Source organism: Sporosarcina sp. P3 (genome assembly GCF_002743415.1).
GTDB classification, from domain to species: Bacteria; Bacillota; Bacilli; order Bacillales_A; family Planococcaceae; genus Sporosarcina; species Sporosarcina ureae_A.
In genome coordinates this window covers 57672-101974 of record NZ_PDZE01000011.1, presented here as the reverse complement: position 1 = coordinate 101974, position 44303 = coordinate 57672, and the positions used below count along the sequence as shown (strand labels likewise).

The window sequence follows — 44303 nt, the reverse complement described above, 5'->3', positions numbered from 1 at the left end:
CAGCGTGCGTCTTGAGACCCTGGACAGGTGCCTTAATTTCTGCAAAGTACACAGAAATACGGCAAAGCGAACCCTACGTTGTTCGCTTGGCTCAAGCCACGCCCCTCGGAAAGCGTGCCTTTCGGAGTGCAGGGGAACGGGGTGAGATAGTTATGTCCCAGCCTCTTTCTATACTTATTATAAAGAAGAAATTTTATGGAATTCAGGTTGGCCTTCTGTAAATGTAGCCAAATAGTCAAAGCCGATTGACTGATATAATTCTAAAGATTCTTTGAACTCATGTGCGATTTCTGAGGTTCTATGCGCATCTGAACCAAGTGTAATGATTTCGCCTCCACATTGTTTATACAAACGCAAAATGTCTTCACTTGGCATATTATGTGGCAATCCGTAGCGAGTTCCCGAAGTATTCAGTTCAATCCCTTTACCTTCTGGTATAATAGTATTGAAGATCTTTTCTAAATAGTCATGAAATAAATTGGCTGGCGGCTGATCAGTATAGCGTTTAATTAAATCCGCATGTCCAAGCACGCTGTAACGCTTATAATTCTGGACGCAATACAATAACTCCTTATAATACGTCTCAAAGGCAGCCTCTGTTGAACGATCTTCAAATAGCTCGCGATAGTGTAAGGACTTATTTTCGACTGTGTGCAGTGAACAGATGACGAAATCAAATTTATGCTCGTCCATCAATTCCTCGTATAGATGCAATAAGTCAGGTTGCAAGCCAATTTCAACACCTTTTTTAATGGTCAGTTGTCCATCAAATTGTTCATTCAATTGAAGAATTTTTTGTGCATATTCAAGTTTGTCAAAATCGAAATGAATCGTTTCATCTGGGTATTCATAATCGACGTGATCGGTGAAGCAAATTTCGGTAAGGCCTTTAGCAATAGAAGCTTTGGCCATCTCTTCCATCGGAATTTCACAATCCGCTGAAAAAGCGCTGTGCATATGATAATCAAACATAGTATCCAGTCTCCTTTTCTATAGTACATATTGTAGCAGATGAACGATGCTACTAACAGTTGACAATGCTCTACATAACCATTATAGTAATAATTAACTTTAGCGTAGTAAAGCAATGAAGTATATATTTGCATGGAAGGCGGTAGAAGATATCTTGTATTCTGAAATTCTTGGAAATGAACATGAAAAGCATGAAAAAATTATCGACACATTAGGAAAACGATTCACTACATATGGTTATAAGCGTATTAAAACATCCGCATTCGAACAATATGATCTGTATTCCGATGTACGTACCTCAATCAATCAAAACGAAATGATCAAGGTGATTGACTATACCGGTGAAGTACTCGTATTACGCCCGGACGTCACGATCCCGTTGACACAGCAACTCGTACAGTTGAATGATAATTTACCCGAAGAAATGCGTTATTATTATGTGCAAGAAGTATTTAGGCAGACATTCCAAGAAAGTGAACGAATCGGTAAAACACAGGCAGGAGTCGAGTTCTACTGCAAGAGTTCACCCGCATCAGATGCCGAAACAATTATGCTTGCATGTCATGCATTACGAGACGTTGGTTTCACAGATGTGAAAATCGAGATTGGTTATGCTGGTTTCTTCAATGAATTAATAGCGGACTCTAATATTACTACTGAACAAACGGCCGAACTTAAGACATTGATTCAAGCAAAAAACGTCGTGGAAATAGGTCCGTTCTTACAGCAATTATCAATAGATCCCTCTATTAAAGAAATACTTGAGCAATTACCTCTATTATACGGTGCACCTGAAGTAGTGTTTGAAAGACTACAAAACTTACAGGTTAGTGAATCGGCGCAAAATGCAATCAAGTATTTACAGCGAACGTGCGATATCGTTGAACTATATGGCTTGAGGAAGCATATCGTCATCGATCTCGGTTTGATCAACCATATGGGATATTACTCAGGAATCATTTTCCAAGGCTATGTAGAGAACTTTGGAAAGCCGGTACTAATGGGTGGACGTTATGACGCATTAAGCGAAGAATTTGGCATGAAATTACCGGCAATCGGTTTTGCATGTGAAATCGAATCATTAGTCAAAGCATCATCTACTAGAGAACGGAAAGAACGATACAGCATAGATGTGATTGTATTATATGAAGAAAGCCGTATTAAATACGCAATTGATATTACGAATGAATTGAGAGAACGTGACTATCGTGTCATTTCTAAACCTATAGTCGATGCAAAACACCAGACAGACAGTCTCTATACAATTCAATTAACAGAACAGCAAAATAAACTAGTAAATCAAGACGAAGCTAAAGAGTTCATGGATTTCAAACAATTGCTTGATTTGATCACCGGCAAGAAAGGGGCACCTGAATGGATTATCTAACAGTAGCAATGGCAAAAGGACGTACAGCGGAACGTGCGATGAAGTTCCTTGAAAAATCGGATGTGCATTTTTCGGAATTTACGGATGAAAGCCGGAAGCTTGTGATCTATGATGACAAACAAAAGATCAAACTAATCTTTGTCAAAGCAGTAGATGTTCCGGTATACGTTGAAAAAGGCGCAGCGGACGTAGGGATTGTGGGAAAGGATGTCATGATGGAAGATCCTCGTGATGTCTATGAATTATTGGACTTAGGAATTGGACGTTGTAAGCTGGCGGTGGCAGGATATCCTGATACGCCAGTTGAAAACGTACCATTCCTGACAGTAGCTTCGAAATATCCATTAGTTGCGAAAGAGTATTTCGATAAAAAAGGTATTCGTACGGAAATGATCAAGTTGAACGGGTCAATTGAACTCGCACCATTGATCGGCATGTCAGATGTCATTGTCGATATCGTCGAAACGGGTACGACTTTAAAAGAAAATGGTCTCGTTGTCTTACAAGAGATGGCAGATGTCAGCGCTCGTTTGATAGTCAACAAAGCGAGTTATGCTACAAAAACAGAGGATATTCAGCAGTTTATCAGAGATATGAAGGAAGGCTTGGAGGTGCGTTCATGAAGATCATTCGTGGTGCCGAATTTACAGAGGAATTACTAAGACGCGACGATTCCAATCAAACAGATCTAGAATTTGATCGCAATGTCCTTTCCATCATCGACAAAGTTCGTTCTGAAGGAGACAAGGCAGTTCTGGATTTTACCGAACAATTCGACGGAGTGTTGCTTGATAGTTTGCTTGTCACAGAAGAAGAAATCAATGAAGCAGAACAAGCAGTTGCAGATAATTTCTACCGTGCATTGCGTTCAGCAAAAGAGCGTATCACGGCTTATCATGAAGCGCAAAAAGAGCAATCATGGTTCTTGAATCCAAATGAAGGCATCATGCTCGGTCAGAAAGTAACACCGATCGACAGTGTTGGACTTTACATACCGGGCGGAAAAGCAGCCTATCCGTCGACGGTCTTAATGAATGCATTGCCAGCGAAGATTGCAGGAGTCGGACGGATTTCCATGGTGACTCCACCACAACGTGATGGCAAGATTAATCCCTACGTTTTAGTTGCAGCTAAAGAAGCGGGGGTTGATCGAATTTATAAAGTAGGTGGAGCGCAAGCGATAGCTGCTCTAGCGTACGGTACTGAAACAATTGAAAAAGTCGTCAAAATTACGGGCCCTGGGAATGCATACGTCGCAAGAGCAAAAAAGTGGGTGTTCGGTGATGTAGCGATCGATATGATTGCTGGACCAAGTGAAATTTGTGTCGTAGCCGACGCCCATACGAATCCTATTTATGCAGCAGCAGATTTGTTGTCTCAAGCAGAGCACGATGAGCGTGCGGCGGCCGTATGTATCACGACCAGCGAAACATTTGCGACTGAGCTATCCAAAGAAGTAGAACGTCAGCTTGCTGAACTCGATCGTAAAGAAATCGCAACACAATCTATAGAACAATTTGGGCGTATCATTATAGTGGATTCATTAAATGAAGCATTTGATATTGTGAATCGTTTAGCGCCAGAACATTTGGAGCTCATGATTGATCATCCTATGGAGCACTTGGCAGCTGTACGAAATGCTGGAGCAATCTTCTTAGGTCAACATTCACCTGAAGCATTGGGGGACTACATGGCTGGACCGAATCACACATTACCAACGAGTGGAACCGCAGCGTTTTCTTCTCCATTAGGCGTATATGATTTTATGAAGAAATCGAGTATTATTTACTATTCCGAAGACGCGTTGGCAGAAGTGGCAGATGACGTCATTACATTAGCAGATGCCGAACAATTAACAGGACATGCCAACTCGATAAAAGTACGAAAGGCAGGATACTAATGCGTAAACAACAACTAACACGTAAGACTGGCGAAACATCTATTGAAATGGACTTTTCATTAGATGGCACGGGAAAAACAAATATTCATACTGGCGTTGGATTCTTTGATCATATGTTGACGGCATTCGCAAAACACGGACGTTTTGATCTATCTGTTACGTGCGATGGCGACATTGAAGTAGACCAACACCATTCCGTAGAAGACATCGGTATCGTACTTGGACAATTATTCAACCAATGCATCGGTACAAAAGAAGGAATAGAACGCTTCGCTCTAGTTTCCACGCCAATGGATGAAGCATTATCCACTGCATCCATTGATATCAGCGGTCGCTCGTTCCTCGTCTTTAACGTAGACGGAATGAAAGACAAAGTAGGAGAATTCGACACAGAACTAGTTGAAGAATTCTTCCTAGCATTCACAAACAACGCCAAAATCACATTACACATCAATCTGAACTACGGAAAGAACACACACCACATCATAGAATCCGTATTCAAAAGCTTCGGCCGTGCCCTACGCGTAGCCAGCACTATCAACCCAGAAATAAAAGGGATTCCTTCTACTAAAGGATCTTTGTAATTAACTATTTAAAGGTTTTGAATTCCAAGAGATATTCTAGTGATCTTCACTGCGGGCGACGATTTCCGCGTATTAGTCTTGAGACACCACAGCGAAGTGAGGGGGCTCAAGCTATACCCGCAGTGCAGATCAACGGTGGCAATGTAGTATCCAAACTTCATTTATTAGGAGGACTAGTTGATGATTTTATTCCCAGCAATCGACATTAGAGACGGCAAATGCGTTCGCCTCATCCAAGGTGACTATGCGCAAGAAATAATTTACAATGACTCACCAACCAATATGGCACAGGAATGGCAAAACCAAGGAGCCGAGTACATCCACGTCGTAGACTTAGACGGTGCCAAAACAGGAAACTCCGCCAACAAACAGGCTATCGAAGCTATTGCGAAATCAGTCAGTATACCTGTTCAAGTAGGTGGCGGTATCCGCAACATGGACATTGTCGACTCGCATATCCAAAACGGTGTCGCACGTGTCATTATCGGCACGGCAGCAATTCAGGATCCTGAATTCTTGAAAAAAGCCGTTGAAAAATACGGTGACAAAATTGCTGTCTCAATCGACGCGCGCAACGGCTTAGTTGCAACTGACGGTTGGACCGAAACAAGTGACGTCAGAGCAGTTGATTTATTGCAGGACTTAGCGGAAATTGGCGTCAAAACAGTTGTCTATACAGACATCATGAAAGACGGCATGCTTCAGGGACCTAACTTTGAAGAACTGAAAATAATGGATGACGCGTCTTCGATTGATATCATCGCATCAGGTGGTGTATCGACAGAAGAAGATATTAAACGACTCGCTGCTGAAGATATGTACGGTGCTATTATCGGTAAGGCATTATATGAAGGCAATCTATCCTTAAAAAAATTATTGGGGGACGACAGTCATGTCAACAACTAAAAAGATCATTCCGTGTTTGGACGTAGATAATCGTAAAGTTGTAAAAGGAAAGAAATTTCTAGACGTTCAGGAAGTGGCAGATCCCCTTACATTAGCAAAAAAATATGTCGCGGATGGTGCAGATGAACTCGTCTTCTATGACATCTCGGCATCGACAAAAAATCGTGGTATGTTCCTTGATTTAATTGAGGAAATTGCAAAAGAAGTACCGATCCCATTCATCGTAGGCGGAGGCATTCGTACGCTTGAAGATGTGGACAAAGTGTTTGAACTAGGCGGTAATAAAATTTCCATAAATAGTGCGGCTTTAACTAATCCGGAATTAATCAAAGAAGTAGCGGATAAATACGGTTCAGAGCGTGTAATGTTATCCATGGATGTTCGTCAAGAAGGCGAAAACAAGTGGTCGGTTTATGCAAAAGGTGGTATGGAAGAAACAGGGATAGATGCGATTGAATGGGCGAAGAAAATGGAGGCACTTGGCGCTGGTGAATTGGTCGTCAATAGTGTAGACGAAGATGGCGTCAAAGACGGGTATAATCTTGCGCTCAACCGTGCTATGGCTGAAGCAGTTAATATTCCAATCGTCGCAAGTGGTGGTGCAGGAAAACCTGAACACTTTAAAGATGTACTGACAGAAGGGAAGGCTGATGCAGCCCTGGCCGCATCCGTATTCCATTTCAATGAAATCAATATTCGAAACTTAAAAAATTACTTAGCAGAAGAAAATATTGCAGTTAGGAATGACTAATATGACACTAGACATCAATGCATTGAAATTCGACGACAAAGGTCTAATCCCAGCGGTTGTACAAGACGATCGCACAGGTGAAGTCCTAATGCTTGCTTATATGAACAAGGAATCTATTGAAAAAACGTTAGAAACAAATGAAACGTGGTTTTATAGCCGTTCCAGACAGGAACTTTGGAATAAAGGCGCAACATCTGGAAATACACAGCAAGTGCAACGTATATCTGTAGACTGTGATCAAGATACATTGCTAGTCCAAGTTACACCAGAAGGGCCTGCATGTCATACGGGCGAGAAAACTTGCTTCTTCACAACGGTAAAGGAAATAGAAGAATCATTACGTGAAGTCGTCTATGAAGTAATCGACGAAATCGCGGATCGCAAAGCTAATCCGATAGATGGCTCGTATACGACGTATTTATTCAACGAAGGTATCGACAAAGTGTTGAAAAAAGTCGGAGAGGAATCTACGGAAGTCGTAATCGGCGCAAAAAATGCGGATAAAGAAGAAGTGTCCAATGAAATTGCAGACCTGGTCTACCATACGCTTGTATTGATGAATATTCTTGACGTAGATCTAACGGATGTTCAGCAAGTGCTACGTGAAAGAAGACCAAAAAAGGAAGTGCCGCGCAATGAGTAGATTTCTGAGCACAGTTGCGCACCGTACAGAACCTTACGTTCCGGGTGAGCAGTTGAATCAGCCAGATATCATTAAATTAAATACGAATGAAAATCCGTATCCACCAAGCCCTAAAGTATTGCAGGCCATTCAAGAGGAGCTGAACGGCAACACGTTACAGCGTTATCCTTCACCAACAGTAGATCCATTGCGTCACGCGATAGCGGAGACGTACGGATTGACAAAAGATCATGTGTTTGTTGGTAATGGCTCTGATGAAGTACTGGCATTTTCATTCATGGCGTTTTTTGAGCCAGGAAAAACTATTAAGTTCCCTGAAATTAGCTATAGCTTTTACCCGGTCTATTCTAAGCTATTTAATATTTCATACGAAAAAGTGCCGTTGAATGCTGATTTTACAGTACCCAAAAAGCAGTTCTATAATTCACCAGGTGGCGTCATTTTACCAAATCCAAACGCACCAACAAGTATTTATGCTGAGTTGGATGTAATCGAAGACATTTTGCGAAACAACCAGGATCAAGTAGTCATTATTGATGAAGCGTATATTGATTTTGCAGGCCCGTCTGCGATGAAGCTGATTGATCGTTATCCAAATTTACTTGTGATTCAAACCACGTCTAAATCTCGTGCACTCGCTGGGTTGCGTGTCGGATTCGCACTGGGACAACCTGAATTGATTGCGGGCTTGACGCGGATCAAAGATTCATTCAACTCCTACACGATTGATCGTTTAGCTATGGCAGGGGCTACTGCTGCATTTGTAGAGCATGCCTATTTCACGGAGAGTACAAATAAAGTGATTCGCACACGTGAATATACAGTCCAAACTTTAGCAGAATTAGGGTTTGAAGTTTTGCCTTCAGATGCCAACTTCGTCTTTGTAAAACCTCTGCATAAGGATGCAAAAGTGTTGTATCAACAATTAAAGGACCGCGGCATTTTAGTACGCCACTTTGATCAAGCGGACATTCGTGAGTATTTACGTATTTCGATCGGTACAGACGAACAGATGAACACGCTGTTTGAAGTGCTTAAACAACTAACTTAATGAATAAATCGATCAAAAGCCATTCAATACTGAATGGCTTTTTCTTTGCATGTATGTATAGGAAGTAGTATAAAACCTTGTTAAATCAGCTTTTATGACAAGGTTTGATACACGTAACTAATGTATATGTATACAAATTAATGAATTACAAAACTTTTCTATTGTATTTTTATACACGCTGTCTTATAATAATGAAAAGAAGCTTGATTGGGGAGATAAAATTATGAAAACTAAAAATATAATTATAATTGGTGCAGCAGGAAGAGACTTCCACAATTTCAATACATATTACCGTGGTAAAGAGGAGTACAATGTCGTAGCATTTACAGCTACGCAAATCCCCGATATCGATGGACGTAAATATCCGACTGAATTAGCAGGTGAATTGTATCCTGAAGGAATCCCTATTTATTCACAAGATCAACTACCTGAGTTAATCAAAGAACTAAAAGTAGATGAATGTGTATTTTCTTATAGTGATCTTAGTTATGAAAAAGTGATGGGAATTGGTGCGATTGTCAACTCGGCAGGCGCTAACTTTACACTACTTGGTTCAAAAGCAACGATGATCAAAAGTAATAAACCAGTTATTTCTGTTTGTGCAGTTAGAACTGGAACAGGGAAGAGTCAGACTTCACGTAAAATTATCGAAACATTGCTTGGACATGATTTGAAAGTAGTAGCGATTCGTCACCCGATGCCTTATGGCGATTTGGCTGAACAACGTGTACAGCGCTACGCAACAGTAGAAGATTTCAAAAAACATAAATGTACAATTGAAGAAATGGAAGAATATGAGCCGCACGTTGACCGTGGAAATATCATCTATGCAGGTGTAGATTACCAGGACATTTTGGATGCTGCTGAAAATGATCCAGACGGCTGTGACGTAATCCTTTGGGACGGCGGGAACAACGACTTTTCATTCTATGAGCCGGACTTAGCAATTACAGTTCTCGACCCACACCGTCCAGGCCATGAGCTGAAATATTATCCAGGTGAAGTATGTTTGCGTACATCTGATGTATCGATCATCAACAAAATCGATAGTGCATCGGAAGAAGCTATTCAAACGGTTGAAAACAATATTAAATTTGCGGCACCAAATAGTACGATTATTAAAGCCGAGTCAAAAATCTCTGTAGATCAACCAGAAATCATCAAAGGCAAGCGTGTACTGATTGTTGAAGACGGCCCGACATTGACACACGGTGAAATGAAACTGGGCGCGGGTGTAATTGCGGCACAGCGTCTTGGAGCAGCTGAGATTGTCGATCCACGTCCCTATGCAGTAGGAAGCCTGATCACGACTTTCGACAAATACCAGCACATTGAAAATATCTTACCGGCAATGGGTTATGGTGATGAGCAATTAAAAGATCTGGAAGCGACGATCAACGCAGCTGATGTAGATGCAGTCATTATCGGTACACCTATGGATCTTTCACGTGTCATTAACATCAACAAACCATGCACACGTGTCTATTATGACTTGGATGAAATCGGAACACCGAATCTTGAGTCAGTTCTAACAGATTTCATCAAAAAGCATAATCTTTCTGCAACAAATGTGTAACAATAGATAACGTATACAGCACCTGTTACGAATGAAAATTCGATTGCAGGTGCTTTTTTCTGATATACTACGTTTAGGACAGTAAGGGGGTAATAACTTGTTTAATTCAAAAGTCATTGATCTCGTCATTGGTCTGGTGATGGCGTACTTTGCATATGACCGAATCGCGACAGGACATACAGGAATGGGTATTTTCTTCGCAGTACTTGCGGCATTGAATTTATTGGCATTTTTCCTGAAACTCAGAACCGACAAAGATATTCAGCAAAAACAATTATAAAACGAATCAGTTGTTCCTTTAACCGCATTCTTGTAGTATAATAAAAAGATTGTAATTTTTGAAATGAGGCTAGAAATCACATGAAAAAATCGATATATGGTTTGACAATTGAACAATTGACAGACTTTCTTATAGAAAATGGACAAAAAAAGTACCGTGCTGCACAAGTTTGGGACTGGCTCTATAAAAAACGCGTCTTATCATTTGATGAAATGAACAATATTAATCAAGAGACAATTGATGTATTGGATGAAAACTTCGCGATCCAGACACTGGAACAAAACGTCAAGCAAGTTTCACAAGATGGCACGGTGAAATTCTTGTTTAAAATGCATGATGGCAACTTGATCGAAACAGTTTTGATGAAATTCCCGTATGGCCATTCAGTTTGTGTCACCACACAAGTTGGATGTAATATTGGTTGCAGTTTCTGTGCAAGTGGACTTTTGCGCAAAAACCGCGATCTCGATGCAGGAGAAATTGTGGGGCAAATCATGAAAGTGCAAGAGCATCTGGATGGTAAAGGTGAAGATGAGCGAGTCAGCCATATTGTAGTCATGGGTATAGGCGAACCGTTTGATAACTATTCGAATTTGATGAATTTCCTTCATGTCGTCAATCATCAAAAAGGACTGTCGATCGGTGCGCGCCATATTACTGTATCAACCAGTGGTCTAACAGAAAAGATCAAAGACTTCGCAGATGAAAAACTTCAAGTGAACTTGGCGGTTTCATTACATGCGCCAAATAATGAGTTGCGTTCATCGATCATGAAGATCAACAAAGCATTTCCTATTGAAAAGTTGATGGATTCAATTAACTACTATTTAGAAAAGACGAATCGTCGAATCACATTCGAATATATTTTATTGCGTGACGTCAATGACCATGTAAAAGAAGCCGAAGAGTTGGGTCGATTGCTAGCGGATAAGCGTCACTTGTCATATGTCAATCTGATCCCGTACAATCCGGTAGATGAACATGGCCAGTATCAGCGGAGTGAGCCGGAAGCGATTAAATCGTTCTATGAAGCACTTAGACGTAAAGGCATCAACGGTGGTGTGCGTCTTGAAAATGGTACGGATATTGACGCAGCATGCGGTCAATTACGCAGTAAACAAATCAAAAAAACAAAAAAACAACCGGTCGGAGAATAATTCTCCAACCGGTTTTTAATTTTTGCGCGCTAATTTTACGATGAATTGAACAATCACGGAAATGGCTAGTCCGAACGATGATATAATAAACAAAGACAAAATACCGATCGCTTCCGAGAATTCATTGTCCATCATCAAGAAGCTGCGGAACATTTCGGCAAATGCTAGAACTAGTACGACCATGAACATTTTAAATGCTATCGATAGTTCATAGAACAATAAAAGGGAACTGACAATGCCGACCATTAGACCGAATACTGCGAACGTCAAATAGTTATTGACGACCAAGTCATGTCCAAGAACTGTCCGCACGCCTAAAATGAGTAGAACAAATGAAGTCAGCGCAGTAAAAAAACCGGCTTTCCAATAACGAGAATCCAACACGTACACCTGCTTTCCTTACTTAGTATAGCGGAATCGACGGAATTCGTCACGCAACCCGACCGTTATTTCATACGTTTTAGGTCGGCCAATAATTCTTCTTTATAGGATTCGTTCGAGAAATTATATTCTTTAAGAATATAGCCTTCGGAATCCAGTAAATAAAAATTTGTACCATGAACAACTTGCGTTGATGATTCGTGTTTCAACACAAAAGTCTGGAATTCTTCCCGCGCAAATGCTTCGAGTTCTAGTTGTGTGTAGCCCGTTAGAAAATGCCAATTGGATTCGTCGTCAGTAAAGTTTGCGATATAGTCTTTCAATACTGCAGGTGTATCGGTATCAGGATCTACAGAGAAGGAGACAAAGTTCATGTCGATGTCCTGATCTTTCAATTCGGCTTGTAGAGCTGCCATTTCACTCGTCAATGTTGAACAAACTGTTGTACAATTTGTGAAAATGAAATCTGCAATCCATGGTGAACCAGAAAGCTCCTTGGAACTAAATGATTGATTGTGTTGATCCGTGAAGGTGAATTCACGGATTTGTTTTCCACGTTCAAGAGGTTCACTACAACCACTGACGAATACTACGAGCATCAACAGAAAAGGAATCAGACGTTTCAACTGCTTTCACTCCTTCGCATTTGCTCCGGTAATTCAATTACCACAATAGTTTCTGTTGTTTCATTGGAAATTGTAAATGTACCTGTGTGTAACCGGACAATTTCTTTGACTATTGATAGACCGAGTCCAGTACCGCCAGTTGTGCGAGTTCGTGCTTTATCGGTACGGAAAAAACGTTCTCCGATTCGCTCTACGTCCTTGTCACCGATGGTTACACCGTCATTCGCAATGCGGTATTGTACACCTAGCTTACTGGCGGTTAGAAGAATAGAAATGGATTGCTCAGCATATTTCACTGCATTATCAATCGTGTTATAAAAGACTTGTTGCAATCGTTTAGGGTCACCTTCCAAAATCAAGTCTTCATCAATCGATGTGTGTAACTGAATACTTTTATCCTGTAATCGAATCGCAAATAAATCCATTGTATCCAACAGTAATTGTGCAATGGCAATGGGTTCAGTTTCCAGCGTATATATATCTTGCTCTAAATGGTTCAGCTCGACTAGATCATGTATGAGCTTCTTTAGGCGTTCTGTTTCCTTCTCAATGGTCGATAAGTAATGTTTAACTTCATCAGGAGACGAATCGATTTTATCGCGTGAAAGTTGCGCGTAGCCGCTAATATATGTCAAAGGTGTCCTAAGTTCATGTACAATATTCGACGTGAAATCTTTTTTTCGCTGATCTTGCTCTTCAAGAGAGCGGCTCATGGAATCGAATGCAGTTGCTAGTTTACCTATCTCATCTGTCCGTCCCGTATTGAGTCGATTCGAATAATCACCTTTAGACACTTCTTCCGAATAGGTCTGCAAAGTTTGTAATGGCTCGAATAACGAACGCCATACACGTTGCAAAATTAAAAAAAGAACAATAAAGAAAATGCTGCCTACGAGTAACATGATGGGGAGACTGTCATGGAAAACGTCTTGGATTGCTGCTAGCGGAACGTAAATATAAATGAAGCCGATCAGTCCGTTTTCTCCTTTAATAGGGAAAATCCCACCGAAGATTTCACGATTTAGTTCATCTACATAGCCTTCTTTCATGACGGGCTTACCCGTTTCAAGTATCTTCTCGTCGCTATCATTGATGAGTGATTGATAATCAATCTGATAAGGGAAATAGGAAGTCAGATCATCGAGACGATCCACGACAATAATTTCATACTCCGAGACGATGTTATACCATTGAATCTTTTCGATGATCGAATCACTAAGTTCACCGTAATGATAATGCGAAGCTGTTCGATTTCCTTGGTACATAATTGACTCTTTAATCTGTTCTTTATATAAATCTGTATACAAGTAATGAATGAAGAAAAATGAAAATAATATGGTACAGATGATGCTGCCTAAAAATACAATTAACATCTTTTTGCTTAGATTTAAATTATTCATTCAGAGTCCTCTAACTTGTAGCCAATCCCCCATACTGTCTCAATCATTTTACCTGCGTCACCTAGTTTTAATCGAAGCGTTTTAATATGCGTATCAATTGTACGCTCACTACTCTGGTGATCGTCACCCCAGACCAATTCAAGTAGCTGCTCCCGAGAATAGGCACGTCCTTTATGTTTGACTAGTAACAAGAGTAGGCCGAACTCTTTTAAGGTTAGATTTAAAGGTTTTCCGTTAAGCTGTGCGGTATATGAGTCTTCATTAATGGTAAGGGGACCTACTTGCAAGACGAGTGGATCGGGATTATGGCGGTATGTTCTACGTAAGACGGCTTCAATCCGCGCTATGAGTTCACCTGGTAAGAAGGGTTTGACGATATAGTCGTCTCCACCAAGCTTCAACCCTTGGACTTTATCCCACTCTTCGCCCCGTGCAGATAGGAAAATTAGAGGTGTTGAGGAAGTGCGCTTCATCTCCTCTGCAAATGTGAAACCATCCATATAGGGCATCATCACATCGACTATGCATAAATCTATAGTATGTTGCTTTACCATCGACAAAGCTTGCAAACCGTCACTCGCTTCTACTACGCTATATCCCGCATCTTCGAGGATCACACGGATTAAATCACGCATTTGCGGTTCATCATCAATGACTAATAATTGGTAACCCAATTCAATACGCCTCATTTCATAAAATCTCTACATGCTAATTTTCCTGAATAGATGTGAAATCCACATGAAGTTTCAAAAAGTTGTCGAAACTTCATTGAAATTTCGTAATCATATTTTATAATCATAACAGCTAAACGAATAGATAGGAGAATGAAAAGATGAAACGTTTCGGAATGTTTGTAATGAGTACGGCATTGGTCGGTATTCTCGTTGGATGCGGTCAAGAGGATGATGTGCCAACGGAAGCGGTTTTACCTGAACCAATTGAAGTGGAACTTACAGTACCTGAACAAGGTAATGTCGATGAACCGGTAACGATCACTACACTCGTGACACAAGGTGAAGACCATGTAGATGATGCATCGGAAGTAGAGTATGAAATTTGGGAAGAAGGCAAGAAAGAAGATAGCATTCATGTAGAAACTACCTATGATAAAGAAGGTATTTATTCAGCGGAAAACACCTTCGAGACTAACGGTCTGTACCACGTGCAAGTTCACGTTACAGCACGGGGCATGCATGTTATGCCTGTAAAGAAAATTCAGATTGGAGAAGCTACTCAGCAACCCGATGAACACGAAAGCGCACAAGAAGGTCAACATCATGAACATGGCGAAAGTGTGGAAGGTCTGTCTCTTCATTTCGTGCAGCCTGAGGATGCGAAAGCGACTACCGATACAGAGTTAGTGACGCATGCACAGCTTAACGGCGAAGCAATAGAAGCGCAGGTCCGCTATGAGGTGATCTCTGCAGATAAAGAAACCACTTGGGTAGATACGGATGAATCCAAGCCGGGTGAGTATACAGCAACCTATCAATTCCCTAAAGCAGGCAGCTATCAAGTGATCATCCATATTGAAAATGAAGATATTCACGAGCATGAGGAACATACTGTAGAAGTAAATTAAGTCCATCCCTTGTCACGCTGGTGACAAGGGTGTTTTATTGGGAAGTAAAAGCTGTAATTCAGTGGTGAAAAAGGTTACACTAGTACAAGAGTAAGATTAACCAATCAAGAGGAGTGTTAGCATGACAAATTATCCAAAAAAAACATGTTCCATAGAAAGACTTGTAACCATACCGGAAGATGTTCAAAAAGTACTCAACGGTGAAAAGTGGGCGACTAGACGTAATGGTGTCTATGCATACCCAGGCGAAACGATGACGTTAGAGGGTAAAGAGTTCAAAATTGATAACTTGTACGAACAAACACTCGGAGAACTAACAGATGAAGACGCCAAATCAGAAGGTCATGAAACAGTTGAAGAATATAAACAGGCGATGTTGTCGATTCACGACAAAATGCCTTGGCTTCCTAAAATGAAGGTTTGGGTGCACGAATACAGCCCAACTCAGAAATAATCTTTTAAATGAACTTTTATTACGGAGCGATTGTCTTTGCACACGTAGTCTCGGCTGTAATTTCAGTAGGACCTTTATTTCTCCTGCTGCCATTAATACGCCGGCTACGTACTGCTAAAGCAGAAGCAGAAGACATCTATCTGGCGTTTATCCGAGTCATTATACGACTCGTTATGCATTCAGGCCACGTGCTTGTTGTGACGGGGATCTTATTAATTCTATTTGGACCGTGGCCATGGAACACGTCGTGGATTATTCTCACAATAGGCGTCATGTTGCTGTCTGGATTCTTCCTGGCAACCGGCTTTTCCTCTGTATTGAAAAGATTCCATGAACCAAGCAATGACAGGGAAGCAGTAATCAATAAATTGCAACGCACTGCTTGGGTCTATATTGGATTGCTGATGGTGATGCTTTGGCTCATGGTACAAAAGCCGGCAGTCTGGTGAAATTACATAGCGAGTAAAAAGATGTGTACATGGTTGCACATCTTTTTAATTGCAAGATTTGGTTTGACAGTGAAAATTACAGCGAATATGATGAAGATAGCAGTTTTTTGAAAGGAACGATTCGAAGATGAAAATGAAAGTACTCGGTCTGATGATGATCGTTGGATTGTTATTGACAGCGTGCAGTCCGACAGGCAGCAATGAAACGATAAAAATGGGTACGACAGCAGGAATTTATTCAAAAGTCATCGATCAGGCACTAAAACCGGCACTTGAAGAACAAGGTTACGATGTAGAAGTCGAATCATATGTAGATTTAATTGAGCCGAACAAAGATCTGGCTGATGGCAAAATAGATGCCAACATGAACCAACAACAAATTAGTCTCGATCAGTTTAACGAAGAATATGATTTGCCTATAGTTGCTTTGACAGAAGTTCCAAGCGTTGGTCTTGGCTTGTACTCCAACTCGTTGACATCGATGGATGATATACCGAATGGTTCATGGATTACTATTCCAAATGATGAACTCGGTACGGCTCGAGCATTACGCTTCCTTGAACAGCAGGGGCTAATTACGTTAGATCCAGACGTCCCAACTTATGCGGTTACAGAAAAGCACATTGAGAGTAATCCTAAAAACCTGAATATCCAACCTATCTTGATTGCACAACTAATTCCATCCATGGCAAGTGGTGATTTGGCGATTATTCCAGACAACTATGTCATGGTCAATGAAATGGAATTGAAAGACGCCCTCGCACATGAAGAGCTTGGTGAGGCGTTGCAATATATTGTTGCGGTCAGAGAAGAAGATCGTGAGAAGGATTTTGCTATAGCGATTAAAGAGGCAATAGCATCGGAAACATTCCAAGAAGCAATCGAAGAACATTTCCAAGGCTTTGGAAAATGAAAACCACGTATGGACTCAATTATGAGCCCTACGTGGTTTTTTCATCTTCCTTATCTTTGCTGTCGTTTCAAAAAGTCTATATCTGGGTAATAGGCATCTTTAACGAGTAAATTGGGTCCGAGACAACGCAACGCAGGACAGTGACAGCTAACGTTTTTCGCTAGCGGCTGTTTTCGATCATTCGAGCAAATTGAGCTGCACGACGTATTGCTCTACGGACTTCTTCGAAAACATCGGCTCGCCACCAGTCAAGCTAATATCGTCTGCAAGTGGGAGATCCAACCAACTGCGCAATGTTCACAACGCATATTGCATAAATAGGTCGTTGTGAATTCTATGCTTGATAAAACTTGTTTACCGTGTAAATCTACATCTTGATACGCTTCCGATGCATCTGATAAATGGGAATGGGACCATGTTCGTAAATTCTTATATCAGTTAATTTTCATCGCTAGCATATTCCGCTAGATCCTTCGCGTATTTACTCATAGAAGAAGTAGAAACATCAAACGCTTCTGCAATCTCTTTTAATGTCATATCAAGTGGTTCGAAAAACGTATTCTCTTGTCCATAGCGGATTGCACCTGCGGCGATGGCGAGTTTCTTACGCGCTTTTGGCTGCTCATCTACTAAGAAGTCTTCGAGCACTTCCAGTAACGCTTTCGATTCTCGGTTATGTTGCATTAAAAATTCATTAGCTGACTCGATAACGCCTGCTTCAAATTCAGTAAACTCATCTCCGGTATAGCCACTTTCTCCAAGCGCAATCCAGAATTTCATGATGGAGTCTTTTAGAGAAGGATTTTCTGTGTCCGCAAGTGATGTAGCAAACTGTTTGATTGCTTCCGAATGATCAGTCGGGAAGAAAATTAAACTTGAAACTGCCAGATAATTACCTTCAGACGTCCCATCGGAAAGTATGAAGCAATAGAAGTGCACACCAACGGGAACAGGCTTATCACTTTCTTTCCACAATTCAATTGTTTCATCGCCAAGAATACTCGTAGCTGTTAAATATGTATCTCCGACAGCGGTTACTTCACCAACAAAAACTCGCGGCTCTGACCACCTATCCAGTAGTTCCAAAATAGATGGGCGAATATGTTTCTTCTTCTGCTTTGCCAAATAATCATCCCAAATATCTCTCCGTTGATGGAAGAAGAATTCGTCAAGCGCAATCGTTTCAATCATTTCTTGTGGTAAATAACTATTCAGTGAAGACTTCCATATATTTGCGAATTCCACAAACGCCGGTACATCAGGTCTCTCTGGATGAATATCATAAAACGTTTGCAATAAGTGCTCCATTTCATCAGTCAATAAATCCTCAACTGTCACCGCATTTTTTCGTTCACAACACTTTTTATATTTTTTGCCACTGCCACATGGACATGGATCATTACGTCCAACCATAAAAACACTTCCCTTATTAAAATTACTACATAGTCTAGTGTACCAAATGAAAAGGCAGTTGGCATTGGATTTGAAAGGAAGTGATAGAAAAAGGTATAGCAAAAGGTACTCTGTTCATCTTTTAGAGAAGATGTTACTATTAAACAATTACTCTAAACTTTCAGGGATAGGAATAGCTGAATAGAAGTATGATATATCCGCATTCAAATAATAGTAAAAGGGGAATGGTTATATGGGTTTATTTGATGGACTATTAGGAAATGCATCTATCGTGAACAAAGAAGAAGTTCGAAAGGAGTTACATTTGATCTTGGCGAAAGGTGAAGAAGTGGAAGCCGCGTTCAAGCTCGTGCGGGATTTAATTGTTTTCACGAAAACAAGATTAATACTTGTAGACAAGCAAGGTATCGCAGGAAAGAAAGTGGAATATCATTCCGTCCCATTCAAAAGTATCTCTCACTATAGTGTAGAAACTGCAGGAACATTTGATATGGATGCGGAATTAAAAATTTGGATATCAAGCTCACAGACACCGCATATTGAAAAACAGTTTAGAAAAGATCAAGCGATTTATGATATTCAAAAAATATTAGCAACGGTTTGTGTGTAATCTACATCTTACTTAAAGAAATGGTACTTTCCGTAATAGAAAGTACCACTTGACCATTATTTCGTTTTTGGTGAAGTAACATTTTCATACGCAACGAGTGTCACACCTAATTGATCCTCCAAACGATTCAGCGCATGTAAATCTTCGGTGCTTAATTGTGCAATTGACGTATCTTTTTTTGTCATATACATAACTTCCTTTCACTGTTTGAGCATAAGGTGGCTGAATCGCACTAAATTATACATACGAGGGATAAGGAGGCTACGCTGTGTCTGATCCAACTGTATTTGAAAACTTAAAAGTCGCATTTGAAAATCATGTATATGACTTAGATAATTTGGAACAAACCATTCATATTGTACATCGTAAAGATCAACTAGATTTTGCCATGATGGCGAGAGAATTAACCATTCGTTTTTCCAGAGTAGGCTTTCCGTCTGTCATTGTCGATCTTAAGTTGCATTCATCACTCCAGGAGCTGGCGAATGAACTTCTTGAAATCAAAGGCACAGATCCGGGTTGTACGCTTACATTAGTGGTCAGTAAAAATATTCAAGATGTGGATAAAGAATGTAAAGAAATTGCGAGTATTCTTCGTACTGTGTGGGAAAACGATATTAGCTATACACAAACACTTAGCTTTCACCACGAGCAAACAGAGCCAGGGTTCATGAACCGGATTACCATTCATTTTAAACCTAAATTAACGGAAGAACATATGGGGGAAATAGGTGCATTTCTAAAAAGTGTGCTGGACATGATGGAGCAAATTGGAAACGTATCGTAATGAAAGAAAAAACGCTTCCTTAACGGAGCGTTTTTCAAATTTTACTATAAAACTACTTGTTTAAAAGCCCAAATATAATCTAAACCATCATTTTTTAAAACGATTACCTGTATTAACATAGAGTAAGGTAAATACTAATACTAGTATGAAAAGTGTTAATCCTACAATAAAGTATACATCCTCTTCCAACAGTTCACTCACAGCGAACAAGCTGACACAAAAACTTAAAGCGAACATGATTTTCGCCATGAACTTGCATAATGCACGTTCGTTCATGCGCATCTTTTTTTCAATTGGCATTGTATTATAGCCTGTCAGCAATGAAGCACCTTTACCTTGCCAAAGTGCTATGCCATATACAATGAATGCTATCATTATAACTAGATCGAGAAGTAGGCCAAGCATAGTAATTCCTCATTTCATGAAAAGAATGGAGCGAACTCTTTGTCAAGTTCACTCCATTCTATCTTATTACATAGCAGTCTGCCGAGTCTTTACAGCCATCGATAGAGAAATCGCAGCACATAAGAATGCGATGATAACGATTACGCCACCAACTGCCGGCATATTGGTTACGTTACCTGTTTGACTAAAGACTATCCCGCCAACTCCAGATCCAAGCGCAATCCCGACTTGCAAGGCTGAGTTATTGAAACTCTGATGCACATCGGAAGTGACTGGATCACTTTGGATAATATAGTCTTGCTGTGCAGGTGCTAGCGCCCAGCTTAATCCACCCCAAATCATCATGAAGATAATGAACAATGGAATAGAGAATGTCGAATAGGGAAGTGCAAATAAACTGATCGCAAATGCTCCTAATATGATTAAAATGCTTTTCTTTGAACCAAGACGTGAAGCGAGTCCGCCACCAAACGCTCCACCTGCTACTGCTGCAAGCCCAAATAAGAAGTAGAATACACTGATCCAATAAGGACTTAACTTCATCGTGGTCTCTAAGAAGGGAGTGAAATACGCATATACCGTATAATGTCCCGCGAGCATAAACATGGTCGCTAAATGAGCGAAGAATATTTTTTTATTAGCTAGCGCTTTAATTTGAACAGATAATGGTTGCACCATCGCGTTAGGAATTTTTTCGAGAAACTTTGCAATCAATACAATAGAACCTACCGTCAAGATCGCAATTCCTAAAAAAACTGAACGCCATCCAAATGCATTTGTTACGACAATACCGATGGGTACCCCTAAAACAAGCGATGAACTGATCCCCATGTAAATATAGCCAAGCGACTTCGCTCTTACTCGCGGCTCGACCATTCGTGCTGTAATTGTCAAGGACAGAACAATGACGAGTGCCGCACTGGCAGCTGTTAAGACACGAGCAGCCATCATCAAGCCGAATGTCGGACTGAAGTACGTTAAAATGTTACCGAGTAAAAATACGACTAATGTAATCAAATATAATTTCTTGCGTTCCACTTTCGCGGTCAGTGACAATAATACAGGTCCTGCTACCGCATATACGAGAGCGAATACTGTAATGAGTTGTCCAGCCGTTGCAATGGAAACATTTAAATCATCGGCAATGACGGGCAGGATTCCACCGACCACCAACTCTACCAGTCCAACCGTAACGGCGGATACTGCCAATAATAAAACACGTAAATCCAAAACAATTCCTCCTACTAGTGTCTCTACACTATTTTTTGAAATAGAAAAATCCCGATTACAAAAATGATTTTGTAATCAGGATTTAACGGTTCCTGGTAGAGACCCTCGAACCATATTATCGAGGTTATACATGTTGATTCCGTAATGAAATTTTCTATTGTTCAATTTATCATGGAATGTGAAATATGGCAAGTTGGACAGATGGTTACCTAAAAAGTCTTAGATTCAACAATCTATGTAGATGTGACGTTCGTTCTGCGCAATAGTATGGTGCGAATCGTCTCAAGTTGTAAAAGTTCTCATAATCAAGTATACTTTTCCCGATAAACTTGTGCGAATCATTACAAAGATAAAGGATGGATATACATGACATTTGAAGAAATATTGCCACGTTTGAAAGCTGGAGAGAAAGTCATCCGCAGTAACTGGGGCGGAGCGGAATTATACGTAAAGCTAGTAGGAGAAAGCGAGCAAGACGGTAAGAAATTGAATCCATATTTCGTAATTGATGTGACGGGTGAAGGCTATACTATGTTCACACCAACAGTTTGCGATTTACTAGCTGAAGACTGGGTCATCGTAGAGTAAACCTGAAGAATCAAAGCTCATGAGCATTCATGAGCTTTTTTATTAGGAGGCAATCATGAAATTTGCAGAATATGAAAAGAAAACAATAGTAGTGACAGGCGGGGCGTCTGGTATTGGATACGCACAAGCTGTAGCCTTTTTGGAAAATGGAGCAAATGTTTTTGCGTTTGATAGGCAAGAAGGAGATCTCCCAAAATTACAACAAGAGTATGCCTCGCAGTTTGCCTACGCGATTGGCAGTGTCAGTTCAAAAGACGATGTAGCACACGCGGTTAAGGAAGCTTGTAACGTGTTCGGTACAATAGATGTTTTACTAAACACGGCAGGAGTGCTCGATGGTTTTGCGAAAACACTAGACACTGATGAAGCGCTTTGGGATCAAATTATGAATACGAATGTGAAAGGTACTTATTTTATGACCAATGAAGTATTACCACATATGATCGCTCGAAAGTCAGGTGTCATTGTCAATATGGCATCCATTGCGGGTCTTGTGGCAGGCGGTGGCGGTGCAGCTTATACTGCATCCAAACATGCCATTGTCGGTTACACAAAGCAACTGGACATGGATTACTGCCGTGAGGGGATTCGTGCGAATGCGATTGCACCAGGTGCGATCCAAACACCGATGAATCAAGCAGATTTTGAAGGTGACGGTGAAATGGCGAAGTGGGTAGCGGGGGAGACGCCTGCCGGACGCTGGGCACAGCCGAGTGAGGTCGCGGGCCTGACATTATACGTAGCCAGTTCCGCAGCGGATTATATTCATGGGGCGGTTATTCCGATTGACGGTGGCTGGATTGCAAAATAAAGCTTTTGTATTACGAGGAACTCTGTTATAATACCGAAGCAAGCAAATTCTGTTTGCACTACGGCACTTTTGATCGAGCGATAGGCTCTTTCTTCCTTTGGTCGTAGTTATTACTGGAATAGCCACTACGCTATTTCACAAAGGAGAAAATAAAATGAGTATGTCTTATGTTAAGGATTCACCTAAAAGTAAGAGTACGGTGAATGAACTGACGAAAACAGCGCTCGTCGCAGCTTTGTATGTGGCGGTGACGTTTGTCTTTGCAGTGATTAGTTTTGGCGCAGTCCAACTGCGTTTGTCAGAGATGTTCAACTATCTGGCTTTGTATAATAAACGGTACGTGATCGGTGTCACACTAGGTGTCATGTTCGCAAACTTTATGTCACCTACTTGGATATTGGATGTGCCGATTGGTTCGATGGCTACGTTAGTCGCATTATTAATATGTCGAGCACTGACAAAGAAAATTAAAAACGATATCGTCAAAATGGTCATCACCGCTATTGTGTTTGCACTGTCCATGTGTGCTATTGCAGCTCAATTGACTATTATGCTTGGTTTCCCGTTCTGGGCTACTTGGCTGACAGCTGGAATTGGTGAGTTATTGTCCATGACAATTGGCGGAATCATTATATATTCGTTGAATAAGAAAATAGATTTATCCAAATAAAAGAGAGCCAATTCACAGATTTGTGAATTGGCTCTCTTTAATTCTTTACTTTAAATGAATTCATTATATAAATGATAAGTTTGAACTCAAGAAGTATTTCAATTTCTTGGATATCCTTTTCTAGTCTTACGCCTTTGCATCTGGATCTCTACGTTTTGGATTCTTGATTAGCAACGCTAATAGAAGTCCTACAATGGATATACAACCTGATACAAGGAAGGCCATATTAACCCCCTGGATTTGACCTGTAACGGTTCCGTTATCTAGATCAGCTGTGATCATGACTGTAACGAGTGCAGCAGTTCCAATGGATCCTGAAATTTGACGAAACGTATTATTCATTGCTGTACCATGAGAAATTAAATGCGTAGGTAGCTGATTTAAGCCTAGTGTAGTGGATGGCATCATAATCATCGCAATCCCCATCATCCTCACAGCGTTCAATATAGCTAAGTAAGTGAATGTTGTATCTACTGATAAGTTGGCAAACATGAACGTCGTGACCGTTAAAATGGTGAAGCCAGAGAGTAGTAACCATTTAGCACCATATTTATCAAATATCGTACCGGTCACCGGATTCATGATTCCCATGACAATAGCCCCTGGAAGTAGCATAAGACCTGAATGGAGAGCATTAAAACCAAGCATAGTCTGCATGAACAACGGCAAGATCACTGTCGATGCAATCATGGAAGCAAATACGATCATACCTAAGCTAGTTGCCAGTGTGAATACACCATACTTGAACACTCTAAACTCGAGAATGGGCTGTTCCAATTTCAATTGTCGTAAAATGAACCACGCAAGTGAAATCGCCCCGATGATTAATGAAATTAAAACGTTCGCATGGAGCCAACCGGTATTACCGGCAATACTGAAGCCGTAAAGCAATCCACCAAAACCGAATGTCGAAAGCACAATCGATAAATAGTCCATTTTTGGATTGGTCAGTTTCGTTACATTTTTTAATAAGAAGAAAGCAGCGACAATATTTAACAAAGCAAAAGGTAATACAACATAGAATACGCTGCGCCAAGGGAACTGATCTACGAGATAACCAGACAAGCTTGGTCCAATCGCTGGGGCGAATGCAATGACGAGCCCAAAGTATCCCATTGCTTTTCCGCGTTGTTCAATCGGAAAGAGTAAGAACATAATAGTTTGCAGGAGCGGCATCATAATCCCAGCTCCCGTACCTTGGAGGACTCTTCCTACTAACAATATAGAGAAATTAGGAGAAGTCGCGGCGATTAGTGTACCTAAAGCAAAAATACTCATCGCTGTCAAAAATAGCCGTCGAGTTGTAAATTTTCCAATGAAAAAAGCTGTAATAGGAATCATAATCCCGTTGACTAGCATGAAGATCGACTGCAACCACTGTACTGTACTCTCGCTAATCTGAAGGTCTTTCATGATTGGCGGAAGGGCCGTAGCAAGTAGTGTTTGATTCAAAATAGTGATGAACGCACCCGATAACAGGACGATCATCAAGGGAAGATTCTTTTTAAAATCGAATTTCTGTGAGTTTACCATGTGCACGCATCACCTCATATTTAATTACAGATCACAAAATAATTCGGAGTTCGTTATAAATCTAACATACAGGCTATGTTAATTGTTATTTCGTAAGACCACAATTATCTTGCTTGATTACACCTATTGGAAAAGTTGGGGTAACACTGCGTTTAAAAGAATGTAATTAGGATAATATGACAGTAATAAGATTATTTATGTAGGAGGAAAGCCAACGTGAAAAAAGCTGTATTTCTGGATCGAGATGGTGTGATCAATGAAGTGTTGACAGATCGAGTGAAATTTGTGAATGAACCTAATCAACTGTATTTCTTGCCTGGAGTTGCGGAGGCAATTAAGCAATTGAATCAACTGTTTGATTATATATTTGTTGTAACAAATCAAGGCGGTGTAGGTCTTGGTTACATGAAAGAATCCAAATTGAAATCCATCCATGACTATATGATAGCAGAACTTGCAAAGGAAGGCGCAGTAATTGATGAAGTCGTTTATTGTCCGCATAAGCCAAAGTCTGGCTGTGATTGCCGCAAGCCTCACAGTCAGTTGATAGAAAATCTCGCAATGAAGTATGATGTAGATTTGTCCACTTCTTATATGGTAGGCGATACGGATACAGATATTATTGCCGGCAAGAGAGCAGGAACTAAGACAGTTTTTCTTGGTGCAACAGATCCAATAGCAGATGCAGTGTTCCCAGATCTGCTTCATGCTGTACCTTGGATTATGGAAGATATGGTGAAGTGAAAAGTGAGGAATTAGTACATCACTTCAGGTACTGGAGTCCTTTCTTTAATTCCATGGCGCGCAGTTGAATTTAATTGGCAAGTTTCTATGTATAGAAAATGGTAGAAGAAATCTTATTATTAAATGCAAGATACACTTAAATAAGAATCAAGTTATAGGCGATGTACGATAAAGAACAGAAGTCTTCATGACGACTTCTGTTCTTTATCGTGCTTTGAAATTGAATCATAAGGAAGGCGTAGGAAAATACTTATTTTAACGCTTATAAAATTCCACAAAATAAATAGAAAAAATGAACGTTTCTATAGTTTCATGATATAGTATTGAATGCATTTAAAATTAAAAGAGCATATGTAACGGAGGAAGTTATGTCGGATCTAAAGTTACCCAATAAAAGGTTTAGGCCCGAAATAGAAGGGGTACGAACGGTTGCAACATTATTAATCGCTATGTATCATATCTGGTTTGGTAGGGTGTCTGGTGGAATCGACGTGTTCTTCGTGATCTCAGGTTATTTGATGACATTGTCCATTCTCTCACGAATAGAACGAAACGGTTCAGTGAATTTTATAGAATACTTTCTGAACTTAATGAGAAGACTAGTACCTCAAGCCACAGTCGTCTTGATTTTCACCGGAATATTTGCAGTGATTCTTTTACCGCAGTTTGAATGGGGCGAAATCATTGCGCATATGATGGCTTCCACGTTTTACTTTGAAAACTGGCGATTAGCAATTGATTCTGTTGACTATTTAGCAAAAGATAATTTGGCAAGTCCTTTTCAACATTTTTGGTCACTCAGCGTACAAGGTCAATTTTATTTGATCTGGCCTGTTTTACTCCTATCTATTTATTATATCGCACGAAAATTTTTGAAAACACCTGTATATAAAACAGTACTTAGTTCGCTAATCATAGTGTTTGTATCTTCACTGGCTTTTTCCATCTATCAAACAAATGTTAACCAGCCATTTGCATACTTCAATACATTCACGCGCATGTGGGAATTTAGTATTGGCGGAATTTTTGCTTTGCTGTCTCCATACTTATTTTTCAATAAAAGATGGAGTGTGATCTTAGGATGGCTAGGTCTAGTGATTATTAGTCTCACTGGCGTTTTATTTCCCGTTTCGACGGTATTCCCTGGGTATTTCGCATTGGTCCCTATTAGCGGAGTATTACTCATATTAATCGCCTCAGAAAGTATTACACTATATGGTGTCAATCGATTTTTATCAACCAAGCCTCTCATTTATTTAGGTAGTCTTACATATGGTGTGTATTTATGGCATTGGCCGTTGCTAATTTTCTATCGTTCCTATATGGAAACAGAAACAGTACCTGTAGGTCACGGTATTTTACTGGTGATGACGACCCTCGTATTGTCCATGATTACTACCAAGTTATTAGAAAAACCTGTCCAAAAAATAGGTCGAAATCAAAAGAACGGGAAGCTACTCGTTGTTTTGTCTGCAATGCTAGTGCTTGCATGTAGTTCTATATTTTCTATATCTACTTATATTGAAAAAGCAACTGCTAGTTCGCATATTGTCCAGGAACAAGATTACCCTGGGGCTCAATCAGAAAAGTTTGATATGCAAACTGTATCTTATGTAGACCTGATTCCATCACCATCAGAAATCAAAACCGATCTGCCGGCATTTTATGAAGATTTGGAATGCCAATCGGCTAACCTAACAGAAGTTAGGAAATGTTCGTATGGTGTTTTGAAGGACTTTGATTTCACTTTGGCGCTCGTAGGTGGATCTCACTCAGGTCATTGGTTCCCGGCTTTAATAGAATTAGCGGAAGACATGAATTTTAAAATCGATTTATATAGTCATGATGGCTGTCGATTTACAGATGAAGATCCTAAAGGAAATTTAACAAAAGCGTGTATTCCGTGGAATCGTAACTTAATTGATACGTTACTAGAAGATCCACCTGATTTGGTTTTCACGACATCGACAGTGAATAAGCGTCCAAAAGTACCGCAAGGATTTATCAATCAATGGAAACGACTTGAAGGAATTACGACCATCTTTGCGATACGGGATAATCCCCGCATGCAAAAGATTATTCCTGTCTGCCTTGAACAAGCAGACGATCTGTTGGACTGTTCAGTACCGCGAGACCAAGCTATTGCAAAGGAAACTCCGTGGGAAGTGACAGAAGGTATTCCATCGAATGTGTTTTTCGCAGACTTAACAGACTCTTTCTGTGATGAAACGACTTGTTATCCTGTCATCGGGAATATTATTGTCTATCGTGATGATAACCATATTACCGCTCAGTATGCAAAAACGTTAGCACCCGCATTAAAAGTACCGTTGCAGCAAGCATTTGATAGCATAGGAAAAAACATACGCAATGATGAGTGATCTGTTTGCCATGAACCTTGTATAGTTCATCTAGATACGGGAAAGCTATCTTATAGAACGAATACTTCAAAAAGGAGTGTATAGGATGGCGAAGAATTATCCCAAGCCGAATGATTCTGCAGACAACAAAGAACGACTGAATAAGACGATCAGCAACATGGAAGCAGCAGAAGATGCGATGAAGTTTGCTGAGGGCAAAGAGTTCGAACAGATCAAAAAGAAAAACGAACGCAGAGCAGAAAGTATCGAGGATTTAAAAGATGAAATTAGTGAAGAAGACAAGTCAAGGATCAACGGGTATATATAAGTAATTCGCTACGAAAAAATTTGGCCCTCACTTATATAAGTGAGGGTTTTTGAGGTCTGTTATGAGAAAAATAAATAAGCAAAAAAGAGGAATCCATCTACTGCGCTGTATAGAATAGAAGAATCAACTAAATTTACGGTTTTTCTATATAAGGAGAGAATACATAATGAAAAGAATAAAAAAAATTGACGAGTGGCGGGAACTGCTTGAAAAGTCGGATGAGCAACCATTTCTATTATTTAAATCCAGTATGACTTCTGTGAGCAGTTTGGCAGCAAAAAAAGAATTGGATGGACTTCGCACGGATTTGCCTATTTATATCGTCATTACACAAGTGAGTAAAAAGCTTTCAGCGGCTATTGAATCAGATTTAGGTGTTCCGCACGAAGTTCCACAATTATTAATTTTAAAAGGTAAACGAGCGATCTGGCAAGCTACTCATTATCAAATCAAAGAACAGATTTTACTGGATGCGATAAAAGAATATGTTTGAGGTGTATAAGGATTTTGAGTTACTTCCTTAAGACATACGAAAAGGTGCATGGACGTTTTTAAATACATTGACGATAAACAGTAGAATGGAAATGGCTAATGCGCTACCGCCACCCCATACGCAAATTTGAATTAAGATCATTGGCATACCGAGTGCTGGTTGTATGATTAACATTCCGATTAATAATACAGGTAATCCGATGTTATACAGCCAAAAATGTGCTTTGCCGAGTATACTGTTACCTGCTTGGGGATAGATGGTATAAATGACTCCAATTACTGCCGTTGTGAGCCACCCGACCACATTAATATGTGCATGTGTTGCTCCCCACTGAAGTTGAATAGTAGCGTGCATAAATAGTCCAAATCCCACACCAATTAAAAAATAGATCACTGCTGCTTTAATCCACCTTGCGCCCATCAATAATCAGCTCCTTTTCATAAATAATACGTTTGTTCCTTATCTATTATGTATGTACGGATTTATATAATTCAAACATTCAATTAACTAGAGTTGTAACAACTACTCATAAAAATAGTACATAACAAAAGGAGTCCTTATGATGGTAACTATATTTCCCACTATTTATGACATAGCAATGAAGCCGTTAGAAGCAAGTCGATTTAAAAAGGTTCGAACGGAGTTAGTCCGTAATGCACAAGGGGAAGTACTGGAAATTGGTTCAGGTACCGGTATCAACTTTCCATATTATCGGCAGGCAAAACATGTAGCAGCGATTGAACCGAATCCAGAGATGAGTCGCAGAGCTTCGAGAAGAGGACGAAACGCGCATGTGCCGATTACTCTATATGAAGCAAAGGCAGAATCATTACCATTTGCTGATCATACATTTGATACAGTCATCTCGACTTTAGTATTTTGTACAATACCGAATCCGTTACTTGCTTTGAAAGAAATCCAACGTGTAAGTAAACCAGGCGCCACTATTATATTTTTCGAACATGTCAAAATGAAGCAACCCACTCTTGCAAAAGCACAAGAGTTAGTAAACCCGTTATGGGAAAAGGTGTGTGATGGTTGCCAACTAAATCGTGATACACTTTCCATGATCTTGGATGCAGGTTTATACGTAGAAGAGTTGGAATCACTTTACGGAGGCTTGTTTTTATCAATTCAATGTAAAAATTACTAGCAAGAATTTACGAGAGGATTTGGCTACACAGCTAATTTAAAACTGTGGACCAATTCTGTATGGGTATCACTTAGCCCGTTCGTGTATTTGCCATGATGAAACGGAAGGAAGTTAGGGAATGAAAAAAATAGTTATGCTTGCTCTGGTAACAATTTTTCTACTTGCAGCGTGCGGGAATAATAAGGTAGATGATTCTGCTGCCAAAGAGTATATGGAGAAATCAAAAGAAACCATCACGTTATTTAATGAAGAGAAGTTTGATGAAATGCGTACTATGTTTGATCCAACGATGAAAGATGCTTTATCCGTAGAGCAATTACAAGAAGTATCAAATATTGTAAAGGAATCCGGTGAATTCGTCAGCTTTGAGAAAGAGTCAGTCGCTAAGAAAGAGCAATATTTTGTTGCGACGATTGTTGCGAAGTATAAAGAAGATAATAGAGTCTACACGATCACATTGGATGAAAAGCAACGAGTCGCAGGATTTTTTGTAAAATAGTTTAAACAACGGAAGCTCTAACAGAAGTCATTCACTTCTTGTTAGAGTTTTTTATTACTATCGCATTTCCGGTATTTAAAGTCTCTCTGAATTTAAATCTCTACTCACACTTGCTAAAGAAAAGAAAATTAGTTATTATAATAGTCAGAACATACCAACCGGTTAGTATAAATGACGAAGGGGAGTAAGAACATGAATTCAAACGATGTGAAACGGATTACAGTAATTGGTGCTGGGCAGATGGGACACCAAATTGCCATGCTATGTGCGCTAGGCGGATACCAAACCACGTTGCAAGATATTAACCAGGAGGCTTTGCGACAAGCAAAGAATAACTTGGAGCGTCTGATGGGTGATTGGGTAAGAAAAGAAAAGATTAATGAGCCAGCTATAGAGAGAGCTTTTTCATTACTAACCTTTACTGATCATTTAGAAGAAGCAGCGAAAGACGCGGATCTTGTGATAGAGGCGATTGTCGAAGTGCTGGAAGTAAAGCAGGAATTGTTTAAAAAACTAGATAAAATGACTCCATCTCATACTATACTGGCAACAAATAGTTCCACGATTATGAATTCATTGCTCGCAGAAGTGACGGACAGACCGGATCAAGTATGCAATATGCATTTCTTCTTCCCGCCACTCGTAATGGATAGCCTCGAAGTAGTCATGAGTGAAAAAACTTCTGAAGAGACAAAGGATATCGCCATGGCCGTTTCAAAACAAATTGGACGTACAGCAGTACTATTGAGAAAAGAGATTTCAGGATTTGTTGCGAATCGTATACTTGGTGCAATCCACCGAGAAGCAACGTACTTGTATGAAGAAGGAATTGCTGACTTCAAAGATATCGATCTTATTATAAGAAAATCTCTTGGCCATAAACTCGGCCCTTTCGAATTAATCGATATGTCAGGAGCAGACGTCGTGTATTCGGCCATGCAACATCAATATCAGCAAAGCGGAGATGAAAGAGATCAGCCACCTGCATGCATTAAAGAAAAAGTAGATAAAGGGGAACTAGGAAGGAAAACGAAAATAGGGTTTTATGATTACCGTGAAGTACCGGTGAAGTAAGATAGAAAACGATTTGGAATGTAGTAGGCAACAACTTTATTGGATGAAGATGCTGTCTAGTAAATAGGAGAGGGGAATTGCTATGCAAAAAACAGAGCGACCGTATTGGCCATCTACAGTACCCGAAAAATTAACTTATCGTCTCGGTGAAATCCCCCTACATGAATATGTAAAACGAAATGCGCAAGATCTATCAAATCAGCCTGCATTCCAATTTTACGGCAATGCGATAAGTTGGAAAAGTCTAGATGATCAAGTTGATAGACTGGCGCAATTCTTTATTGAGAAGAGCTTCAAAAAAGGGGACAGAATCGCACTGTATATGCAGAATTGCCCCCAATATATTATTGGACATTATGCGATTCAACGTATAGGTGGCATTGTAGTTCCATTGAATCCAATGTATCGCGAAGCAGAGTTGATCTATCTTATTGAAGAAGCATCGATTAAAGGCATTATTGCCGGTCAGGAAATCTATAGCCGTATTGAAAAGATTGCGGAAGAAGTTCCGGGTCTTCATTGTAAAATCACAACCAATTATACAGATTACTTGCCACCTAAGCCTACTCTTCCATTTCCACAAGAATATCATACACCGAAAGATTCATTTCATGATACCTATGACTTTATTTCAGTCATACAGAATACCGAGCCACTGAAAGAATATCCCGATATTAATTTGTGGGAAGACACGGCACTGCTAGTGTTCACTTCAGGGACGACAGGAAGACCAAAAGGAGCCATGTTGACGCATGGGAATGCTTTATATAAAACAGCAGCTGCAGTTGCAGGCAATGAAATGAATCAACAGGAGGTATTGCTGTCGGTTGCTCCGCTAAGTCATATTGCCGGTATGCTGATGGGCGTGAATATCCCTGTCTATAATGCTAGTGAAACGATCTTAATGACAAGGTTTGACCCACAAGCTACGGTTCTAGCGATTGAAAAGTACAAAGTGACAACTTGGTACAGTATTGCCATCATGAATGGGGCTATTCTACAAATACCCGGTATAGAAAACCGTGACTTCTCTTCCTTGACAAAGAACATGTCCACTAGTTTTGGAATTCAAGTAACAGAGGAATTAGCGCATAAGTGGAGCTTGGTGACAAAGGGATGTCCGATGTTCGAAGCCTCCTATGGGCTAAGTGAGACTCATACAGGCGATACATTTATGCCGCAGGAGAATATAAAATTTGGAAGCTGTGGAATCGCTGTAAATGAAACAGAAATTAAAATCATCGATCCAGCAACTGGAGACGAAGTGCCAGCCTTAAAAGAAGGAGAAGTCATCTTAAAAGGTCCTGGCGTATTTAAAGGGTATCTGAACAGACCGGAAGCGACTGAGGAAGCTTTACGGGACGGTTGGCTGCACACCGGTGACTTTGGAAAATTGGATGAAGAAGGGTATTTGTATTATCTCGGACGTATTAAAGAGCTGATAAAGTGTTCGGGATATAGTGTATTCCCTGATGATGTAGAAGCTTTGCTCAGTAATCATCCGGCTGTTTCACAGTCAGTTGCGATCGGTGTGCCGGATTCCAAAAGAGGAGAGAGTGTTAAAGCGTTCATCGTCTTGAAAACAGATTGCAAAGGTAAAATCGAACCACAAGAAATAATAGACTGGGCGAAACACAATATGGCGGCTTATAAATATCCTCGTGAAGTAGAATTCATTGAGGAGTTACCTACAACGAGCTCAGGGAAAATTCTGAGAAGGTTGTTGAAAGAAGGCGGTGGTCAAGGTGACGCATAAACCCGCAGAAAATGCAGTGAATCAATCTATTGAAAAGTTGAAACGGAGGAAAGAGCAAGCATTTGAAAGCGGGGGAGTAGACAAGCTCGAAAAGCAGCGCCAATCCGGTCGCTATACCGCAAGAGAGCGTATTGATCTGCTCGTGGATAAAGACTCGTTTATGGAACTCGGCATGCTGAACTACTCGGATCAAATGGGAATTGGGAGCACTAGTGCTGGTGACGGTTTAATTGGTGGTTTGGGAAAAATTAATGGCAGGCATGTAGTGATTCAGGCAGGTGACCAAACTGTTTTCGCTGGTACGGAAGGGACTGTCCATCTCCGGAAATCAAAATCATTGATGGAATATGCTATTAAGCGTGGGCTGCCTATGTTTAACTTGAATGAAGGTGGCGGTCTCAGGATGCCTGATGGAATGGGATCGGATGGAATCAGCACTAAATTATTTCCACATGAGCTTTTAACAGTAAGTCGAGAAATTCCTATGATTACAGGGATTTTTGGAGACAGTTTTGGAGGGCCTACTTGGATTGCCGTATCGTCTGATTTTGTCACACAAGTGAAAGGCACATGTCTTGCTGTGGCAGGGCCGCGCATGCTGGAAATGGCTAGCGGTCAAAAGGTATCCAAAGAAGAGTTAGGTGGGACAGAAGTACATGTCCGACAGACTGGTCAAGTAGATTCCACGGCAGACTCCACTAAAGAGTGCATAGAACAAATGAAAGAGTTCTTTGCCTACATGCCATCTAATAGCTCAGAATTATCGCCGCGTAAGCAGACAAGTGATAGTCCTGATCGCATATCTGACAATGTCTTGTCCATTCTTCCGTCGTTATCAAATCGAGTTTATGATATGAAACGAATTATCGAAGACCTTGTAGATGACGGGGAGTATATGGAATATAAACCTGGTTACGGCCAGGCGCTGATTACAGTTTTGACACATATGGACGGGCGCGCGGTCGGAATTATTGCGAATCAACCGAATAAATACGCTGGTGCGAGCGGTCCAGAAGAATGTGAAAAAGCAACGGACTTCATCTGTCTATGTGATTCTTACCATATACCGCTGATTTTTCTTCATGATACACCTGGCTTCAGAATCAGCACACAAGCTGAAAAAGAAAAAATACCAACTAAGATTATGGTGTGGAATCAAGCATTAGCGCAATCAACAGTCCCTAAAATTTCCGTTATTATACGAAAAAGTATTGGGGCAGCTTATGGCAATATGTGTGGTCCGACGATGGGCGCAGATTTCGTAGTCGCATGGCCAACTGCAGAAATCAATTTTACGGGTCCTGAAGTTGGAATTAATGTAGTGTACGGCAGGCAATTAGAAAAAGCAGAAAATCCGAAAGAAGAAAGGAAGAAGTTACTAGAGAATTGGGCGTTTGACAGTTCACCTTATAAAGCTGCAGCTAGTCATTATATAGACGATGTTATTGATCCTCGCGAGACACGCAAATTTATCTGTCAGTCATTGGATTTTGCAAGTGTGAAAAACGGTGGTAGAAGTGAGCGGCGTTTAGCCAATTGGCCGACTGGATTTTAATCAAATCATACAAACGACGACACATAGGCTATTTATGTGTCGTTTTTTAATGAATCTACATCGATAGCCACTGTTAAAAGCATCATTCAGTACGGAGGTTTCTGTTCTTTCTCCATTCATGCATCTGCTAAAAGAAAAATTGATCGATTGGCTGACTGAATAGAAATCGAGAGTTTTTGAGTTTAGTAAAGATTAGTATATACTGAATAGAAATGTGAAGAAGTCAGCCTGATTTACAGTAAACGCTACCTATGATTCATTAGCTATCCTAACTGGAGGGGAAATTATGAAGAAATTAGTTTGGTTGATCACACTCGTTTTAGTGCTGACGGCTTGCGGATCGACAGATAAAGTAAATGAAAATGAAGGACTTCCAACAGTAGATTTAAAAGAAGTTGAAGCTTTACAAAAGGAAGGCGCGGTAGTGATGGATGTGCGCGAAGTAGATGAATACAATGAGGGGCATATAAGAAGTGCCATCAACCTACCATTATCTCAATTACAAGATGGTGAAAGAGCCGGATTAGATCAAGAACAGAAGTACATAGTGATTTGCCGTAGCGGAAGCCGTTCACAAACAGCAAGTGAGATTTTGCATAAAGAAGGATACGATGTGACCAATGTGTCAGAAGGTATGTCCACTTGGCGAGGTCCAGTAGAATAATGAAGAAATGGGCGACGGAATGTGTACCGTCGCTTTTTGGTAGAAATTTATTCAGTCGGTGGTCCTATTAATTGCGAAGGAGAGATATCTTTTACTGCGGCAGCCCATTGCGGTTCATTTAATCCATAAGAGTAAGCAAAAACATCAGTAGGTGTAGCGGTTAGAATATCGGAACCTAAGACAACTTCTGGTGTATTTGCATTAAATATACCTTGCAGATGTGTGTCGTCGGTATGTGCGATTTGGTAATGCCACCATCCTTGTGGGATATTAACCACTTGACCCGCCGTAATCTTATAATGTTGGAAAGTTTTCGTGTCGATATTCATGATAGATATAGTAGCTGAGCCTGCAACACAATAGGTGAGCTCGGAAGCATTTGGGTGGTAATGTGGTTCAATGATGTGATCTTGACTGAGAAAGATATCCAACATCGACAAATGATCCAATGTGTTAAGTTGTTTGACACTTAAAATATTAATAAAATTCTTTTCGTCTTTCTTGAAAAAGGGACTAGTATTCAGATCCGCTGCGTAATGAGGATTATTTGAAATCATTTTTATCCGACCTTTCCTGTGAGCTGTTCTATTGTATGTACGTAGGCAAGTAATGTGATGTAATTTGTATAATTGTTTCCAAGTGTGATGAAGGCGAATAAAGGGTAGTTACTTACAGAATGGATAAACAGAATGAGCATGAATAGTTGGAGGAGATGGAGTATGGTCAAAGAATACGATTTGCTTGTAATTGGAACAGGTAATGCGGGTTCCATTACCGCAACGAAATGTAGAAAAGAAGGCTGGAGCGTCGCAATAATCGATGACCGGCCGTTTGGTGGTACCTGTTCTCAGCGAGGTTGTGACCCGAAGAAAGTATTGGTAGGAGCTGGTGAACTGATTGATTGGAATAAACGTATGCATGGAAAAGGCATCGAAGGAGACGGCAAAATCAATTGGCCTGAGTTAATGGAATTCAAACGGACATTTACTCAGTCGATACCTGACGATACGGAAGAAAAATTCGAGAAATTAGGAATTGATATCTATCACGGAAAGGCGCTTTTCCAAAGTGAAACAGAATTGAAAGTATGCTCAGATATATTAAAAGGAAAACATATCGTAATTGCCACAGGTGCAGAACCGATCAAATTGAATATTGAAGGGGAAGAATATTTGACGCTGAGCGATGATTTCATGGAACTGGAGACACTACCTAAAAAGATCGTCTTTATAGGTGGCGGGTTCATTTCATTTGAATTTGCGCATCTTGCTGCACGGGCAGGCTCAGAAGTGCATATTTTGCATAGAAGTGAAAGTGCTTTGAAGCATTTTGATCAGGATTTAGTAAAAATGCTCATAACACGTACGGAAGAAGTTGGCGTTCATGTGCATTTGAACACACCCGTAAATGGAATTGAGAAATGTGGCAATTCATTTGTGGTCAAAGGCGAACAAGATGATCGTCAAGTAGAATGGAAAGCAGATCTCGTTGTACATGGGGCAGGACGCGCACCGGCATTGGATATTGATCTGGAAAAAGGAAATGTACAGCGTGATAAGCAAGGTGTTTGTGTTAATGAATACATGCAAAGCGTTAGTAATCCACATGTATATGCGGCTGGAGATGCCGCTTCAAGTGATGCGCCTCCATTGACGCCTGTCGCAACAACTGAATCACATGTTGTCGCTTCGAATTTGCTGGAAGGAAATAACAAAACGGCTGATTATCCCGTTATTCCATCTGTTGTCTACACCGTTCCTGCATTATCATCTGTCGGAATGAGCGAACATGAGGCAAAAGAATCCGGTTTAAAAATATTTGTAAAATCACAAGATATGACCGAGTGGTTCACATATAAACGGACGAATGAACGAGCGGCGGCATTTAAAGTCATTATCGACCAAGAAAAAGACGTCGTAATCGGTGCCCATTTCTTAGGTGGAGGAGCCGATGAACTCATCAACCTCTTTGCGATGGCTATTCGTTTTGAAATTCCTGTTGCTGAATTGAAACAGATGCCATTCGCGTATCCAACGATCGCTTCTGATATTTCCTATATGCTGTAAATACATTAAAAGCACTCTCTATCTGACAAGTGGATAGGGAGTTTTTAATGGATGATAAATAGTAAAAGACTTTATACAGAACGATGACATTGACTCTTTAAAGCTCATCACGTTATCCTGTAGAATGATGCCTTTAGTTAAAATAAATTGGTTGCATTACATAGTAGACAGGAGGAGAGACGATGATCAAGCGAGCATTAACTATCGCTGGTTCAGCCGCACGTGGAGGGGCAGGAATCCAAGCTGATTTGAAAACGTTCCAAGAATTTGACGTCTTTGGCACAACAGCGGTCACAGCGATTGTTGCTAGAAACCCACGAACTGGAAAAGGTATATTCCCGCAATCTTGGGAAGCGATTGAAGCACAACTCGTGACGATAGAAGAAGATATTGGTATAGATGCAATGAAAACAGGTATGTTGTTTACAAAAGAAATTATTGTCAACGTAACGAAGTGGATTCGACAATCCGACATTCAACAGATTGTCGTTGATCCTGTAATGATCGGAAAGATGGGATCCGCGTTGTTAAAGGACGATGCAATGGAAGCGATGCAGAAGCAATTGATTCCTCATGCCACAGTGATTACACCGAATATGCCAGAAGCTTCTTACCTATTGGGGGGTATGGAATTGAAATCCGTAGCCGATTTAAAAGAAGCTGCACGTCGTTTATTTACTTTTGGACCGAAGTTTGTATTGGTGAAAGGTGGAAGACTGGAAGGACCTGCAGTGGATGTGCTATATGACGGAGTACAGTTCTATCTACTTGAAGCTCCAAGAATTGACACGCTGAATACAAATGGTGCAGGTTGCAGTTACTCTGCCGCCATCACAGCTGGCTTGGCAAAGGGGCAAACCGTACCAGAAGCTGTAATAGAGGCGAAGAAGTTCATCACAGCAGGCATTCGCCATTCCTTGACCTTTAAACAAGGCGTAGGACCAACCTATCACGCGGCATATGGGAAATATGACGAAACGAGTTGTAAAGTAACTATCGAGCAGGCTTGAGATCAAGAACGAGCATATATAAGAGGATGTCCTAGAATTAAAAACATTTCTAGAGCATCCTCTTTTGTATGGATTCAGTTTAAGTTCCCATAGAAAACTGTTTTCAATGTACAACAGAAAGTGTCACGACTTACATTGCAAGAAATGAAACACGTCCTCTACGAAGCGCAAATCTCCACTCGAACAGCCACTCTCTTACATATAAGTAGTAATCGAATCAATAGGTAAACGCGTAGAACCGTAAGCAGGCGAAGCGGCCTTACCTACCGCAATTAGCACGAGTGGCTCATAGCGTGATTCAAGTTCAAACGATTTTGCAAATTGCTGCTTATCAAAACCGCCCATCGGCACAGTATCATACCCTTTGGCTTTTGCAATCAACATCAACTGCATCGAAACGAGTCCTGCATCAAACGTCGCGATATTACGTCTCGCTTCAAGTGGTGCATTCGGATAAGCTGCCTTCGCATTTTGAATCTGAATCTGCACATGCTCTTCATCTATATTTCCTGCAGCCAAATTCGAAAGATAAATCTCATCAATATTGTGGTACATTTCTGTATCGCCAATCACCGCGATAATAGCGGATGCCGTTTCGATTTGTTCTTGATTGAATGAAAAACGATTGATTTTCTTTTTTAACTCTTGATCTTGTATAACGAGAAAACGCCATGGCTGTAAATTGCTTGATGAAGGAGCGGAAATCGCTTCCTCTAGCATAGACGTAATATCTTCTCGATTCATTATATAGTGTGGATCAAATTTTCTAACGGACTTACGTGCATGCATAACTTCTACTACTTCTTCGTAATTTAATGACATACTGACAAACTCCTCTTAAAATATATTGATGTACACTTACTATTAGTAAGTTCTTTTTAAGATTACTATTAGTAAGCTTGTTTGTCAAACGTAGGTGTGATAAAGTAAAAGTAGTACAGGATTGGGGTTTTGCTAATGAAGAAAAATGAAGAGTTTGTTCAGTCGGTAAATCCTAAAGGTCAAAAAAGTTGCGATAGTTTCCACAACACGATCGAGTTTATCGGTAAGCGTTGGATGGGGATTATTATTTATCATTTATTAGATGGACCGAAAAGGTTCTTTGAATTATCGGCGGAGATCGACGGGATATCAGATCGTCTTCTAACGGAGAGATTGCGTGATTTAGAAGCGCACGGCTTGGTCGTCAAAAACCAGTCCGATCCAAAGGTTAGAAAAGTCGAGTATGAGCTCACGCCAAAAGGTAAAGAGTTAGAAGATATTATTCAGGCCATTTTTGAGTGGGTAAAGAAAAATGGTTGCTGTTATGAGGAGTGAATGAATTGATTAGAGAACAGGCAAAACAATTTAACGGCATTCCGTTATCCATATTAGACTTAGCCATGATCAATGAAGGCAGTCATGCAGGACAATCATTTAAGAACAGTGTAGATCTTGCACAACATGCAGAAGAGTGGGGATTCAATCGGTACTGGTTAGCAGAGCATCATAATATGCCCGGTGTTGCGAGTTCCGCTACGTCGATCATCATTGGACATGTAGCGCAAGAGACGAAGGATATTCGCGTAGGTTCAGGCGGTGTCATGCTACCAAACCACGCACCGCTTGTTATTGCGGAACAATTCGGCACACTAGATGCGATGTATCCTGGCCGCATTGACTTAGGGTTAGGTCGTGCGCCTGGTAGTGACCAAGCGACAGCGTATGCTCTTCGCCGTACATTACAAAGTAGTGGAGAAGATTTCCCGCAGCAAGTGGAAGAGTTACGTAAGTATTTTGCGGGTAACCCAACTGATCGTGTTCGAGCATTTCCTGGAGCAGGGCAGAACGTGCCGATTTGGTTGCTCGGTTCAAGTGGCTTCAGTGCGCAATTGTCAGCGGAGCTCGGCTTGCCGTTTTCATTCGCCAGTCATTTTGCGCCGCAGTTTATGATGCAAGCACTGCAAATTTATCATCAAAACTTCCGACCGTCGAAAGATCTTCAGAAACCACATGCGATGATGGGAGTGAACCTAATTGCAGCGGATACGGATGAAAAAGCACAATACTTGGCTACATCCATGCAGCAGCAGTTTTTAAATATCCGTCAAGGGAAGATGACGCAATTTAGTCCACCGATTAAAGATATTCATGCGGTATGGTCACCATTTGAACAAGAAGCAGTGGCACAGCAAAGCCAGGCACCATCTGTCATTATTGGTGGTCCTGAAACTGTGAAACGGAAGCTGGAAGAGTTTGTGGAGATGACAAAAGCGGATGAGCTGATTATCAGTTCAGGAATCTTTGATCATTCAGAACGACTTCGTTCATATGAAATCTTAAGTGAAATTATGAGATAAAAGAAAAACATCCGCCTTGCAGGTCAAACTGCATGGCGGATGTTTTTTGTTCTTATTATGCTTCGATTTCTTTTGTCAGTTTCTCGATTTCATCGATTAACTCACCGATATATGAAATAGTATCGCGCAACGGCTTGTCTGTTGTAATATCGATGCCTGCCATTTTTGCCAGTTCAGCTGGTTTTTTTGAACCACCTGCACGTAAAGTATGGAGCCAGTCTTCAACAGCGGGTTCTCCTTCGTTCAATACGCGTTTAGCCATTTCAGTAGAAATAGTTAATCCTGCACTATATGTGTACGGATACAAGCCCATGTAATAGTGTGGTTGACGCATCCAAGTTAATTCTGCGCCATCATTCATCCGTACGCTATCCCCCCAGAATTCTTCGAGTACGCCACGTTTCAACTCATTCAAAATCGTTGCATTGACGTTGCCGCCTGCATCTACTCGCTCGTACACTTTGCGTTGGAACGCTGCTTCAAGTAAATGCGTCACGAAGTTATGGTAATACGTACGTGCGACGATGGAAGACAGTACCCAGCGTTTAAATTTCGGGTCATCGGAATTTTTCAATAAGTGATTGGCCATCAACATTTCATTCATCGTAGAAGGTGCTTCAATAAAGTACAATGATGATTCTGAGTTAAATAGGTTTTGAGTTGCATTGGCATAATGGAAATGTCCTGCATGACCTAATTCGTGAGCGAGTACGAAGACGTCTTCCATGCTGCCTGTCCAAGAAATTAAAATAAACGAGCCGTTGCCATAAGGACTCGCACAAAATGCCCCCGTAGATTTACCTTCATTTTGCGCGAAGTCAATCCAGCGTTCTGAATAGGCACGGTTGACCATGTCGAGATAGTTTTCACCCATGACAGCTAGGGCATCATTCATATATTTCTTCGATTCTTCCACTGTGATTGATGGTTCGTATAATGGGTCGATCGGCATTTTCAAGTCTGCAAACGTCATTTCATCCAGATCATAGATTTTTTGAAGGAGTTTGGCGTACTTGCGCATATGTGGTGCAAGTTCTTCCATAATCACATCGATTTGACGATTGTACATCGAACGATCGACGTCTTGTTCCATCAATAAATAGTCAATAACGGAGTCATACCCACGTAAGTCAGAAGTCGTTTTCTCCATCTGTACATGCATGTCATAAGTTTTCGCTGTCGTATGTTGATACGTACGCAAAGTATTGCTGAACGTTTCAAAAGCAGCACGTCTAACAGAGGTTTGTGGTTCAGATTCCCATTTTCCTTCGAACGAAACATAACTCAGTGGATAGACTTTGCCGTCTGCAGTGAAGTCAGGGAAGTTAATATCCGCCATTTTTGTCGTGTTGTACAATGAATACGGTGCTTGGAAAGAAGAAGAGAATGCAGCGAGTGTTTTTTCTACCTCGGGATGTAATTGGTGAGGCTTTTCCCGAATGATTTTATCGAATACCGTTGCATACTCTTCGGATTGTTTACTTGCTTGTTGTAAAGTCTCCTCTGAAAGTTCCGTCAGTTCACTCATGAGGAAGGAAGTTTGGCTAGCGATTTTTGCAGCAATTGAACCAAATTGGCTTTCTCTCATTTGCGCTTGATCATTCGTTAGATCAACACTTGCTGCTAACTCGGCATAACTGGAAATCTTGACGAGTTTCTCTTGTAAACGGCGATAGGCATCCAATGCTAGAATAGCAGAAGTTGAATCTATAATCGTTCCTTTATAATTTTTCTCAAAAGCAGTGGCTTCGATTTCAGCATCTTTTACTGCTCGATCGTAGTCTTGTTCATTTTCAAATAAAGTTCGTAAATTCCACGTTTCTTGTTCATTTACTAGTGCACGTTTCGGTAAGCTTTTGACCAATGTGGATCTCTCCTTCAAATCGATTATTCGGTTCTCGAATTATTGAATAGTATAATACAATGAATGTTCAGAGTACAAAATTACGGTTTATTGGAAAGGATGAATTCCATTAGCCATTCAACTTGTAACGGTCCATTGACAACCTCATAATACAGACGGTCATTGTGGATTAATACCCCTTCTTCAATTAATATGGTCATACGATTTCCGGTGTCATCATGTAGATCGATTGTAAAGTGTGGTTGATCATCAAACAATTGCAATGTATCGGGATCCACACGCTCGTAATCATATGCTTGGAGAAATTGAAGTAAGCGGTCGACTTCTTCTACTTGGTCTACTTTCCACGTAACGGCTTGCTGTTCGTGCAGACCTGGTTGGCGGATCGTAATGAATGAATAAGGGGATAGACCATTCAGTTGTTGTTCTTGCAAATTCTCAAAGGGATGGGTGGCAGCTTCGTCGATTGTCTGAATCATCACATAGAACCCTCCAGCCACTAGCAATGCCAATATAACCCCACGTATTTTCAAACTAATTCCCTCCTTCCGCAAAATATCGTTTCTCACTAGTATATGAATGTAGTGAGTAAGATACGCACAGAACTGTCCGTACAATGACAGATATTTCATTTTAGGTCGATATTTCAATTTTCGGAATGTATAATAGAGAGAATTCATCTGAAAGGGAGGCAATTACTTTGAAGGAATATGTTACACATGCAATTCAAGACAATTACGCGGATGATTTTTCATGGTGCTATGGTTGTGGGCGGCTTAACGAGGAAGGGAATCATTTCCGTACTGGTTGGGAAGGAGACCAAACCGTTACGTATACATTACCGCCTGAAAAATATACGGCAATTCCAGGATTTGTGTACGGTGGATTCCTTGCTTCATTTATGGATTGCCATGGCACAGGATCTTGTGCACTTGCTTTACATCGAAAGAACGGTCATGAACCAGGAGACGGATCCACACCTCCACGTTTTGTGACAGCTTCCTTGCAGATTACATACAGTAAGCCAACTCCACAAGGAAAAGTATTGAAAGCGATTGGAAACGTTACTGAAATTCACCCGAAGAAATGGAAAGTAGCTGTAGAAATTTACGCGGAAGATGAATTATGCGCTTCTGGAGAAGTGGTCGGGGTCGTAATGCCTGCTACATTTACAAAGTAAAATAGACAACTAGATAAGGTGTGAACAGATAGTATGAATACATCACCACAAACTGCTGTAGCGAACCCCGTATTTCCAATCATGATGGCAATTGCGGTCTGTCACTTATTTAACGATACGCTACAGGCAGTGATCCCAGCTATGTTGCCGATTTTGGAA

General features: G+C 40.6%; 51 protein-coding genes, 2 pseudogenes and 1 riboswitch (1 of these 54 only partly in view). Of the genes and pseudogenes, 36 read left to right on the top strand and 17 right to left on the bottom strand.

Annotated features, from left to right (window positions below; all coding sequences use genetic code 11):
• Nucleotides 1–177: 177 nt before the first annotated feature.
• Nucleotides 178–972, bottom strand: a complete 795-nt coding sequence (locus CSV61_RS13425; RefSeq protein ID WP_099639625.1) for a histidinol-phosphatase HisJ family protein — start codon at nt 970–972, stop codon at nt 178–180.
• Nucleotides 973–1087: 115 nt separating this feature from the next.
• On the opposite strand from CSV61_RS13425, the gene hisZ reads away from it, so the two are divergent.
• From hisZ to rlmN, 11 genes are all read left to right on the top strand, one after another.
• Nucleotides 1088–2359 (top strand): ATP phosphoribosyltransferase regulatory subunit, encoded by a 1272-nt coding sequence (hisZ, locus tag CSV61_RS13420; protein ID WP_099639624.1) that lies wholly within the window; start codon nt 1088–1090, stop codon nt 2357–2359.
• A complete protein-coding gene (gene hisG, locus CSV61_RS13415) occupies nt 2347–2982 on the top strand; it encodes an ATP phosphoribosyltransferase (protein WP_083032630.1) in 636 nt (211 codons plus the stop codon). Before hisZ ends, hisG begins: the two co-directional genes overlap by 13 nt.
• Nucleotides 2979–4259, top strand: a complete 1281-nt coding sequence (gene hisD, locus CSV61_RS13410) for a histidinol dehydrogenase (RefSeq protein ID WP_099639623.1) — start codon at nt 2979–2981, stop codon at nt 4257–4259. Before hisG ends, hisD begins: the two co-directional genes overlap by 4 nt.
• Complete coding sequence (hisB, locus tag CSV61_RS13405) at nt 4259–4843, top strand: imidazoleglycerol-phosphate dehydratase HisB (RefSeq protein ID WP_099639622.1); 585 nt, start codon at nt 4259–4261, stop codon at nt 4841–4843. The genes hisD and hisB overlap by 1 nt, the downstream gene beginning before the upstream one ends.
• Nucleotides 4844–5023: 180 nt before the next feature.
• Complete coding sequence (gene hisA, locus CSV61_RS13400) at nt 5024–5749, top strand: 1-(5-phosphoribosyl)-5-[(5-phosphoribosylamino)methylideneamino]imidazole-4-carboxamide isomerase (RefSeq protein ID WP_099639621.1); 726 nt, start codon at nt 5024–5026, stop codon at nt 5747–5749.
• Nucleotides 5736–6500 (top strand): imidazole glycerol phosphate synthase subunit HisF, encoded by a 765-nt coding sequence (hisF, locus tag CSV61_RS13395; protein ID WP_099639620.1) that lies wholly within the window; start codon nt 5736–5738, stop codon nt 6498–6500. Before hisA ends, hisF begins: the two co-directional genes overlap by 14 nt.
• The gene (hisIE, locus tag CSV61_RS13390; protein ID WP_099639629.1) at nt 6493–7143 is read left to right on the top strand and encodes a bifunctional phosphoribosyl-AMP cyclohydrolase/phosphoribosyl-ATP diphosphatase HisIE; all 651 of its coding nucleotides are present in this window, start codon (nt 6493–6495) and stop codon (nt 7141–7143) included. The genes hisF and hisIE overlap by 8 nt, the downstream gene beginning before the upstream one ends.
• Nucleotides 7136–8194, top strand: coding sequence for a histidinol-phosphate transaminase (gene hisC, locus CSV61_RS13385; RefSeq protein WP_099639619.1), 1059 nt, complete (start codon nt 7136–7138; stop codon nt 8192–8194). The genes hisIE and hisC overlap by 8 nt, the downstream gene beginning before the upstream one ends.
• Before the next feature lie 223 nt (nt 8195–8417).
• A complete protein-coding gene (locus CSV61_RS13380) occupies nt 8418–9770 on the top strand; it encodes a cyclic 2,3-diphosphoglycerate synthase (protein ID WP_099639618.1) in 1353 nt (450 codons plus the stop codon).
• 97 nt (nt 9771–9867) lie between these two features.
• Entirely contained in the window at nt 9868–10050 is a 183-nt protein-coding gene (locus tag CSV61_RS13375) for a hypothetical protein (protein WP_099639617.1), read from the top strand.
• A gap of 80 nt (nt 10051–10130) precedes the next feature.
• A complete protein-coding gene (rlmN, locus tag CSV61_RS13370) occupies nt 10131–11207 on the top strand; it encodes a dual-specificity RNA methyltransferase RlmN (RefSeq protein WP_099639616.1) in 1077 nt (358 codons plus the stop codon).
• Nucleotides 11208–11222: 15 nt separating this feature from the next.
• On the opposite strand, the gene CSV61_RS13365 is transcribed toward rlmN, so the two are convergent.
• The 4 genes from CSV61_RS13365 to CSV61_RS13350 all read right to left on the bottom strand — a co-directional run bounded on the left by CSV61_RS13365 (nt 11223) and on the right by CSV61_RS13350 (nt 14303).
• Entirely contained in the window at nt 11223–11588 is a 366-nt protein-coding gene (locus tag CSV61_RS13365) for a hypothetical protein (RefSeq protein WP_143561099.1), read from the bottom strand.
• A 65-nt stretch (nt 11589–11653) separates the two neighbouring features.
• Nucleotides 11654–12214, bottom strand: coding sequence for an SCO family protein (locus CSV61_RS13360; protein ID WP_233193610.1), 561 nt, complete (start codon nt 12212–12214; stop codon nt 11654–11656).
• Nucleotides 12211–13614: a sensor histidine kinase gene (locus tag CSV61_RS13355; RefSeq protein WP_099639615.1), complete on the bottom strand. Its 1404-nt coding sequence runs from the start codon at nt 13612–13614 to the stop codon at nt 12211–12213. The genes CSV61_RS13360 and CSV61_RS13355 overlap by 4 nt, the downstream gene beginning before the upstream one ends.
• Complete coding sequence (locus CSV61_RS13350) at nt 13611–14303, bottom strand: response regulator transcription factor (RefSeq protein ID WP_099639614.1); 693 nt, start codon at nt 14301–14303, stop codon at nt 13611–13613. Before CSV61_RS13350 ends, CSV61_RS13355 begins: the two co-directional genes overlap by 4 nt.
• Nucleotides 14304–14446: 143 nt before the next feature.
• Here CSV61_RS13350 and CSV61_RS13345 point away from each other — a divergent pair, with 143 nt between their 5' ends.
• The 4 genes from CSV61_RS13345 (at nt 14447) to CSV61_RS13330 (ending at nt 17012) form a co-directional block, all read left to right on the top strand.
• Complete coding sequence (locus CSV61_RS13345; RefSeq protein WP_099639613.1) at nt 14447–15196, top strand: FixH family protein; 750 nt, start codon at nt 14447–14449, stop codon at nt 15194–15196.
• Between the two features lie 121 nt (nt 15197–15317).
• Nucleotides 15318–15650, top strand: coding sequence for an ASCH domain-containing protein (locus CSV61_RS13340; RefSeq protein WP_099639612.1), 333 nt, complete (start codon nt 15318–15320; stop codon nt 15648–15650).
• Between the two features lie 8 nt (nt 15651–15658).
• A complete protein-coding gene (locus tag CSV61_RS13335; protein WP_099639611.1) occupies nt 15659–16099 on the top strand; it encodes a DUF2269 family protein in 441 nt (146 codons plus the stop codon).
• 127 nt (nt 16100–16226) lie between these two features.
• Nucleotides 16227–17012, top strand: coding sequence for a MetQ/NlpA family ABC transporter substrate-binding protein (locus tag CSV61_RS13330; protein ID WP_099639610.1), 786 nt, complete (start codon nt 16227–16229; stop codon nt 17010–17012).
• 50 nt (nt 17013–17062) lie between these two features.
• Here CSV61_RS13330 and CSV61_RS17370 read toward each other — a convergent pair.
• From CSV61_RS17370 to CSV61_RS13320, 3 genes and pseudogenes are all read right to left on the bottom strand, one after another.
• Nucleotides 17063–17176: pseudogene (locus CSV61_RS17370) on the bottom strand (radical SAM/CxCxxxxC motif protein YfkAB); the annotation flags it as partial.
• Nucleotides 17177–17204: 28 nt separating this feature from the next.
• Nucleotides 17205–17407: pseudogene (locus CSV61_RS13325) on the bottom strand (radical SAM/CxCxxxxC motif protein YfkAB); the annotation flags it as partial.
• A 43-nt stretch (nt 17408–17450) separates the two neighbouring features.
• On the bottom strand, nt 17451–18425 hold the full coding sequence (locus CSV61_RS13320) for an SEC-C metal-binding domain-containing protein (RefSeq protein ID WP_099639609.1): 975 nt from the start codon (nt 18423–18425) through the stop codon (nt 17451–17453).
• Nucleotides 18426–18657: 232 nt separating this feature from the next.
• Here CSV61_RS13320 and CSV61_RS13315 point away from each other — a divergent pair, with 232 nt between their 5' ends.
• Entirely contained in the window at nt 18658–19035 is a 378-nt protein-coding gene (locus tag CSV61_RS13315; protein WP_099639608.1) for a PH domain-containing protein, read from the top strand.
• 56 nt (nt 19036–19091) lie between these two features.
• On the opposite strand, the gene CSV61_RS17265 is transcribed toward CSV61_RS13315, so the two are convergent.
• Nucleotides 19092–19220 carry a hypothetical protein gene (locus CSV61_RS17265; protein ID WP_255408204.1) on the bottom strand — a complete coding sequence of 43 codons (129 nt, stop codon included), beginning with the start codon at nt 19218–19220 and terminating at the stop codon, nt 19092–19094.
• Nucleotides 19221–19303: 83 nt separating this feature from the next.
• On the opposite strand from CSV61_RS17265, the gene CSV61_RS13310 reads away from it, so the two are divergent.
• A complete protein-coding gene (locus CSV61_RS13310) occupies nt 19304–19822 on the top strand; it encodes a hypothetical protein (RefSeq protein WP_099639607.1) in 519 nt (172 codons plus the stop codon).
• Nucleotides 19823–19909: 87 nt separating this feature from the next.
• Here the strand turns inward: CSV61_RS13310 and CSV61_RS13305 are convergent, their stop codons facing one another.
• Both CSV61_RS13305 and CSV61_RS13300 read right to left on the bottom strand, forming a co-directional pair.
• The gene (locus tag CSV61_RS13305) at nt 19910–20227 is read right to left on the bottom strand and encodes a DUF3784 domain-containing protein (protein WP_099639606.1); all 318 of its coding nucleotides are present in this window, start codon (nt 20225–20227) and stop codon (nt 19910–19912) included.
• Between the two features lie 66 nt (nt 20228–20293).
• Complete coding sequence (locus CSV61_RS13300) at nt 20294–21457, bottom strand: MFS transporter (protein WP_099639605.1); 1164 nt, start codon at nt 21455–21457, stop codon at nt 20294–20296.
• A 52-nt stretch (nt 21458–21509) separates the two neighbouring features.
• A riboswitch (purine riboswitch) is annotated at nt 21510–21609 on the bottom strand.
• Nucleotides 21610–21823: 214 nt separating this feature from the next.
• Here CSV61_RS13300 and CSV61_RS13295 point away from each other — a divergent pair.
• The 3 genes from CSV61_RS13295 to CSV61_RS13285 all read left to right on the top strand — a co-directional run bounded on the left by CSV61_RS13295 (nt 21824) and on the right by CSV61_RS13285 (nt 23526).
• Nucleotides 21824–22045 (top strand): DUF2829 domain-containing protein, encoded by a 222-nt coding sequence (locus CSV61_RS13295; RefSeq protein WP_029052786.1) that lies wholly within the window; start codon nt 21824–21826, stop codon nt 22043–22045.
• Nucleotides 22046–22100: 55 nt separating this feature from the next.
• Nucleotides 22101–22856: a 3-oxoacyl-ACP reductase gene (locus tag CSV61_RS13290; protein ID WP_099639604.1), complete on the top strand. Its 756-nt coding sequence runs from the start codon at nt 22101–22103 to the stop codon at nt 22854–22856.
• A gap of 154 nt (nt 22857–23010) precedes the next feature.
• On the top strand, nt 23011–23526 hold the full coding sequence (locus tag CSV61_RS13285; protein WP_099639603.1) for a QueT transporter family protein: 516 nt from the start codon (nt 23011–23013) through the stop codon (nt 23524–23526).
• 126 nt (nt 23527–23652) lie between these two features.
• Here the strand turns inward: CSV61_RS13285 and CSV61_RS13280 are convergent, their stop codons facing one another.
• Nucleotides 23653–25059, bottom strand: a complete 1407-nt coding sequence (locus CSV61_RS13280) for an MDR family MFS transporter (RefSeq protein ID WP_099639602.1) — start codon at nt 25057–25059, stop codon at nt 23653–23655.
• A 216-nt stretch (nt 25060–25275) separates the two neighbouring features.
• On the opposite strand from CSV61_RS13280, the gene CSV61_RS13275 reads away from it, so the two are divergent.
• From CSV61_RS13275 to CSV61_RS13260, 4 genes are all read left to right on the top strand, one after another.
• Nucleotides 25276–25803: a D-glycero-alpha-D-manno-heptose-1,7-bisphosphate 7-phosphatase gene (locus CSV61_RS13275; protein ID WP_099639601.1), complete on the top strand. Its 528-nt coding sequence runs from the start codon at nt 25276–25278 to the stop codon at nt 25801–25803.
• A gap of 368 nt (nt 25804–26171) precedes the next feature.
• Complete coding sequence (locus CSV61_RS13270; protein ID WP_099639600.1) at nt 26172–28184, top strand: acyltransferase family protein; 2013 nt, start codon at nt 26172–26174, stop codon at nt 28182–28184.
• 85 nt (nt 28185–28269) lie between these two features.
• Nucleotides 28270–28491, top strand: a complete 222-nt coding sequence (locus CSV61_RS13265; protein WP_083032511.1) for a small, acid-soluble spore protein tlp — start codon at nt 28270–28272, stop codon at nt 28489–28491.
• Between the two features lie 166 nt (nt 28492–28657).
• Nucleotides 28658–28984: a monothiol bacilliredoxin BrxC family protein gene (locus tag CSV61_RS13260; protein ID WP_099639599.1), complete on the top strand. Its 327-nt coding sequence runs from the start codon at nt 28658–28660 to the stop codon at nt 28982–28984.
• A gap of 27 nt (nt 28985–29011) precedes the next feature.
• Here CSV61_RS13260 and CSV61_RS13255 read toward each other — a convergent pair whose 3' ends face one another.
• Complete coding sequence (locus CSV61_RS13255) at nt 29012–29404, bottom strand: hypothetical protein (protein WP_083032505.1); 393 nt, start codon at nt 29402–29404, stop codon at nt 29012–29014.
• Nucleotides 29405–29546: 142 nt separating this feature from the next.
• Between CSV61_RS13255 and CSV61_RS13250 the strand changes: the two genes are divergently transcribed.
• The 6 genes from CSV61_RS13250 (at nt 29547) to CSV61_RS13225 (ending at nt 35685) form a co-directional block, all read left to right on the top strand.
• On the top strand, nt 29547–30137 hold the full coding sequence (locus tag CSV61_RS13250) for a class I SAM-dependent methyltransferase (RefSeq protein ID WP_099639598.1): 591 nt from the start codon (nt 29547–29549) through the stop codon (nt 30135–30137).
• A 118-nt stretch (nt 30138–30255) separates the two neighbouring features.
• Nucleotides 30256–30636, top strand: a complete 381-nt coding sequence (locus CSV61_RS13245) for a DUF3887 domain-containing protein (protein WP_099639597.1) — start codon at nt 30256–30258, stop codon at nt 30634–30636.
• 192 nt (nt 30637–30828) lie between these two features.
• Nucleotides 30829–31710 carry a 3-hydroxyacyl-CoA dehydrogenase family protein gene (locus CSV61_RS13240; protein ID WP_099639596.1) on the top strand — a complete coding sequence of 294 codons (882 nt, stop codon included), beginning with the start codon at nt 30829–30831 and terminating at the stop codon, nt 31708–31710.
• Nucleotides 31711–31792: 82 nt separating this feature from the next.
• The gene (locus CSV61_RS13235) at nt 31793–33466 is read left to right on the top strand and encodes an AMP-binding protein (RefSeq protein ID WP_099639595.1); all 1674 of its coding nucleotides are present in this window, start codon (nt 31793–31795) and stop codon (nt 33464–33466) included.
• Nucleotides 33456–35021: an acyl-CoA carboxylase subunit beta gene (locus CSV61_RS13230; RefSeq protein WP_233193609.1), complete on the top strand. Its 1566-nt coding sequence runs from the start codon at nt 33456–33458 to the stop codon at nt 35019–35021. Before CSV61_RS13235 ends, CSV61_RS13230 begins: the two co-directional genes overlap by 11 nt.
• A gap of 286 nt (nt 35022–35307) precedes the next feature.
• Nucleotides 35308–35685: a rhodanese-like domain-containing protein gene (locus CSV61_RS13225; RefSeq protein WP_099639594.1), complete on the top strand. Its 378-nt coding sequence runs from the start codon at nt 35308–35310 to the stop codon at nt 35683–35685.
• Nucleotides 35686–35732: 47 nt separating this feature from the next.
• Here the strand turns inward: CSV61_RS13225 and CSV61_RS13220 are convergent, their stop codons facing one another.
• A complete protein-coding gene (locus tag CSV61_RS13220; protein WP_099639593.1) occupies nt 35733–36242 on the bottom strand; it encodes a cupin domain-containing protein in 510 nt (169 codons plus the stop codon).
• A gap of 162 nt (nt 36243–36404) precedes the next feature.
• On the opposite strand from CSV61_RS13220, the gene CSV61_RS13215 reads away from it, so the two are divergent.
• Together CSV61_RS13215 and thiD are read left to right on the top strand one after the other, a co-directional pair.
• The gene (locus CSV61_RS13215) at nt 36405–37751 is read left to right on the top strand and encodes a dihydrolipoyl dehydrogenase family protein (protein WP_099639592.1); all 1347 of its coding nucleotides are present in this window, start codon (nt 36405–36407) and stop codon (nt 37749–37751) included.
• 182 nt (nt 37752–37933) lie between these two features.
• On the top strand, nt 37934–38761 hold the full coding sequence (gene thiD, locus CSV61_RS13210; protein ID WP_099639591.1) for a bifunctional hydroxymethylpyrimidine kinase/phosphomethylpyrimidine kinase: 828 nt from the start codon (nt 37934–37936) through the stop codon (nt 38759–38761).
• A 195-nt stretch (nt 38762–38956) separates the two neighbouring features.
• Here thiD and CSV61_RS13205 read toward each other — a convergent pair whose 3' ends face one another.
• On the bottom strand, nt 38957–39583 hold the full coding sequence (locus CSV61_RS13205; RefSeq protein ID WP_083032472.1) for a nitroreductase family protein: 627 nt from the start codon (nt 39581–39583) through the stop codon (nt 38957–38959).
• A gap of 135 nt (nt 39584–39718) precedes the next feature.
• On the opposite strand from CSV61_RS13205, the gene CSV61_RS13200 reads away from it, so the two are divergent.
• Together CSV61_RS13200 and CSV61_RS13195 are read left to right on the top strand one after the other, a co-directional pair.
• On the top strand, nt 39719–40078 hold the full coding sequence (locus CSV61_RS13200) for a winged helix-turn-helix transcriptional regulator (RefSeq protein ID WP_083032469.1): 360 nt from the start codon (nt 39719–39721) through the stop codon (nt 40076–40078).
• Between the two features lie 5 nt (nt 40079–40083).
• Nucleotides 40084–41100, top strand: a complete 1017-nt coding sequence (locus tag CSV61_RS13195) for an LLM class flavin-dependent oxidoreductase (RefSeq protein ID WP_199173636.1) — start codon at nt 40084–40086, stop codon at nt 41098–41100.
• A gap of 55 nt (nt 41101–41155) precedes the next feature.
• Here the strand turns inward: CSV61_RS13195 and pepF are convergent, their stop codons facing one another.
• Together pepF and CSV61_RS13185 are read right to left on the bottom strand one after the other, a co-directional pair.
• Complete coding sequence (gene pepF / locus CSV61_RS13190) at nt 41156–42964, bottom strand: oligoendopeptidase F (protein WP_099639589.1); 1809 nt, start codon at nt 42962–42964, stop codon at nt 41156–41158.
• Nucleotides 42965–43044: 80 nt separating this feature from the next.
• On the bottom strand, nt 43045–43497 hold the full coding sequence (locus CSV61_RS13185) for a hypothetical protein (RefSeq protein ID WP_083032460.1): 453 nt from the start codon (nt 43495–43497) through the stop codon (nt 43045–43047).
• 167 nt (nt 43498–43664) lie between these two features.
• Here CSV61_RS13185 and CSV61_RS13180 point away from each other — a divergent pair, with 167 nt between their 5' ends.
• Together CSV61_RS13180 and CSV61_RS13175 are read left to right on the top strand one after the other, a co-directional pair.
• Entirely contained in the window at nt 43665–44144 is a 480-nt protein-coding gene (locus CSV61_RS13180; RefSeq protein WP_099639588.1) for a PaaI family thioesterase, read from the top strand.
• A 33-nt stretch (nt 44145–44177) separates the two neighbouring features.
• Nucleotides 44178–44303: the 5' end (the start) of an MFS transporter gene (locus CSV61_RS13175; RefSeq protein ID WP_099639587.1), read on the top strand. It continues 1086 nt past the right edge of the window; only the first 126 of its 1212 coding nucleotides appear in the window; the start codon lies at nt 44178–44180; its stop codon lies beyond the right edge, outside the window.

Coding starts and splice junctions, on each gene's coding strand:
- CSV61_RS13425 (WP_099639625.1), bottom strand. CDS start 972: ATGTTTGATTATCATATGCACAGCGCTTTTTCAGCGGATTGTGAAATT.
- hisZ (WP_099639624.1), top strand. CDS start 1,088: ATGAAGTATATATTTGCATGGAAGGCGGTAGAAGATATCTTGTATTCT.
- hisG (WP_083032630.1), top strand. CDS start 2,347: ATGGATTATCTAACAGTAGCAATGGCAAAAGGACGTACAGCGGAACGT.
- hisD (WP_099639623.1), top strand. CDS start 2,979: ATGAAGATCATTCGTGGTGCCGAATTTACAGAGGAATTACTAAGACGC.
- hisB (WP_099639622.1), top strand. CDS start 4,259: ATGCGTAAACAACAACTAACACGTAAGACTGGCGAAACATCTATTGAA.
- hisA (WP_099639621.1), top strand. CDS start 5,024: ATGATTTTATTCCCAGCAATCGACATTAGAGACGGCAAATGCGTTCGC.
- hisF (WP_099639620.1), top strand. CDS start 5,736: ATGTCAACAACTAAAAAGATCATTCCGTGTTTGGACGTAGATAATCGT.
- hisIE (WP_099639629.1), top strand. CDS start 6,493: ATGACTAATATGACACTAGACATCAATGCATTGAAATTCGACGACAAA.
- hisC (WP_099639619.1), top strand. CDS start 7,136: ATGAGTAGATTTCTGAGCACAGTTGCGCACCGTACAGAACCTTACGTT.
- CSV61_RS13380 (WP_099639618.1), top strand. CDS start 8,418: ATGAAAACTAAAAATATAATTATAATTGGTGCAGCAGGAAGAGACTTC.
- rlmN (WP_099639616.1), top strand. CDS start 10,131: ATGAAAAAATCGATATATGGTTTGACAATTGAACAATTGACAGACTTT.
- CSV61_RS13355 (WP_099639615.1), bottom strand. CDS start 13,614: ATGAATAATTTAAATCTAAGCAAAAAGATGTTAATTGTATTTTTAGGC.
- CSV61_RS13350 (WP_099639614.1), bottom strand. CDS start 14,303: ATGAGGCGTATTGAATTGGGTTACCAATTATTAGTCATTGATGATGAA.
- CSV61_RS13345 (WP_099639613.1), top strand. CDS start 14,447: ATGAAACGTTTCGGAATGTTTGTAATGAGTACGGCATTGGTCGGTATT.
- CSV61_RS13340 (WP_099639612.1), top strand. CDS start 15,318: ATGACAAATTATCCAAAAAAAACATGTTCCATAGAAAGACTTGTAACC.
- CSV61_RS13335 (WP_099639611.1), top strand. CDS start 15,659: ATGAACTTTTATTACGGAGCGATTGTCTTTGCACACGTAGTCTCGGCT.
- CSV61_RS13330 (WP_099639610.1), top strand. CDS start 16,227: ATGAAAATGAAAGTACTCGGTCTGATGATGATCGTTGGATTGTTATTG.
- CSV61_RS13320 (WP_099639609.1), bottom strand. CDS start 18,425: ATGGTTGGACGTAATGATCCATGTCCATGTGGCAGTGGCAAAAAATAT.
- CSV61_RS13315 (WP_099639608.1), top strand. CDS start 18,658: ATGGGTTTATTTGATGGACTATTAGGAAATGCATCTATCGTGAACAAA.
- CSV61_RS17265 (WP_255408204.1), bottom strand. CDS start 19,220: ATGACAAAAAAAGATACGTCAATTGCACAATTAAGCACCGAAGATTTA.
- CSV61_RS13305 (WP_099639606.1), bottom strand. CDS start 20,227: ATGCTTGGCCTACTTCTCGATCTAGTTATAATGATAGCATTCATTGTA.
- CSV61_RS13295 (WP_029052786.1), top strand. CDS start 21,824: ATGACATTTGAAGAAATATTGCCACGTTTGAAAGCTGGAGAGAAAGTC.
- CSV61_RS13290 (WP_099639604.1), top strand. CDS start 22,101: ATGAAATTTGCAGAATATGAAAAGAAAACAATAGTAGTGACAGGCGGG.
- CSV61_RS13285 (WP_099639603.1), top strand. CDS start 23,011: ATGAGTATGTCTTATGTTAAGGATTCACCTAAAAGTAAGAGTACGGTG.
- CSV61_RS13280 (WP_099639602.1), bottom strand. CDS start 25,059: ATGGTAAACTCACAGAAATTCGATTTTAAAAAGAATCTTCCCTTGATG.
- CSV61_RS13270 (WP_099639600.1), top strand. CDS start 26,172: ATGTCGGATCTAAAGTTACCCAATAAAAGGTTTAGGCCCGAAATAGAA.
- CSV61_RS13265 (WP_083032511.1), top strand. CDS start 28,270: ATGGCGAAGAATTATCCCAAGCCGAATGATTCTGCAGACAACAAAGAA.
- CSV61_RS13260 (WP_099639599.1), top strand. CDS start 28,658: ATGAAAAGAATAAAAAAAATTGACGAGTGGCGGGAACTGCTTGAAAAG.
- CSV61_RS13255 (WP_083032505.1), bottom strand. CDS start 29,404: ATGGGCGCAAGGTGGATTAAAGCAGCAGTGATCTATTTTTTAATTGGT.
- CSV61_RS13250 (WP_099639598.1), top strand. CDS start 29,547: ATGGTAACTATATTTCCCACTATTTATGACATAGCAATGAAGCCGTTA.
- CSV61_RS13245 (WP_099639597.1), top strand. CDS start 30,256: ATGAAAAAAATAGTTATGCTTGCTCTGGTAACAATTTTTCTACTTGCA.
- CSV61_RS13240 (WP_099639596.1), top strand. CDS start 30,829: ATGAATTCAAACGATGTGAAACGGATTACAGTAATTGGTGCTGGGCAG.
- CSV61_RS13235 (WP_099639595.1), top strand. CDS start 31,793: ATGCAAAAAACAGAGCGACCGTATTGGCCATCTACAGTACCCGAAAAA.
- CSV61_RS13225 (WP_099639594.1), top strand. CDS start 35,308: ATGAAGAAATTAGTTTGGTTGATCACACTCGTTTTAGTGCTGACGGCT.
- CSV61_RS13220 (WP_099639593.1), bottom strand. CDS start 36,242: ATGATTTCAAATAATCCTCATTACGCAGCGGATCTGAATACTAGTCCC.
- CSV61_RS13215 (WP_099639592.1), top strand. CDS start 36,405: ATGGTCAAAGAATACGATTTGCTTGTAATTGGAACAGGTAATGCGGGT.
- thiD (WP_099639591.1), top strand. CDS start 37,934: ATGATCAAGCGAGCATTAACTATCGCTGGTTCAGCCGCACGTGGAGGG.
- CSV61_RS13205 (WP_083032472.1), bottom strand. CDS start 39,583: ATGTCATTAAATTACGAAGAAGTAGTAGAAGTTATGCATGCACGTAAG.
- CSV61_RS13200 (WP_083032469.1), top strand. CDS start 39,719: ATGAAGAAAAATGAAGAGTTTGTTCAGTCGGTAAATCCTAAAGGTCAA.